42 protein-coding genes and 1 tRNA gene (1 of these 43 running past the window's edge) are annotated in these 45064 nt (G+C 64.6%); 22 read left to right on the plus strand and 21 right to left on the minus strand.

Annotated features, from left to right (window positions below; genetic code table 11):
* The 6 genes from ACFI9K_RS16075 to ACFI9K_RS16100 form a co-directional block, all read right to left on the minus strand.
* Positions 1-43: the start of a lysostaphin resistance A-like protein gene (locus ACFI9K_RS16075; protein ID WP_462664422.1), read on the minus strand. 623 nt of this gene lie to the left of the window's left edge; the window shows 43 of its 666 coding nt (coding positions 1-43); its start codon is at positions 41-43; its stop codon lies beyond the left edge, outside the window.
* Positions 44-210: 167 nt separating this feature from the next.
* A tRNA-Arg gene (locus tag ACFI9K_RS16080) sits at positions 211-286 on the minus strand.
* A gap of 114 nt (positions 287-400) precedes the next feature.
* A complete protein-coding gene (locus tag ACFI9K_RS16085; RefSeq protein ID WP_462664423.1) occupies positions 401-1024 on the minus strand; it encodes an isochorismatase family protein in 624 nt (207 codons plus the stop codon).
* Between the two features lie 293 nt (positions 1025-1317).
* The gene (locus ACFI9K_RS16090) at positions 1318-3789 is read right to left on the minus strand and encodes an FtsX-like permease family protein (protein WP_462664424.1); all 2472 of its coding nucleotides are present in this window, start codon (positions 3787-3789) and stop codon (positions 1318-1320) included.
* Positions 3786-4487 (minus strand): ABC transporter ATP-binding protein, encoded by a 702-nt coding sequence (locus ACFI9K_RS16095; RefSeq protein WP_462664468.1) that lies wholly within the window; start codon positions 4485-4487, stop codon positions 3786-3788. The genes ACFI9K_RS16090 and ACFI9K_RS16095 overlap by 4 nt, the downstream gene beginning before the upstream one ends.
* 87 nt (positions 4488-4574) lie before the next feature.
* Entirely contained in the window at positions 4575-5807 is a 1233-nt protein-coding gene (locus ACFI9K_RS16100) for a PucR family transcriptional regulator (protein ID WP_032377353.1), read from the minus strand.
* A 328-nt stretch (positions 5808-6135) separates the two neighbouring features.
* On the opposite strand from ACFI9K_RS16100, the gene ACFI9K_RS16105 reads away from it, so the two are divergent.
* Both ACFI9K_RS16105 and ACFI9K_RS16110 read left to right on the plus strand, forming a co-directional pair.
* Positions 6136-7041: an acyl-ACP desaturase gene (locus ACFI9K_RS16105; protein ID WP_462664425.1), complete on the plus strand. Its 906-nt coding sequence runs from the start codon at positions 6136-6138 to the stop codon at positions 7039-7041.
* 96 nt (positions 7042-7137) lie between these two features.
* Entirely contained in the window at positions 7138-7998 is an 861-nt protein-coding gene (locus ACFI9K_RS16110) for a universal stress protein (RefSeq protein ID WP_462664426.1), read from the plus strand.
* On the opposite strand, the gene ACFI9K_RS16115 is transcribed toward ACFI9K_RS16110, so the two are convergent.
* Genes ACFI9K_RS16115 through ACFI9K_RS16125 form a run of 3 tightly spaced genes read right to left on the minus strand, consistent with a single transcriptional unit; the run spans position 7991 to position 9678 of the window.
* Positions 7991-8317, minus strand: coding sequence for a cupin domain-containing protein (locus tag ACFI9K_RS16115; protein ID WP_397521697.1), 327 nt, complete (start codon positions 8315-8317; stop codon positions 7991-7993). The genes ACFI9K_RS16110 and ACFI9K_RS16115 overlap by 8 nt on opposite strands.
* A 54-nt stretch (positions 8318-8371) precedes the next feature.
* Positions 8372-8881 (minus strand): dihydrofolate reductase, encoded by a 510-nt coding sequence (locus tag ACFI9K_RS16120; protein WP_462664427.1) that lies wholly within the window; start codon positions 8879-8881, stop codon positions 8372-8374.
* On the minus strand, positions 8878-9678 hold the full coding sequence (locus tag ACFI9K_RS16125; RefSeq protein WP_462664428.1) for a thymidylate synthase: 801 nt from the start codon (positions 9676-9678) through the stop codon (positions 8878-8880). The genes ACFI9K_RS16120 and ACFI9K_RS16125 overlap by 4 nt, the downstream gene beginning before the upstream one ends.
* Positions 9679-9707: 29 nt before the next feature.
* Between ACFI9K_RS16125 and ACFI9K_RS16130 the strand changes: the two genes are divergently transcribed.
* Complete coding sequence (locus ACFI9K_RS16130; protein ID WP_462664429.1) at positions 9708-10574, plus strand: DNA-formamidopyrimidine glycosylase family protein; 867 nt, start codon at positions 9708-9710, stop codon at positions 10572-10574.
* Here the strand turns inward: ACFI9K_RS16130 and ACFI9K_RS16135 are convergent.
* A complete protein-coding gene (locus ACFI9K_RS16135; RefSeq protein WP_462664430.1) occupies positions 10567-12111 on the minus strand; it encodes a carboxylesterase/lipase family protein in 1545 nt (514 codons plus the stop codon). The genes ACFI9K_RS16130 and ACFI9K_RS16135 overlap by 8 nt on opposite strands.
* A 74-nt stretch (positions 12112-12185) precedes the next feature.
* On the opposite strand from ACFI9K_RS16135, the gene ACFI9K_RS16140 reads away from it, so the two are divergent.
* From ACFI9K_RS16140 to ACFI9K_RS16160, 5 genes are all read left to right on the plus strand, one after another.
* Entirely contained in the window at positions 12186-12746 is a 561-nt protein-coding gene (locus tag ACFI9K_RS16140; protein ID WP_462664431.1) for a molybdenum cofactor biosysynthesis protein, read from the plus strand.
* 146 nt (positions 12747-12892) lie between these two features.
* The gene (locus ACFI9K_RS16145) at positions 12893-14284 is read left to right on the plus strand and encodes a GntP family permease (protein ID WP_462664432.1); all 1392 of its coding nucleotides are present in this window, start codon (positions 12893-12895) and stop codon (positions 14282-14284) included.
* A gap of 32 nt (positions 14285-14316) precedes the next feature.
* Positions 14317-15528, plus strand: a complete 1212-nt coding sequence (locus ACFI9K_RS16150) for a CaiB/BaiF CoA transferase family protein (protein ID WP_462664433.1) — start codon at positions 14317-14319, stop codon at positions 15526-15528.
* Positions 15529-16452 carry a hydroxymethylglutaryl-CoA lyase gene (locus tag ACFI9K_RS16155; RefSeq protein WP_462664434.1) on the plus strand — a complete coding sequence of 308 codons (924 nt, stop codon included), beginning with the start codon at positions 15529-15531 and terminating at the stop codon, positions 16450-16452. It abuts the gene before it with no gap.
* Positions 16449-17438 carry a 2-hydroxyacid dehydrogenase gene (locus ACFI9K_RS16160; protein WP_462664435.1) on the plus strand — a complete coding sequence of 330 codons (990 nt, stop codon included), beginning with the start codon at positions 16449-16451 and terminating at the stop codon, positions 17436-17438. Before ACFI9K_RS16155 ends, ACFI9K_RS16160 begins: the two co-directional genes overlap by 4 nt.
* On the opposite strand, the gene ACFI9K_RS16165 is transcribed toward ACFI9K_RS16160, so the two are convergent.
* Positions 17426-18202 carry an IclR family transcriptional regulator gene (locus ACFI9K_RS16165; protein ID WP_462664436.1) on the minus strand — a complete coding sequence of 259 codons (777 nt, stop codon included), beginning with the start codon at positions 18200-18202 and terminating at the stop codon, positions 17426-17428. The genes ACFI9K_RS16160 and ACFI9K_RS16165 overlap by 13 nt on opposite strands.
* Positions 18203-18211: 9 nt before the next feature.
* Positions 18212-18805 carry a TMEM175 family protein gene (locus ACFI9K_RS16170; RefSeq protein ID WP_462664437.1) on the minus strand — a complete coding sequence of 198 codons (594 nt, stop codon included), beginning with the start codon at positions 18803-18805 and terminating at the stop codon, positions 18212-18214.
* Positions 18806-18864: 59 nt separating this feature from the next.
* Here ACFI9K_RS16170 and ACFI9K_RS16175 point away from each other — a divergent pair, with 59 nt between their 5' ends.
* Positions 18865-20271 (plus strand): APC family permease, encoded by a 1407-nt coding sequence (locus ACFI9K_RS16175; protein WP_462664438.1) that lies wholly within the window; start codon positions 18865-18867, stop codon positions 20269-20271.
* Here the strand turns inward: ACFI9K_RS16175 and ACFI9K_RS16180 are convergent.
* On the minus strand, positions 20265-21707 hold the full coding sequence (locus ACFI9K_RS16180) for a dihydrolipoyl dehydrogenase family protein (RefSeq protein ID WP_462664439.1): 1443 nt from the start codon (positions 21705-21707) through the stop codon (positions 20265-20267). The two genes, ACFI9K_RS16175 and ACFI9K_RS16180, sit on opposite strands and share 7 nt — an antisense overlap.
* Before the next feature lie 29 nt (positions 21708-21736).
* Between ACFI9K_RS16180 and ACFI9K_RS16185 the strand changes: the two genes are divergently transcribed.
* Positions 21737-22495, plus strand: coding sequence for an SDR family oxidoreductase (locus ACFI9K_RS16185; RefSeq protein WP_462664440.1), 759 nt, complete (start codon positions 21737-21739; stop codon positions 22493-22495).
* Here the strand turns inward: ACFI9K_RS16185 and ACFI9K_RS16190 are convergent, their stop codons facing one another.
* The 3 genes from ACFI9K_RS16190 to ACFI9K_RS16200 are packed head-to-tail and all read right to left on the minus strand — an operon-like array spanning position 22496 to position 24766.
* Positions 22496-22741 carry a DUF2630 family protein gene (locus tag ACFI9K_RS16190; protein WP_462664441.1) on the minus strand — a complete coding sequence of 82 codons (246 nt, stop codon included), beginning with the start codon at positions 22739-22741 and terminating at the stop codon, positions 22496-22498. It abuts the gene before it with no gap.
* A gap of 16 nt (positions 22742-22757) precedes the next feature.
* Positions 22758-24005 carry a hypothetical protein gene (locus ACFI9K_RS16195; protein ID WP_462664442.1) on the minus strand — a complete coding sequence of 416 codons (1248 nt, stop codon included), beginning with the start codon at positions 24003-24005 and terminating at the stop codon, positions 22758-22760.
* Positions 24002-24766 (minus strand): crotonase/enoyl-CoA hydratase family protein, encoded by a 765-nt coding sequence (locus ACFI9K_RS16200; protein ID WP_462664443.1) that lies wholly within the window; start codon positions 24764-24766, stop codon positions 24002-24004. The genes ACFI9K_RS16195 and ACFI9K_RS16200 overlap by 4 nt, the downstream gene beginning before the upstream one ends.
* 62 nt (positions 24767-24828) lie before the next feature.
* Here ACFI9K_RS16200 and ACFI9K_RS16205 point away from each other — a divergent pair, with 62 nt between their 5' ends.
* Together ACFI9K_RS16205 and ACFI9K_RS16210 are read left to right on the plus strand one after the other, a co-directional pair.
* Positions 24829-25431: a TetR/AcrR family transcriptional regulator gene (locus tag ACFI9K_RS16205; RefSeq protein WP_462664444.1), complete on the plus strand. Its 603-nt coding sequence runs from the start codon at positions 24829-24831 to the stop codon at positions 25429-25431.
* Positions 25418-27034, plus strand: a complete 1617-nt coding sequence (locus ACFI9K_RS16210) for an acyl-CoA dehydrogenase family protein (protein ID WP_462664445.1) — start codon at positions 25418-25420, stop codon at positions 27032-27034. The genes ACFI9K_RS16205 and ACFI9K_RS16210 overlap by 14 nt, the downstream gene beginning before the upstream one ends.
* Positions 27035-27088: 54 nt before the next feature.
* Here the strand turns inward: ACFI9K_RS16210 and ACFI9K_RS16215 are convergent, their stop codons facing one another.
* Together ACFI9K_RS16215 and pgi are read right to left on the minus strand one after the other, a co-directional pair.
* Positions 27089-28057, minus strand: a complete 969-nt coding sequence (locus ACFI9K_RS16215) for a type IV toxin-antitoxin system AbiEi family antitoxin domain-containing protein (protein ID WP_462664446.1) — start codon at positions 28055-28057, stop codon at positions 27089-27091.
* Positions 28058-28185: 128 nt separating this feature from the next.
* Positions 28186-29835 (minus strand): glucose-6-phosphate isomerase, encoded by a 1650-nt coding sequence (gene pgi, locus ACFI9K_RS16220; RefSeq protein ID WP_462664447.1) that lies wholly within the window; start codon positions 29833-29835, stop codon positions 28186-28188.
* An 82-nt stretch (positions 29836-29917) separates the two neighbouring features.
* Here pgi and ACFI9K_RS16225 point away from each other — a divergent pair, with 82 nt between their 5' ends.
* A complete protein-coding gene (locus ACFI9K_RS16225; RefSeq protein WP_462664448.1) occupies positions 29918-31369 on the plus strand; it encodes an NAD-dependent succinate-semialdehyde dehydrogenase in 1452 nt (483 codons plus the stop codon).
* Positions 31370-31413: 44 nt separating this feature from the next.
* Here the strand turns inward: ACFI9K_RS16225 and ACFI9K_RS16230 are convergent, their stop codons facing one another.
* Positions 31414-31704, minus strand: a complete 291-nt coding sequence (locus ACFI9K_RS16230; protein WP_462664449.1) for a chorismate mutase — start codon at positions 31702-31704, stop codon at positions 31414-31416.
* Between the two features lie 332 nt (positions 31705-32036).
* Here ACFI9K_RS16230 and ACFI9K_RS16235 point away from each other — a divergent pair, with 332 nt between their 5' ends.
* Complete coding sequence (locus ACFI9K_RS16235) at positions 32037-34532, plus strand: UvrD-helicase domain-containing protein (protein ID WP_462664450.1); 2496 nt, start codon at positions 32037-32039, stop codon at positions 34530-34532.
* Positions 34533-34599: 67 nt separating this feature from the next.
* Here the strand turns inward: ACFI9K_RS16235 and ACFI9K_RS16240 are convergent, their stop codons facing one another.
* Entirely contained in the window at positions 34600-35610 is a 1011-nt protein-coding gene (locus tag ACFI9K_RS16240; RefSeq protein ID WP_462664451.1) for a M23 family metallopeptidase, read from the minus strand.
* Positions 35611-35842: 232 nt separating this feature from the next.
* On the opposite strand from ACFI9K_RS16240, the gene ACFI9K_RS16245 reads away from it, so the two are divergent.
* The 3 genes from ACFI9K_RS16245 (at position 35843) to sucD (ending at position 39938) form a co-directional block, all read left to right on the plus strand.
* A complete protein-coding gene (locus ACFI9K_RS16245; RefSeq protein WP_462664452.1) occupies positions 35843-37708 on the plus strand; it encodes a hypothetical protein in 1866 nt (621 codons plus the stop codon).
* Between the two features lie 146 nt (positions 37709-37854).
* Positions 37855-39018 (plus strand): ADP-forming succinate--CoA ligase subunit beta, encoded by a 1164-nt coding sequence (sucC, locus tag ACFI9K_RS16250; protein WP_032377331.1) that lies wholly within the window; start codon positions 37855-37857, stop codon positions 39016-39018.
* Positions 39019-39026: 8 nt separating this feature from the next.
* Entirely contained in the window at positions 39027-39938 is a 912-nt protein-coding gene (gene sucD, locus ACFI9K_RS16255) for a succinate--CoA ligase subunit alpha (protein ID WP_057479197.1), read from the plus strand.
* A gap of 126 nt (positions 39939-40064) precedes the next feature.
* Here the strand turns inward: sucD and ACFI9K_RS16260 are convergent, their stop codons facing one another.
* A complete protein-coding gene (locus tag ACFI9K_RS16260; protein WP_462664453.1) occupies positions 40065-40238 on the minus strand; it encodes a hypothetical protein in 174 nt (57 codons plus the stop codon).
* A gap of 155 nt (positions 40239-40393) precedes the next feature.
* Between ACFI9K_RS16260 and ACFI9K_RS16265 the strand changes: the two genes are divergently transcribed.
* From ACFI9K_RS16265 to ACFI9K_RS16285, 5 genes are all read left to right on the plus strand, one after another.
* Positions 40394-40882, plus strand: coding sequence for a hypothetical protein (locus tag ACFI9K_RS16265; RefSeq protein WP_462664454.1), 489 nt, complete (start codon positions 40394-40396; stop codon positions 40880-40882).
* 10 nt (positions 40883-40892) lie between these two features.
* Positions 40893-41234, plus strand: coding sequence for a DUF2200 domain-containing protein (locus ACFI9K_RS16270; protein WP_462664455.1), 342 nt, complete (start codon positions 40893-40895; stop codon positions 41232-41234).
* A gap of 65 nt (positions 41235-41299) precedes the next feature.
* On the plus strand, positions 41300-42523 hold the full coding sequence (locus ACFI9K_RS16275) for an acyl-CoA dehydrogenase family protein (RefSeq protein ID WP_462664456.1): 1224 nt from the start codon (positions 41300-41302) through the stop codon (positions 42521-42523).
* Positions 42524-42558: 35 nt separating this feature from the next.
* Entirely contained in the window at positions 42559-43683 is a 1125-nt protein-coding gene (gene sfnG, locus ACFI9K_RS16280; RefSeq protein WP_462664457.1) for a dimethylsulfone monooxygenase SfnG, read from the plus strand.
* A gap of 95 nt (positions 43684-43778) precedes the next feature.
* Positions 43779-44996, plus strand: a complete 1218-nt coding sequence (locus ACFI9K_RS16285) for a DUF5336 domain-containing protein (protein ID WP_462664458.1) — start codon at positions 43779-43781, stop codon at positions 44994-44996.
* Positions 44997-45064 lie beyond the last annotated feature (68 nt).

The raw sequence follows: 45064 nt of genomic DNA on the forward strand, positions 1-45064 counted from the left end.
TTCCCCCGAACCCAGCGAGGAAGGCCAACGCTACGTCGCTCACGGTGGGTGTAGGCAGCGCCGAGTCGGTGATACGCGGGAAACCCTCGTTTACGTGAACGAGTGGCGCATTCTCGTCAGGGGAGTGGTCCACACCTGCACTATTTCGCCGTACGCTCGCCGACGCAAGTGCCGGCATCCGGGAATCATGGCAGTCTCACAACTGCCCAGTGGTGCCCTCGGCAGGATTCGAACCTGCGACCTACCCTTTAGGAGAGGGTTGCTCTATCCCCTGAGCTACGAAGGCTGGTAACTGTCCGTTGGTCGTAAACTGTTGCAGCGCAACACTTGTCGATCCTCGGAACAATCGTTTGCGGATGGACTTGCTGTCGTGGTGCACAGCCGACCCACATCGCGCTCGCTAGTCTAGCGGCCCACCCCGCGGATCGTGAAGCAGGTCGGCGCTGGCGGCCACGACACCGGTCAGTGACGCGATCAGGCTCAGGGCGGTGCGGTGCTGGTCAGCGGTGTAGTCGGCGGTGGATTCGACGCCGACGAAGCATTGGATGTCGCGAGCGAAAGCGTCGAAGGTCGTTGCCAGGATCCCCGCCGATGCGAACACTCCCACGATGAACTGGTCACGGCCGCGTCGGCGAAGCTCGACCTCGAGGTCGGTGGCGTAGAAGGCGCTGTAACTGCGCTTCGCGATCTGCAGGTAGTCGGGCTCGGCAATCACCACCTGCTCGGCGCTCGGACCCAACCCCCACATCGGTCCCAGCAGTCCGCGCTGGATCACATCACTCGCCGCTCGCGGTGCGCTGGCCAGAATGGGGACCCCATTCGACCGCGCCCACTCCGTCACCGTCGCTGCCGCCGCAACCACCCGCGTGCGGACAGAGTCGTCGAGCACATTCAGGTAGTACGGCAGCATGTCGTGAACCAGCAGTGCCGCGCGCTCGGGCCGTAACTCCCAGTCCGGACCGCCCGCACAGTCGAGCAAACCTTCGACCTCGTAATCCTCTACCTCGACGCTGAATGTAGCCATCCGTGAACCCTTCCCTCCCGCAGACGCGCGCACATTCGCTGGGTGCGCGCAGAATCGCTATCCGTCAGCTGACCATTCCGCTCGCGTCTGCCGAATGCGCGCGCGTGTGCGAATCCCGAGGCCGACGACACAATCGCCACCCGTCACTCCTCTGTACATACGCGCTGTACAAACGCGCGCGCATTCGCTGAACGCGCGCAGGCTCGTCACACTATTCCGCTCGCATACGGCAAACGCGCGCGCATTTGCGAACTCCGTCGGACCCGCCAACCCGCCGGACCCCCGCCCACCACTCAATCCGCCGCAATAGCATCCACGATGTTCAGTCGAGAGGCATGCACGGCAGGTGGGGCCGAACCCAGCAGTGACAGGCCGAGAGCGACGAGGCCGTACAGCAGCACCGACCATCCGGTTGCGTAGGTGACCGGGATTCCGATGCTGGCCCCCAGGATCAGTGTGCTCAGGTATTGCAGACCTGCACCGATGACCAGCCCCAGCACACCACCCACGATGCCGACCGACAGTGCCTCCGCCAGCACCATACGAGCCAGGGTTCCTCGTCCACCGCCCATGGCTCGCAGCACGCCGAGCTCGCGGCGACGTTCCAGAACCGACAGCGTCAGCGTGTTGAGCAGCGCGACCGCAGCCACGAGCGCCACGATCCACTGCAGTGCGATGGCCAGTGCGCCGGACTGACGTATGGCGGCACTGGTGCCGTCGAGTGCAGCGCCGCCGGTGTACACGAATGTCTCGGGTGGTAGCGCTGAGCGCAGTGAATCCTGTACGGCGGCAACGTCTCCGTCGACACTGATCTCGAGGTAGGTGGCACCGGGTCGGTCGTACCAGCGTTGCATCGAATCCAACGAGATCGCCATGGTGCCGCCCGCGGCGTTGATGTACTTCACGAGGTCCAGCACGCGTACCGTCTTCACCCCGGTCGGTGTGGGCAGATCGATGGAGTCGCCGGCCGAGACGCCGAGCGTTCTGCCGAATCCCTCGGAGAGAACCACACCCTCACCGGCGAGTACTCCGGCGCGCACCTCGTCGGACAGGGACGCGAGCGTTACGGCGTTGCTACCGTCGGCGACGCCTTGAATGGAGACCAGTTCGTCGTCGATGCTCGCGTAGGCCCACTGTCCTTCGACGACGCGGGAGACTCCCGGCGTGGCTCGGACCACGTCGTCCACCGCGGCAGGAACGATCGGGCCGGACGGAATGGCGTCGGGTGAGGTCATCGAGACGTACAGGTCCGTTTTCGCGAGCGACGACAGCGACTCGGCCGCGGAGTCGGTCATGTTGGTCAGTGAACCCGACACTCCCACACTGACTCCCACCGCGATCACGATCGTCATGACCGTTGCCCAGATGCGCCGCGGAGCGCGTTCGATGGTGGCGGTGGCCAAACGGCCCGCGCCGCCCCATCGGCGGGGTACGGCTCCGGTTGCCCGGACGATCGGTCCGGTACCGCCGACACACAGGGCTACGACGCCGAACATGAACAGTGCACCGGCACCGAGCGTCAGCTGCCCGTCGACTTTGACGGCGAATACGAACGACCCGGCGATGGCGAGTAGCCCGAACACGGTGGCGGCCAGGGTGAACGACAGCTTCGGTCCGCCGGACGTTTCTCCACCGCCCACCGCCAACGCTTCGATCGGCGAAATTCGGTATACCTGCACCGCAGCCAGAGCTGACGCGCCGACGCAGGCCAGTACACACGCGACTATCGCCACGGGAATCGCGAAGCCGGGCAGCACGTACTCGATCCGCGCGTCGAATGCCTGCGACAGGAACGGCGGCAGGCTCTCGATGGCGATGCGGCCCATCGCTATTCCCAGCGGGACACCGACGGCTCCGCCCACCAGGCCGACCAGAACGGACTCGAACAGCAGGTCGCGGACGATGTCTGCGCGGCGCCCGCCGACGGCTCGAAGAAGAGAGATGGTGGGCCGACGCTTCGCGATGGCCATGTTCATGACGTTGAAGACGAGGAACGCCGCGACGACGAACGCGATGAGCGAGACCATGAGCGTGGCATTGCGCGTCAGGCTCATCGCCTGGTTCGCGCGGTCGGCTCGAAAGTCCGGATTCATCACCGACACTCGGCCGGCGAGCGCTGCGTCCAGGTCGGAACGCAGTGTGTCGCCGCCGCCCAGGACGAATATCGAGTCGAGTTCGCCCGGGCGATCGGTGAGCGCCTGCGCAGCGGGAAGAAGCGCCACCGCGAACATGCCCCCACCGATGCGTTGGGTGCCGGGGCCGTCGATCACGCCGACCACCGAGGTCGCAGCATCGTCGATGGTGACGGTGTCTCCCTGCCGCAGACCCGTTGCGGCACCGACCAATACACCGGACGGATTGGTCAACAGTCCGCTCGCGTCACCTACCGCGCCCTGCAGATCCGACTGCAGTGCCGTGATGGACGAGTCGACGCCCAACAACGTCAGATCTCCGACGTCGGATCGAACGGTGCTGCGTAGCAGGGGAACTGCGGTGTCGACGCCGGGCACGGAGCGCACGACGTCCAGCTCGCTCTGGTCGAAACCCGAGTCCGTGACACCGACTACCTCGTAATCGGCATTGCCGGCGATCGTCACCGCCAACCGTTCGACGGATCCGGTCAACGACCCGTACGTGCCGAGAACTGCAATGAGCAACCCGGCCGCGACCGCGACGACACCGGCCGAGACGAGCGAACGCACCCAGTGCATGCGGAGGTCGCGAAGGCTGATGACCCGAAATCTGCTGAGAGCGGTACCGATCACCGATCGAGGCCGGCCGTCGCTGTGTCCGTCTCGACGCGACCGTCGATCATGCTGACGATGCGGTCGGTGGACCGTGCCGCGTCGAGATCGTGGGTAGCCATCACCACTGCTCGACGCCCCTCGCTGGCGTGCGCCACGTCGGCCAGAATCTCGAGGACGTTGTGCGAGGTCTTCGAGTCCAGGTTGCCGGTGGGTTCGTCGGCGATCAACAGGGCCGGGTCCATCATCAGGGCTCGGGCAATCGCGATGCGCTGAATCTGCCCGCCGGACAGTTGCGCCGGCCGATGCTCGGATCGTTGCGAGAGTCCCACCATGTCGAGCAGTCGCATCGCGTCGGCCTTGGCCTTCTTGATGGGGGTGCCGTCGAGCAATTTGGGGACGGCGACGTTCTCCCACGCGGACATCGTCGGCAACAGATTGAAGAACTGAAAGACGAAGCCCACCTGGTGGCGTCGGAAGTCGGACTGCGCGTTGTCGTCGAGGGTGGTGACTTCGACGTCGTCGAACCGAATGGAACCCGACGTGGGGGTGTCCAATGCACCGAGCATGTGCAGCAGCGTCGACTTACCGGCACCGGACGGTGCGACGAGGGAGACGAACTGGCCGCCCTCGATCGTGAGGTCGATGCCGTCCAGAGCTCGTACCGGTTGGTCCCCGGTGGGATACTCCTTGACCACGCCGGACAGCTCCAGCATCAACTTCGCCACGGACGAATCCCCTTGCTTCTCGAATGTATCTTCGACGGTACCCGCCGTCGGATCGAGAAACCGTTCGGAACTCTCAGATCAGGCTGCCCCGCGCGAGGATTCGAGTCGACGGGCTACGAGAGCGGCCTGCAGGTGTCGAATTCCGGACGGGCGGGTGGGGTCGAAGCCGGTGAGCTGTGCGATCCGCTTGAGCCGGTAATCCACGGTATTGGTGTGCAGGTGGAGCTGGCGAGCAGACCGCTGCCGGTTCAGGTCGTGTGAGATGTGGATCTCGAGGGTTTCGAGCAGCTCGGGTGACGAGTCGAGCGGCTCGAGGATCTGGGTCAGGTGGCGTCGGCCGGGACCCGGACGCGTCAGCTGGTACTCCAGCACGAGGTCGTCCATGCGGTAGAGGCCCGACGGGCGGTGCAGTTGGTGGGCCAGCGACAGCAGCTCGTGTACCTGATCGGCGGCGGTGGGGATGTCCGCGGTTGCGGCCTGCTCGGCCGTGACGGTGACGGGCACCTCGGCCGCGGTGCCGATGCGATGCACCAGCGCCTCGACCCACTCGTCGTCGTGAACGCCGGGGATCAGGACGGTGCCACCCTCGGTGCTCAGCAGTGACAGCGGAGTGCGCCCGCAGATCGTCGCCAGCTCGGCCTGTACTCGACGTAGCTTCCTGCGAGCGGCGACCGTCTTCTGAATGTTGGGGTCGTTCTCGTCCGGGTGCGGCGGCACCGAGATGGCGAGCACGAGGTAACTGTCGGCGAGTTCGATGCCGGACTGGCGTGCCATCGACACCGCATTGTGGCCGCTGAGAAGGGAGGTGACCAGGGTGTGCGCTGCGGTGTGGTGCTCGCTGGCCACCGCTTGGAGTTCCTCGACGTAGCTCTTGCTGGCGGCGATGGACACCTTCTCCGAGAGGAGCACGAACATGCGCGCAGCTTCGATCAGTTGTGCGGCGTCGCCCTCGCCGGCCCGCTTGGACACCAGGTTCCAGCCGATCTGGATGCCCTCGTGATAGACGCTGAGCACGGATTCGAGTGGAACGCCCTCGCGGGCCCACTGGCTGGCCTTGGCCCGAAGCTCGGCCAGGTCGGATTCGGCCGGAGCGCGACGTTCGTCCAGCATCTGCACAGCGATACTGATGCACTTGACGGTGAATTCGGTGACGTCGCCGTGGAGCTGTTCGCCCGGCAACGATCCGCAGGGGGTGTTGGCGGCGAAGTGCCCTACCAGGAGCCGCGCCACCGCGCGGAAGTCGCGAAGAGGAGCTGACGCAGGCTGACCCGCGACCATGATTCCGAGGCTAGTCGAGTTGTGAACGGTCACAGATCAACCCTTCGTGTTGGATTCTTCAGGTCATTCGGACTGCAAACTTACTCACGCGTATCTACGCGCTTCCACGGTTCAATCTATGCAACCCTGCGCAAAACCGCGGTGTTTTCGTACTTCAAGTTTGTTTCCTGGCCTCTAACAGGATCGATCATAGGTTGTTATCTACGTGTGATCCATGGTTTCGGGAAAACTCGTTGTGATCTATCTCGAGCGAGTGGCCCGGCCGGCTGCGACTTGCCCTAAACAATCGCCAAGCTGTTCACGGGGTGTCGAGAGCGCATCTACCTTGATCTCGTTGAAGGCGGGCGACGAGAGGGCGAGCATGCACAGTGATATCGGTCAGTTCACTGTTCTCCGAGAGTTACGCCCGATCATCGAGGAGAACCTGGCCCGTCACCGCGCAGAATCCGTTCGGTGGGAGCCGGCCGACTTCGTCCGTGCCGAGATGTACTGGGGCGCGCGACCCTCGACTCTGACCGAAACCGCAAAAGCCGCGCTGGTGACCAATCTGCTTGTAGAGCAGAATATTCCGCTCTATCGGCGCGACGCGGTGGCCACCGAAGCGGGTGCCTGGCCGTCCTGGCTCACCGAGTGGAGCAACGAACGACGACGCCATGCCGTGGCCGTCACCGATTACCTGGTCGCCACCCGCAGCGTGGATCCGGTCGCCCTCGGCCGAGCTCGGGCGCAGTGCATGACGGTGGGATTCGACTCTCCGATGAACGGTGCCCACCTGCTCCGGTCGCTGGTTCAGGTGGCCCTCGACGCCTCTGTCTCGAGCGTCAGTCATCGCAACACCGCGGTCCAGTGCCACGACCCGGTGGCGGACCGCCTTCTCGGACGCATCGTCGCCGACCAGGAACTGCATGTCCGCTTCTTCGCGAACATGGTCTCGGCTGCGCTCGCTGTGGCACCCGGTCTGACGGTCACCGCCATCACCGAAGTCGTCATGAACTTCCAGCTGCCCGGTACCAACCTGCCGGGTTTCGCCCGCAGTGCGATGCTCATCGCGCGGGACGGAATCTACGATCTCGCCCGCCACCTCGACGAGGTGCTACGCCCCCTGTTGGCCCAGTGGCGCATCTTCGAGCGGACCGATCTCGGTGCCGGGGCGCGCAGCCGCGATCAGTTGGCCGACTACTTGGATCACCTCGATGCTCAGGCTTCCACCACCGAGCGCAGCCCGGTCCGAACGCGGGAATTCGCAAATGCACTACGCGCCAGCTGACACGCTTACCTCGGCGGAGTCCATCGACTAACCTGAAGTTCCGATCCTCAGACGCTCCTCACCTCGTTTTCGGGGCAACGACCGGAGGCCCCCACCGTGACAGGCTCTCGACCGATCATCGTCGGCATCGACGGATCCGCCGCGGCGGACAAGGCGGTGATCTGGGCGGCCCTGTGCGCGCGCAGACGCGATCGGCGGTTGCATATCGTGACGGCCGTCGACATGCCGGGAGTCGTCGATCTGAGTGAATTTGCCGGTGAAGCAACGGAGTTCGTAGCGACAGCCAAATCCAGGTTGGTGGCTGCGGAGACGTTGGCCGCGTCGGTCGTCGACGATCCCGCGTTCGAGGTGACGTCGAGTGCGATCGAGGGCGGCGTCATGGACGTCCTCATCGGCGTCTCGGCACAGGCCGAGATTCTGGTGATCGGTGCCAGTGAAACCGGCGCTGTCACATTGTCATTGGCTGCGCACAGCGTGTCGCCGGTGGCCGTGGTGCGTGGCCGCGACATCGACGGCCGTCCGGTCGCCGAGGGCCCGGTCGTCGTCGGCATCGATGGATCGGACGTCAATCAGGCTGCTGTCGAGGGGGCGTTCGCCGAGGCGTCGGCGCGCGATGCGGTGTTGCTGGCGGTCCACGTGTGGTCCGACGTCGATCTGACGCAGTCGTTCGGCCGTGCGCCGAAGGATTGGCACGCCATCGCCGACGGTGAGGAAGCGTTGTTGGCCGAGAGTCTTGCCGGTTGGCAAGAGAGGTTCCCCGAGGTCGAGGTACAGCGCATCGTGGCCCAGGACCGGCCGGTGCGAGTTCTCAGCGGCCTGTCCGAGACGGCGGCACTGATCGTGGTGGGCAACCGGGGACGAGGCGGTTTCGGCGGAATGCTGCTGGGATCCACGAGTTTCGCCCTCGTCAACACGGCGGACTGCCCGGTGTTGGTAGTGCGGAAAGCGCTCACATAGCGACGGTCAGCAAGAAGCTCACGTCTTCGAGGGCCTCGACGCTGTGGCGGGCGTCGGGGATGACGAGCAGGTCGCCGGTCGAGCCCTTCCAGGACTTCTCCCCGCTGATCAGTTCCAATTTGCCGCTCAGGACGAGGACTGTCGATTCGCCGTTGAGGTCGTGTTCGGCCAGCTTGTTGCCGGCAGCCAGCGCCACGACGGTTTGCCTCAGATGCCGGCTGTGGCCGCCGTACACCGTCTGTGAACTGCGGCCACTCGATGCGCCGACTGCGAGCTTGAGTTGTTGACGGGCAAGTGCGGTGAGTGACTTCTTGTCCATGATCGCAAGTATGACGCACCACCCGCGGTCACGATGGGGGAATCATGAACGCGCTCAAGAAGGTTGGGTAGCCTTTCCGTACTCCACGTAGCGAAACCGCGTCCCGTTCACTCGGCTGCTCTGCCACTCGCCGGCCATCGCGAACCAGCCGTCCGGAATCTCGGGAGCGACGGTATCGCCGGGGATGTCGAGATCGACCTCGGTCACCTCCAGGTGCGTCGCGATACCCAGTGCGCTCCGATAGATTTCGCCGCCGCCGATGATCCACACCGGGCCCTCGCTCACCAGGGCAACGGCGTCGGCGACACTGCGGGCACTCTCGGCACCGTCGGCGGTCCACGAGGAGTTTCGGGTGACCACGATGTTGCGACGGCCCGGCAGCGGACGGAACTTCGCCGGCAGCGAATCCCACGTCTTGCGGCCCATGATCACCGGGTGCTCGGCCGTCGTGGCTTTGAAGTGCGCCATGTCCTCGGGAATGTGCCAGGGGATCCCACCCCCGTCACCGATTATCCCGGCACGGCTCTGCGCCCAGATCAGGCCGACGAACTGCCGGGCACTCACACCGCTACCGGGGCCTTGATTGCCGGATGGTGCTGGTAGTCGACGATCTCGATGTCCTCGAAGGTGTAGTCGAAGATCGAATCTCGTTGTGCCAGTTTCAGAGTGGGGTACGGATACGCCTCGCGAGAGAGCTGCTCGGAAACCTGCTCGCGGTGATTGTCGTAGATGTGGCAGTCGCCGCCGGTCCATACGAATTCGCCCACCTCGAGACCCGTCTGGGCCGCCACCATGTGCGTGAGCAGAGCGTAGCTGGCGATGTTGAACGGTACGCCGAGGAACATGTCTGCACTGCGCTGGTAGAGCTGGCAGGAGAGCTTGCCGTCGGCAACGTAGAACTGGAAGAACGCGTGGCAGGGAGGCAGCGCCATCCGCGGGATCTCGCCGACGTTCCAGGCCGAGACGATCATCCGACGCGAATCCGGATTCGTTCGCAGAGTCTCGATGACCTGGCTGATCTGGTCGATGTGCTCGCCCGATGGGGTGGGCCACGACCGCCATTGCACTCCGTAGACGGGGCCGAGTTCACCGTCCGGAGCGGCCCACTCGTCCCAGATGCTCACGCCGTGCTCCTGCAGCCAGGTGGCATTGGAGTCGCCGCGCAGGAACCACAGCAGCTCGTAGACGATCGACTTGAGGTGAACCTTCTTGGTGGTGATCAACGGGAAGCCCGCGGACAGATCGAACCGCATCTGGTGCCCGAAGACGCTGGTCGTCCCGGTCCCGGTCCGGTCGGATTTGGCCGTACCGGTATCGAGGATGTGGCGCAGCAGATCTTCGTACGGAGTCGGAACCATCACGACGGCCATCGTAGCTGCATACTGGTTTCATGCCGGAATTGCCCGAGGTGGAAGCCCTTGCCGGTTTCCTACGCGAACATGCCGTCGGTGCCGTCATCGGCCGCATCGATATCGCCGCGCTGAGTGTTCTCAAAACTTTCGATCCGCCGATCACCGAACTGCAGGGCCAGGACGTCACCGATGCCGCACGATTCGGTAAACACCTGGCACTGCGAGCCGGGGACCTGTGGCTGATCACGCATCTCTCGCGCGGCGGGTGGCTGCGGTGGGTGGACAATCCGAGCGCCGCGCCGCCGAAGCCGGGCAAGGGCCCGTTGGCGTTGCGGATCCACTTCTTCACTCCCGAAGGCGCGACGCCGGCCATCGACCTGACCGAAGCGGGGACCAAGAAACGGCTGGCGGTGTGGGTGGTCCGTGATCCTGCGCAGGTCGCGAGCATCGCCCGGCTGGGACCCGATGCGCTCACGGTCACCGAGCTCGAGTTCGCCGACATTCTCTCCGGCACCTCTGCGCGACTGAAGACGTCGTTGGTGGACCAGTCGCTGTTGGCCGGCATCGGTAATGCTTATTCGGACGAGATCTTGCACGTCGCCAAATTGTCGCCGTTCGCGTCGTCGCGCACACTCGATGCCGAATCCGTCGGGGTGCTCTACGCGGCGATGCGCTCGGTGCTGTCCGACGCGGTGGCCCGCTCGGCCGGGCAGGACGCGGCGCGGCTGAAGGGGGAGAAGCGATCGGGAATGCGGGTGCATGCCCGGACCGGTTTGCCGTGTCCGGTGTGCGGCGATCCGGTCCGCGAGGTCGCGTACGTCGATCGGTCTTTTCAGTACTGCGCCACATGCCAGACGGCCGGCAAGATTCTTGCCGACCGTCGTATGTCGCGTCTGCTCAAGTGACGGGTTCGAGCTTCTGGCTGGCGTACCCGCGATAACCTTCCCACGCCTTGCGGCGGTCGCTCCGCGGATCCTTCTGCACCCGAGTGCGGGTGTCGAAGATCAGTGTCTTTCGATCGCTTTCGTCGTATGCCGGCCACGATTCCAACGGCTTGCCGTTGGTGGCGAACGAAATCCAGTGCGATTGCACCTGCTCGGTGACCTCGGAGAAGGCCTTTCGCCCGCCGGTGAGGGTGAGCGCCTTACCGAACAGGGTCTCACTGATGCCGAACACGGCGAACAACTCGAAGCCGTGGGTAGCGTCGAGACCGAGGAGCTTCATCGACCGCGGTGCGAAGTCGTATCGGTAGAAGTACGTCGGTGCGTGACGCGAATGTCCTTCGGCCACTTCCAGAGACGGCTTCCAGAAAGTGAAGTCGCCACCGAAGTCGATGGCGGCGCGCTCGCTCGGGTAACCCCGGTAGCCCGAAGTGACCACCGCTTCGGCGTCGGGATCGGTGAGCGAGAACAGCTTGGTGATGCGCTCGGGGTTGGTGGGCAACGCGTCGAGAAACTTCGGAAACAGTGTTCCCTCACGGGCATTGGTGCCGATGATCAGTGGTACTCGGTGCGCGGTGCCTTTCGCGTACGCCTCGACCGGGCTGACCGGCAGGAAGTCGCCGTCGATCACCGGGCCGAACGGCAGCAGACCGGGAGTGCGGTGCAACGTGGTGAGCCCCAGCTTGGTACCGGCGCGTCCCAGCTTGAGCACCTCGGCGTTCTCGAGGGTTTCGACAGCGTTCTCGGCGGTACCGCCGAGGTAGCCGATGTATTCGCGCGCCCACTGATCGGCACGCTCCTTGGTGGCGGTCATGCCGGGTGCCGAGCTCTCGGAGATGGCCTGCGCAAAAAGCCCTTTGGCGGAGGGCACCGTCATCAGGGTGGTGACGGCGTTGCCCCCGGCGGACTCGCCGAATACGGTGACGTTCTTCGGATCGCCGCCGAAGTTCGCGATGTTGCGCTGCACCCATTCCAGGGCGGCAACCTGATCTCGCAAACCGAGATTGGAATCGAACGGCCGCTCGGGAGTGGAGAACTGGGACATGTCCAGGTAACCCAGAGCACCGAGTCGGTAATTCACCGAGACGTAGATGATGCCGTCGCCGTCCTTCAGTGAGCGCCGCACCAGTGAGCCGCCGCCGTACAGGGGAGTGGCCGATGTACCGAGGGTGTACGCACCGCCGTGGATGAACACCATCACCGGTCTGGGCTTCGTGCTCGACGTGCTCGGTGCCAAGACGTTGAGCGTCAAGCAGTCTTCGCTCGACGGTTGGTACTTGCCGATCGCCAGCATTGTGCCGCGTTTGTGCTGAACGGATGCGTTGCCCCACTCGGTGGCGTCGCGCACACCCTCCCACGGCTCGGTGGGTTGCGGTGCCCGGAAACGCAGCGGACCGACGGGTGGGGCGGCGTACGGAATGCCTCGCCAGGTGGTCAGGTCACCGACGGGCTTGCCCTCGATGATGCCGTCGGAGGTGGTCACGCGTGTCGTCACAGCCATGTCGCGAGTCTACTGATCGGTCCTTACTCATGGGTAAGAACCGCCTCGGTTCGCTACCGGGCACACTCGATTGCATGCCTTTCGAGTACCGCGCCGACATAGTGCAGCTGCTGCGAGCACCTGCGCACGCGTATTTCGGTCGATCCAAGGACGGTCCGGCCGACGTGCCGACCGACCTGCCCTCCAGTGTTGAGATCGTTGCACACAAGGGCATCCGCGGCGATCGATTCTTCGGAGTCAAAGCCCATACGGAAGCCGCGGTGAGCTTTCTTGCCGTCGAGGCCTGGGAGGCCGTGGGAGAGGTGCTCGGCGTCGAGGTGCCGGACCCGGCCGTGGCCAGGCGCAACGTCGTCGTGCGCGGTCTCGAACTCGACCCACTGCGGGGCCTCGAATTCCAGCTGAACTCCGGCGACGGCTGGATCACCTTCCGCGGTGGTCGGCCGGCTCATCCGTGCGCATGGATGGACCGGATGGTGGTCGACGGTGCGCGCAAGGCGTTGATCGGCCGCGGCGGCCTCCGTGTCGAACCGCTGTCCGACGGCATTCTGCGCGTCGGGGAGTTGGCGGTGCGGTCGCCGGTAGAGCTCGACTCCGCTCGCGCTGCGTTGTCGGTCAGGCGCGCACAACCGATCTGAACTTCGTTCGTCGAATCGCGGCGTCATGCTGTCCAGGGTCTTGCTCACAAAGCGAATCTGTGTTCATATTGTGAGCAATGGTGTGACGCATCACACCACACCGCTCGCCACGGCGTCGGTCACCCGATCAGCAGGAAGATTTGCCGATGTCCGACATGTGGATCGTGATCAACACCGTCGTCGCCGTTCTGGCGGTGGTGGTCTTCATCGTTCGTTTTCACTTCAACCCGGTGATCTCGCTGGTACTCGGGGCCGCCTATCTGGGCTTGGCGACCAAGCTCGGAGTCACTACAACCGTCGACACCATCACGGGCGGATTCGGCGAGATCATGGCCGAGGTGGGACTGCTCATCGCGTTCGGCGTCCTGATGGGCGCGGTGCTGCAGGAGATGAGCGCAATTCAACGTCTCGTCGGCACCTTGCTGAAGACGTTCGGTCCCAAACGGCTCCCGTACGCGCTGTCGCTGACCATCGCGACCGTGTTGCAGTCCATCTTTCTCGACGTGCTGCTGGTGATATCTGCTCCACTCGCTCGGAACCTCGCGCCGAAGATCGGCAAGTACGGCACAGCGAGAATGGCTACGGCGCTGGCCATCTCGCTCGAATGCGGGATCGTGTTCATGGTTCCCGGTGTCGCGACTCTCGCTTTGGCCGGACTGCTCGGAGTGCCGTTGGGCAAGATGATGATCTACGGATTGATCCTGATCGTTCCCGTCGTCGTGCTGTCCGTGGCCATCATGTCGTTCGTGTTCCGGCACGGCTGGTGGAACGAGGAGAAGGACGAGCAGCAGATCGTCGTGGTCCCAGAGCCTGTGGTTCCCGAGACTGGCGATTCCGATGACGAGCCCCTCGAGGCCGGCGGTGGCGTGGCGCAGAAGGTACGCACCGAGAAGCAGACCTCGCTGCTGGTGTTGCTCTCGCCATTGCTGCTCGCTCTCGTCCTCATTGCCATCGGGGCAGTTCTCGAAGTGGCCGACATATCTTTTCCCGTAGTCGAATTCATCGCCAGCCCCGTCATCGCCCTGCTCATCGGACTGGTGGGGACGTGCCTCATCGGCCGCTACCACGTCGGACAGAAACGGGTCGAGAAGGCACTGGCTCGCGGTTTCGCCGAGAGCGGTCAGATCCTGATCCTCACCGGTGTCGGTGGGTCGCTCGCGGCCGTCATCAACGAAGCCGGTCTCGGCGACATCCTCGGCCAATACTTCACGGCCAGTACCGCAGCACCGTTGTTGATGGTGTGGGTCATCGCTGCGGCGTTGCACATCGCCGTCGGATCCGTGACGATCTCTGCCATCACCTCGGCCGGCATCCTTGCCCCGGTCGCTCCGCTCATCGGTCTCGACCCGGTGTTCATCGCGTTGGCCGCCGGCGCGGGGTCACTGTTCGCCGTCCATGTCACCAGCAACACCTTCTGGCTGCTGCAGTCCTTGATGGGCCAGTCGACACGGGGCACACTCAAGACGTGTTCGGTGGGCGTCTCGGTGGCATCGGTGATCGCCATTGCGTTGATCGTGCCGATGAGCTGGATCCTGTGACCTCCTCTGCCGTGAACATCGAAAGGAACACAATGGCATTGCCGCTCAGCGGAGTTCGAGTACTCGAACTCGGCAATTACATCGCCGCCCCCACCGCGGCCAGGATGCTCGCCGATTTCGGTGCCGAGGTGATCAAGGTCGAACGTCCGGGGACCGGCGACGAACTACGCAACTGGCGGCTGTACTCGGGCACCACATCGATGCTCTATCGCACGATAAACCGGAACAAGAAGTCGATCGTGCTGGACCTGCGTACCGAACAGGGACGCCAGGACGTTGTCGCTCTGGCCGCACAGTGCGACATCGTGCTCGAGAACTTCCGACCCGGCACCCTGGAGAAATGGGGCATCTCGCCGGAGGTACTCAGTGCGGCCAATCCGGAGCTGATCATCACGCGCATCTCGGCCTTCGGGCAGACCGGCCCGATGTCGCAGCGACCCGGGTTCGCCGCTGTGGCAGAGGCATACGGCGGATTCCGCAATCTCGTCGGTGACCCGGACCGGCCACCGGTCCGAGTGGGAGTCTCGATCGGCGACTCGATCGCCGGACTGTACGCAGCGTTCGGTTGCGTCATGGCATTGTTCCAACGCCAGACACAGCGCGCAGCAGAGAAATCGGACCCGTTGTCGCTCGAACAGCGTTCCATCGATGTGGCGCTGAACGAATCCATCCTGTCGATGATGGAGTCGCTGATTCCGGATTATCTCGCTTACGGCGTCGAACGTGAACGGACGGGCGGGCGGATGGAGGGCATCGCGCCGTCGAATGCCTACCCGTGCAACGACGGTCACTCGATCATCATCGCCGGTAACGGCGACGCCATCTTCCAGCGCTACATGGAGACCATCGATCGTCCCGATCTGGGAGCCGATCCGGACCTGTCATCCAATGCGGGCCGGTGGCGTCGACGCGACGAATTGGATGCGGCTATCTCGGCCTGGACCGGATTGCACTCGCGTGAACAGGCATTGAAGATCCTCGACGCCGCCGGGGTGCCATCCGGGCCGATCTACACCGCGGCGGATATCGTCGCCGACGAGCAGTACGCCGCCCGCAACATGATTCAGCACTTCCAGGTCGACACCGGCGGCGACGAACCCGCCGACGTCGGATTCGTCGGTGTGGTTCCGGTGATCGGCGACGCATCCCTGCAGATCCGCTCGATCGGACCGGATCTGGGCGAACACACACGAGAAGTACTGTCGACCCTGCTCGGCCGTACCGACGAAGAAATGGGTCTGTAGATGTACTCGTTCTCCCCCTCCGCGGACCTGCGCGACGTCACGATGCGCGACGGTCTGCAGCTCACCGGCAAGTTGCTCTCCACCGATCGCAAGCTCGAGATCATCAGGGCGCTGATCGAACTCGGGGTGCCGTCGCTCGAGATCGGGTCGATGGCACGAGGCGACACAGTGCCACCGATGGCCAACACCCTCGAGGTCGTCGCCGAGCTGACCGCCGCCGAACTCGCCCGATGCTGGGTGTGGGTCGCTACTCCGCGGCACGTCGAGAAGGCCGCAGCCGCCGGTGCCCGCAACTTTCAGTACTGCTTCTCCGCGTCGGACTCGCACAACCAGGCCAACATCGGCCGTACCACCGAGGTCTCACTGGCAGCCATGCCCGATGCCGTCGACATCGCTCGGTCGGTGGGCGGTGAGATAGAGCTCTGCATCGCGACGTCGTTCACCTGTCCGTTCGAGGGGCAGGTGCCTCCGGATCGGGTGATCGACATTGCCAACGACGAACGTGCAATGGGCGCAACGGATATCGTCATCTGTGACACTCTCGGACAGGCCGTGCCGGTGCAGGTGTCGTCGTTGATCACCAGAGTGCGTGAGGAAACCCCGGATCGCCGGGTGGTGTTCCATGGTCACGACACCTGGGGCCTGGGCGTGGCGAACACTCTCGCCGCGATCTCCGCCGGTGCCACGATGGTCGACGGTTCGCTCGGCGGTCTCGGCGGGTGCCCCTTTGCGCCCGGGGCCAGCGGAAACACCTCGTCCGAGGACATCCTCTTCGCCACGCGGCCGCACTGGTTCGAGCCGAAAACATTGGCGGCCATGGTGTCTCTGTCCGAGGAGTTGCTCACCGAACTGGGCGAGCCCATGCGATCGAAAACAGTTCAGGGCGCACGATCGGAAGCTCGAGCATTCGAGTGGGTCGTATGAGCCGTATCCTCGTCACCACCGAGATACCGGCACCGGGCATGGACATTCTGCGCGCCGCCGGGGACGTGGACCTGCGGGAGGTCGATCACGAGCAGTTGGTCGACGCCTGCGCCTCGGGCGACTACTCCGTGGTCGTCTCCCAGTTGCGTGATCGGTTCGATGCCGACCTGCTGAGATCGGCATCGCTCGTCGGGATATCCAACTATGCAGTGGGATACGACAACATCGACATCGCAGCGGCCACAGCGCAGGGGATCACCGTCGCCAATACCCCGGGGGTGCTGACCGATTCGACCGCGGACATCGCGATGCTCCTCATTCTGTCCACGGCCCGCCGCGCCGTCGAGGCCGATGCGTTCGTCCGATCCGGCTCGTTCACCGGATGGCAACCCGAACTGCTTCTCGGCAGCGATGTCTCGGGCCGGGTGCTGGGGCTGGCCGGTTTCGGGCGCATTGCTCGCGCCACCGCTCGCCGGGCGTTGGGCTTCGGTATGACGGTGAAGTTCTGTCCCCGCCCGCCGGGTGATCGCGAGGTCTCCGACGACGAGCTCGGCGAGTTCGCGGGCCGCGTGATTCATGCGTCCTGGGACGAGATCGTCACGACCAGCGACTTTCTCTCCCTTCACGTTCCGTTGTCGGATTCGACTCACCATCTGGTCGACGCTGCGGTGTTCGAGGCCATGAAACCGTCGGCGATTCTGATCAACACCGCGCGAGGACCGGTGGTCGACGAGGCCGCGCTGGTGGTCGCACTACGGGAGAAGTCCATCTCCGCAGCAGGTTTGGACGTCTACGAGCGTGAGCCTGCACTCGAGCCGGGTCTGGCCGAGCTGTCGAACACGGTGTTGTTGCCGCACGTCGGCAGCGCGACGGTGTCGGTACGGTCGGAGATGGCACGCCTGTGTGCAACCAATGCCGCGGCGATGTTCGCCGGTTCGCTGCCGCCGCATCCGGTGAATGCCGAACTCTGGGGTCACGCGGGGTAGCGGCCGCCCAGAGTTCTCGTGATCTGCTCGGCGTGCGAGATCAACAGATCCACCCACGCCTCGCACTGCGATTGCGGCATCCGAAGGGTCGGACCGCTGATGGTGAGCGCACCGACGATGTCCGCGGCGGAATCGAACACCGGAGCGGACAGGCCGGACGCTCCGGATTCTCGCTCCCCGGTGGTGATCGCGTAACCGTCGGACTTGGTCTGCGCCAACAGGGCCCGCATCGTCTCCGCCTCGGTCACGGTCTGTTCGGTCATCGACTCGAGTTCGCGTGACAGCACGCGCTCGGCAAGCTCGTCGTCCCACGCCAGTAGGACGCGGCTTGCCGATCCCGCACTGAGTGGGATGACCTTGCCGACGTACATGTCTCGTCGCAACGCATGCCGGGTCTCGGCGATGGCGACGCACACGCGATAGTTCTGCTCCGGCCGAAAGAAGCACGCCGTTTCGGTCGTCGAATCGCGCATGTCCTTGAGTACAGGGTTGACGACCGACAGCACGTCGAGGTCCTTGGTCGCCGTTGCGGCCCAGTAGGCCATGCGCACCCCGATCCGGATGCGATCGCCCACGCGGTCCAGAAAACCCTGCTGCACAAGGTTGGTGACGAGCCGCTGCACCGTGGAGGTGGGTAGGCCGGTGGTCTGTTGAATCTCGCCGAGTGTCATCGACGGACGGTCGAACGAGAAGGCGTCGAGAATCTCGGTGATCTTGCCCAGCACCAGAAGTGGCTGCTGCTTCGATGTGCTCTCGCTGCTCACCCGACCAATCTACTCGGCCCGGGTGCTCAGCAGACGGTTGATCGGCTTGGTCAACAACAGAATCAGCAGCGACCACAGGCCGAGCGAGGTGAACGCGACACCGAACGCGATCAGGATCAACACCGAACTGATCGCACCGTTGCGGACGCGCTCGAGATCCCGGGAATCCTCGGCCACGATGGACGGGTGCCGCGAGACGATGACGTCCGCGACGAACATGGTGATGACGGATACCGCGATGGTGGCGACGTACAGCGTCGACGAACTCGAGTCGTAGCCGTTCTTCTCGGCGATCAACTTCGTCGGGAACGGCAGGAAGACGATCGACAGCAGCCAGACGAAGTTGACCCACATCAGGGCAGGTGTGTATCCGACCAGGTTTCGGAAGACGCGATGGTGGCTGAGCCACTGGGTGAAGATGACCAGAAAGCTCAGGACGAAGGCATAGAACTCGACTCCGTGTTCGCGAAAGACGTCCACGAAACTGTCGCTCTGTCCCGGATCCGCCAGTTCGACGAGTGGCAGCACCAGCAGCGTCGCCGCGATCGCGACCACCGCATCACTGAAGTTGACCAGTCTCTCGAAACCGCGTTGGTATTCCATGTCAGCCATTCTGTATCGCATGTCAGCACTGTGCTCTGTCTGCGAGTACCGTCCCAACGATGTCCGATCGACGCACTCTCACCACCGGTCGCGTGGTATTTCTCGTGGTTGCTGCGGCGGCCCCGATGGCGGCCATGATCGGCAACGTCCCCCTGGCGTTGATTCGTGGCAATGGTGCCGGTCTGCCTGCGGCGTATGCGATCAGTGCCGTTGTGCTGCTGTGCTTCTCGGTGGGCTTCGCGGCCATCAGCCAGCAGGTGTACAGCACCGGTGCGTTCTACACCTACATCGGTCTGGCGTTGGGAAAGCCGCCCGGTGTTGCTGCCGCATATGTCGCAGTTGTCGCGTATACCTCGTTGGCATGCGGACTTTCGGGAGCATTCGGATATTTCACGCACCTGGTATTCGAGGATTCCGGTATCGACATTCCGTGGTACGTCTTCACGGCAGCCGCTGTCGTCATCGTCGCGTTCCTCGGCTTCCGAAATGCCGACCTCTCGGCCAAGGTGTTGGGAACCCTGATGGTGCTCGAATTCGCCTTTCTCACCGTGTTCAACGCTCTCGTGGTGGGTGAGAAGGGAACCGCGGCGGTGCCACTGGAGTCGTTCACCCCGACGCAGGTGTTGTCCGGATCGTTGGGGATCGCGATGATGTTCGCCTTCTCCAGTTTCATCGGTTTCGAGTCCGCTGCGCTGTACGGCGAGGAGACCAAGGACCCCAGGCGCAGCATCCCGCGCGCGACGTTCATCGCGGTGTCGCTCATCGCGGTCTTCTACGTGTTGACCAGTTGGATCATCGTCGGGGCCGCGGGCGGAGTCGATGCACCGATCCTGGCCGAGAGCGAACTGGGCAACCTTCTGTTCACGCTGGCGCAGCAATACGGTGGAACCGTGTTGTACGACGGTACCGCCGTGTTGCTGTGCACCAGTGTGCTCGCGTCGTATCTCGCGGTGCACAACGCGGCGAGTCGGTACCTGTTCGCTCTCGGGCGCGAGCGCGTACTTCCGGTGCGGCTGGGCCGAATTCACCCGCGGCATTCAAGTCCGCACGTCGGCAGCATCACCGCCTCGGTCGTCGCCGCGATCTCGCTCACCGCATTCGCGGTAACCGGTGCAGACCCGTACCTGATCTATGCGGCCGGAGCTATCGGACTGGGAACGTTGGGAGTCATCGCGCTGCAGGCGGCTGCAGCGCTGTCGGTGGTGGTGTTCTTCATCGGCCACCCCGACCGTTCGCTATGGCGCACCGGCATCGCCCCCGGAATCGGGTTCGCCGGGTTCATGACCGGATTGGTGCTTGCCGGAACGCATTACAGCATCCTGACCGGTTCCGACTCTGCGATCGTCAATGCGATCCCGGTGGTGCTGATCCTCGCCGCGATCCTCGGCGTCCTGGTGGCACTGCGCATCAAACGCGCCGACCCGACGACCTACGAGGGAATTGCCGCGGCCTACATGCGTCAGTGATCGGCTGTTCGGCGAGCCTCGAGAAGCCGGAGCCAGATCTCGCTGACCGTCGGATACGACGGCACCGCATGCCACAGGTCGTCGAGCGACACCTTGCCGACCACGGCGATGGTGGCCGCATGAACCAGTTCGGCAACACCCGGACCGACGAACGTCGCTCCCACTATCGTGTCGGTGGCCCGGTCGATCACCAGCTGCGCACGGCCGGAGTAGTCGTCCTGCTGCAGAGACGATCCCGCGACGGCGATGTCCTGCGCCACGATCTCGACGTCGATGCCTTCTTTCCGAGCCTTGGCCTCGGTGAGTCCGACCGATGCCACCTCGAGCGGCGTGAACACCACCTGTGGGACCTGGCCATGGTCGGCGGTTGCGCGGAACCGCTTCCGATCCAACGGCTTTCCTTCGGCCCGCGCTGCAATGACATCGCCTGCCACCCGGCCCTGGTATTTGCCCATGTGCGTCAGTGGCGCGCGGCCGTTGATATCACCCACCGCGTACAGCCAGTCGTGACCCGGAACCGACAGGTGGTCGTCGACGTCGATGTAGTGGCCCTCGTCGAGTCCGAGGCTCGACAACCCCAGATCCGAACTCGCCGGCGCGCGACCCGCAGCGACGAGCACTTCATCCACGACAAGGTCGTCACCGCCGACTGTGAGCGTGACCGGCCCGCCGTGAATTCGACCGACACCGGTGTCGGCAGGGTTCTCCCGGGAGACGGACTCGGCGGAGGCGTCGAGCATGATCGTTGCGCCGCGCTTCTTCAGTGCCTCGGCGACCAATTCACCGGCGAACGGTTCGGAGCCGGCCAGCAGCGACGCACCACGCACGATCATCGTCACCTTCGCCCCGAGCGAGAGCAGCCACGTGGCGGCCTCCGACGCGACGACGCCACCGCCGATCACCGCGACATGGCCGGGAGTTTCGTGAATGTTGGTGGCGTCGCGAGAGATCCAGGGCATCGCGTCGCGCAGACCTGGCGTGTTCGGTACCGAGGCGGTGGTTCCGGTGGCGAGGATCACCGCATGGCGTGCGGTGATCGTGCGTCCGTCGACCTCGACGGTCTTGGCTCCGGTGAGTCGCCCGTGACCGCGGATCACCGAGATGCCGGCCGATTCGGCCCAACTCACCTGCGAAGAATCGTCGAGGCCGTGGGTGAACGACTCACGCCGGGCCAGTACCGCGTCGGCGTCGAGGGGTTGATCGCCCACCAGCTCTTTGACCCCCGGCATGTTTCGTGCGGTGTCGAGCACCTCGCTCGGACGCAGCAGGGCTTTGCTGGGCATGCAGGCCCAGTACGAGCACTCACCGCCGACCAGTTCGTGTTCGATGATCGCGGCGGTGCGATCGCTGCCCTGTATTGCGTACTGTGCGGCGTTCTCGCCCACCGGGCCTCCGCCGATGACGATCACGTCGAATTCCGAGCTCTCCGCTGCCATACCTCCACAGTGACATAGGCTCGCCGCTTATGGCGACCACTCGGAACAAGATTCTGATCACCGGAGCGAGCTCGGGCCTCGGAGAAGAAATGGCCAGACGGTTCGCCGCGATGGGTCGCGATCTGGCGCTGTGTGCCAGGCGGGTGGAGCGACTCGACGAACTTCGCGTCGAGTTGATGCACCGGAACCCGAACATCACCGTCGGCGTCCGTGCTCTCGACGTCACCGATCACGATGCGGTGGGCGAGGTGTTCGGTGCGTTGCGAGACGAATTGGGGGGCCTCGACCGAGTGATCGTCAACGCCGGCCTCGGTAAGGGCGCGAAGATCGGTACGGGTCGGGCCGAGGCCAACCTGCAGACCGCGCGCACCAATTTCGTCGGGGCCCTGTCGCAGGCCGAGGCCGCATTGTCGATCTTCCGGCAGCAGCGCCGCGGGCACCTGGTGTTCGTCTCGTCCATCAGCGCAGACCGGGGGCTGCCGGGAGCGAAAGCTGCCTACTCGGCGAGCAAAGCGGCAGTGGCGTCGCTGGGGGAGTCTCTGGCCACCGAACTGGCCCGAACCGATATCGCCGTCACGACTCTGCTGCCGGGTTTCATCGCCACCGACATGTCCGCCAACGCGGGCGACAGTGCCGCTCTCACAGCCACTCTGGACCAGGGGGTCACCGCCATGGTCGACGCGATCGAGAGCGAAACCCGCCGCGCCGCGCTGCCCGGCCTCAAGTGGCGGGGCATCGACGCGGCGCTGCGGTTTCTGCCGAACGTGTTGACGGATCGAATGGTGTAGCTACTGCAAGTAACCCTCGACCTGGTTGACGCTGTTGGCGGTTGCTGTGTCGGGATCCTTGCCCGCGTCGATGCGCGCGCGGCGCTGGCGAAGCAGGTCCCAACACTGATCGAGGGCGTGCTCGAGGGAGGCCAGTTCGGCCTTCTCGGTGCTCGGGTCGATCTCGCCGGCCTGGCTCTCGCTGCGGAGCTTGTGCTCGGTGGCAATGAGCTGCTGGATCTTGGTGTGGATATCGTGCTCGTTCATGGCGACCACGGTAGACCTACCAAGGTTTACCGGCCAGGTTTCGCCGTGCGAGAGCTCGCTGCAGAGCCGAGGCGAGCTCGCCGGGCGATCCGACCAGGGCGTCGTCGGTGCACACCAGCGAGAGCGTGTAGATGCCGTTCAGCCTGGAGATGTAGGTCGACATGCCGACGGTGGACTCGGTGCCCTGCAGATCGGGATGGATCGCCCGAGTGGCCAGTCCGCTCGAACGGTGCGGGCCGAGGGCCGTGACGCCGGTGGGGATATCACCGATGTTGGAGCACAACACTTCTCCGCGTCCCGGAGTCGACGTCAACTTCGCGGCCAGGCGGTGGGGCAGCAGCTGAACGATCTCCGGGGGATAACCGGCCGGAGCTCCGACGGGAGCTCCGAAGGCCGCTTTGCAGGCGATTCGGATGTCGGCGGGCGAATCGTCTCCACGGACCGCGACGGTAGCCATGCCGATCGAGTTGGCATCACCGGATCCGGTTCGGAAAGGGATGTCGACGGTCACGGCGGGTGATCCGAGTTCACTCATCGTGGCAGCTGCGACGGACACGAACAGGGAGTTGGCCGAACCCCCGACGCGTTCCGCCGCCGAATCCCATTCGGCAGCATCGATATCCACGATCACCGTGTGCATGTGCCGTGCTCGATGCGCAGTGACGCCGGTATCGGCGGTGGTGAACGCGCGCAGTTCGGCTCGCGCCTTCTTGCTGACCCACAGCTTCGCCGTCGCCGCGATGGATCGGACCAGAACGGTCAGGATCATCCGGATCGCGTCGGCAGCATCCGAGCCCGGATGCGGCACGGTCCTGGGCATCCTGGGATTGGAGAACGCTTGTGCAGCAGCCTCTATCAGGCCCCGCGCATCGGCCAGAGCGTGCGAGCACACCAAAGACACCACGGTTCCGCCGTGCGCGAGGGGAGCGGCCGTCAGTCGCCAGCCGGGTCCGTACTGCGGGTCGAGCGGTACGTCGGCTTGTGTATCGGCCCATCCGGCGACGTCGTCGACCGCTTCGGTGGCGTACTCGAGCGGTAGCGACTCCGGTGAGATGTCCCAGCGGAGCCTGGCACCGGGTACGCGGGGCTTGACGACTCTGCGGCCGAGCGGCCCGACCGCCAATTCTCGACGTACCCGGTCGAGTTCCTGCCTCGTCACCGTCTCGGTCGAACGCCAGATACCCTGCAGTGCAATGGGAGTGCCGTATCCACGGTGGGTGCGGAGGAAGATCTCGTCGATCACCGAGAGACGGGTCGAGATCACGGGCTCGGGGTACCGTGGCGTCCTGCACCCGAGACGAACTTGGCTGCGCCGGAGAGTGCGTCAGCGGTGATCGAGATGGCACCGTGTCGAAACTCGTTCTTCAGCGCCGCCTCTTCGTCCAGGCCGTCCTGCTCGAGCACGGACAAGCGGTCCTCGCGCATACAGGTCTGGGGTAGCAGGGCGAGTTCGGCAGCCAGGGCCTCTGCCTCGGAACGGGCCCGCCCCACCGGAACGACTCGAGTGATCAGCCCGATGTTCAGAGCTTCCTGCGCGTCGACGGCGCGACCGGTGAGGATCATGTCCATCGCCCGGCCGGTACCGACGATGCGCGGCAATCGCACTGTGCCGCCGTCGATCAGCGGAACACCCCAGCGGCGGCAGAACACCCCGAAGGTGGCGTCGTCCTCGGCGATGCGAAGATCGCACCACAGCGCCAGCTCGAGTCCACCGGCGACGGCATACCCGGAGACCGCCGCGATGACCGGCTTGGACAACCGCATTCGCGTCGGACCCATCGGCCCGTCGCCGTGTTCGGTGGCGTGGTTCGAGCGAGGTGTGCCCAGCGCTTCGAGGTCTGCTCCCGAGCAGAAGGTGCCTCCCTCGCCCCAGAGCACTGCTACCGACGCTGATTCATCGGCGTCGAACTCCTCGAACGCTTGGGTCAGCTCCTGCGCTGTGGGGCCGTCGACGGCGTTCCGCACCTCCGGGCGCGAGAGGACGATTGTGGTGACGGGGCCTGATCGTTCGATCCGTACCGGCATATTCGTGAAGCCTACTCGAGTTCTCTTGCGTGAAGCAATGAATCAGTGCTTCAATCCTTGACATGCCGTATCGCCGAACACCCGCGGTGCAAGCCAGACTCGACGCCGGTCGAGACAGGCTGTTCGCCGCAGCCATCGACGTGCTGTCGTTGCATGGCTACGCCGGACTGACGGTGGCCTCGGTCGCCGCGGCCGCAGGAGTATCCGCAGGCAGCGTCTACACCCACTTCGAGGGCAAGTCGGACCTGGTGGTCGCCATCTTCCGTGAAGTCTGCAGCCGGGAGGTGGCCGCCGTGATCGCCGTTGCCGAGCGCGGGAGTGCCGCCGAACGGGTGACGGCAGTGGTGGAGACCTTTGCCGGGCGTGCCCTGAAGAACCCGACGATGGCGTACGCGCTGCTGGCCGAACCGGTGGACCCCGCGGTCGACGCCGAGCGGTTGGTCTTCCGGCGGAAATTCACCGAGGCCTTCGCCGACGCGATCACTGCAGGCATCGCGGCCGGAGAGATCCCTGAGCAGGACACGGCACTCTCTGCGGCAGGTCTGGTCGGTGCCGTCGGCGAGGTACTGGTCGGTCCGCTGTCTGCACGTGAACCCGAGGACCCGGTGCCGGGTCTGGTCGCATTGTCGCTGCGCGCGTTAGGAGTTCGAGATGGACACGCATGAGGTATTCAACCAGGCCGTGAACCTGAGTCCGTACGACACGTCTGCGGATGTGTCGTTGCTCGACGGCCTGGAGCGGGCGGGCGGCGGGTGGGCGCTCGACGAGGTTCGGCAGTTGGGAGTGCTCGCCGGCGGAACGGTGGCCCAGGACTGGGGGCGGCTCGCCAACGAGAACCCGCCGGTGTTGAAGACTCACGATCGCTACGGTCATCGCATCGACGAGGTCGAGTTTCATCCGCACTGGCACGATCTGATGACCGTCGCCGTCGAACACGGGTTGCATGCCAGCCCCTGGACCGATGATCGCGTGGGTGCACACGTTGCCCGCGCCGCGAAGTTCTACGTGTGGGGACAGACCGATGCCGGGCACATGTGCCCGATCTCGATGACCTATGCCGTCGTTCCGGCATTGCGGCACAACCCATCTCTGGCTGCACAGTACGAGCCGCTGTTGGCCTCGCGGGAATACGACTTCGGTCTGCGGGTCCCGTCCGAGAAGCGTGGGCTGATCGCCGGTATGTCGATGACGGAGAAGCAGGGTGGCTCGGACGTTCGCGCCAACACCACCACTGCGACGCCGTCGTCGGACGGCACGTATTCGATCGTCGGTCACAAGTGGTTCACTTCTGCGCCGATGTCGGACATGTTCCTCACCCTGGCGCAGGCACCGGGTGGACTGTCGTGCTTCATGCTGCCGCGTGTTCTGCCCGACGGCACGCGTAATCGAATGACTCTGATGCGCCTGAAGGACAAGCTGGGGAACAAGTCCAACGCATCCGGTGAACTCGAGTACCACGGGGCGACCGGGTGGCTCGTGGGCGAAGAGGGTCGCGGAGTGCGCACCATCATCGAGATGGTCAACATGACCAGGCTGGACTGCGTCATAGGATCCGCGGCAGGAATTCGGAACGCCACCGTTCGCGCGGTTCACCACGCACGCCACCGAGCGGCGTTCGGCGCTACGCTGATCGATCAGCCGCTGATGCGAAATGTATTGGCAGACTTGACCATCGAATCCGAGGCCGCGACGGTCGCAATGATTCGGCTGGCCCAGGCCACCGACGGATCGGCTCGAGGCGACGAGCAGGAGAGCGCGTTGCGCAGGATCGCGTTGGCCATCACCAAGTACTGGGTGTGCAAGCGGGCACCGGCGCACGCTGCCGAAGCGCTCGAATGTCTCGGTGGCAACGGCTACGTGGAGGAATCGGGGATGCCCCGGTTGTTCCGCGAATCGCCGCTGATGTCGATCTGGGAAGGGTCAGGCAATGTTGCCGCACTCGATTCCCTGCGCGCATTGGCACGTCAACCGGACAGCGTCGAGGCATTCTTCGGCGAGATCGGCCAAGCGTCGGGCGTGGATTCTCGACTGGACGACGCGATAGCGCGGGTCGGCAAAGAGCTCTCCGACACCTCCGACATGGAATACCGAGCCAGGCGAGTCGTCGAGCTTATGGCGCTGACCTTCCAAGGCGCGCAACTGGTGATGCACGGCAATCCCGCTGTGGCCGATGCCTTCTGCGCCACTCGACTCGACCGCGACTGGGGCATTGCCTTCGGCACCCTGCCGACGGGAGTCGATACGGCGGCGGTGTTGGCGCGGGTGTGATTTTCGGATGGATCGGCTCCCCACATTTGGAAATGTGCCGCCGATCGGAGTCGGTTATCCGAAACTGGGGAGCTGATTCCCCGCCAGGCGCTGGTCTCCGAACCACCCGGCAGGCTGAGGGAGGGCTGCTGCGCGGGCACGGGCGTGCTCGAAGCGGCGCAGCAGAGCTCGCGGATCGTCCAAGTCTCGCCAATTCCAGCGCACCACAACCCACCCGAGATCTCGGAGTCTGTCCTCACGGTACTTCTCGTCGAGGAGTACCCGCTTGGAGTCGTACTTGGATTCGCCGTCGAACTCGCCGATCACTTTCCATTCCCAGAACAGGAAGTCGACTCGTCCGACGAATCGACCTGCCCCGTCGTACACCCATTGATTGAGCAGTGGTGTAGGCAAGGGAAGCGTCTCGAACAGCATGCGACTTCTGGATTCGCCGACGCTCTCGCTCCGTCCGCTCATCAGCGGCACCGCGCGCCGGGCGGCGGCGATGCCGGTACGAAAGCGAGCCGACTCCACCGCCGTCGAGAGGGCATCGGGATCGGTGTGGCCCGATTTGAGCGCACTGTCGCCCACACACACGGCTCGTTCCACACTGGTGGTGCGGGCGATGTCGACGATGGTGCGGGCTGCCGTAGTGACCGCCAGACCGTTGACCGTCGTACGTTCGGTGGGATCCAGCGCGGTGCCGTGCAGGATTCGTAGCGGCCGACGCTTGCTTGCGTAGTCGAGACCGTGCGTCATGTGCACCTTGTCCAGCGGAAGCTGCCAGATGTCGAAGCCCCACGCAATTGCGGCCGAAACATGGCTGAGCACTTCGCCCTGCGGTGCGGATCGCAAGTAGGACCGTGCGAGCAGCGAGTGACGTTCTGTCGGACTCGACGACTGCATCACCGCGCCCGGTACGTAGAAACCTGGTCGCAGGACCGACAGCTCACCGGTGCGGCGGAGTCGGCGCAAGTCGTCGTCGGTCAGTCCGAACGCGAGCGCATCGGCACGCGTGAACAGATCCGTCTGGGGTAAGTCCATGACTGCTTGGACGCGCGGACCGTCGACCAGGATCCGTTCCCCACGAAAAAGCTCCCCAGTTTTGGATTTCCGACGCCGATCGGAGGCACATTTCCAAAACTGGGGAGCTGATTCGCAGCCGAAGCGGACTAAGCCGAACGACCCCGCTGCGATCGGTACCAGCGCACCAGGGCGTCGGTGGATGAATCCGATTGCGCGGCAGGCGCTTCGGTATCGGTGAGCACCGGGGTCAGTTCGAGGGCCTGGGTCTTACCGAGTTCGACGCCCCACTGGTCGTAGGAGTCGACACCCCAGATGACGCCTTCGACGAAGACCTGATGCTCGTAGAGGGCGATCAACTGGCCGACGACCGACGGGGTGAGCTTGGGGGCGAGAATCGAGGTGGACGGTCGATTACCGGGCATCACCTTGTGCGGCACCACATCTGCCGGTGTGTCCTCGGCCGCGATCTCCTCGGCGGTCTTGCCGAAGGCGAGCACCTTGGTCTGTGCGAAGAAGTTGCTCATCAACAGGTCGTGCATCGAGCCGCTGCCGTCGCGGGTGGGCAGATCGTCGGTGGGCTCGGCGAAGCCGATGAAGTCTGCCGGTACCAAACGTGTTCCTTGGTGGAGCAATTGGTAGAAGGCATGCTGGCCGTTGGTGCCCGGCTCGCCCCAGAAGATTTCGCCGGTGGAGGTGGTGACGGGGGAGCCGTCGGCCTTGACGGACTTGCCGTTGGACTCCATGGTGAGCTGCTGCAGGTAGGCCGCGAAGCGCGAGAGGTCATTCGAATACGGCAGTACCGCACGGGTTTCCGCGCCGAAGAAGTTGCTGTACCACAGGCCGATGAGGCCGAGTAGAACCGGCGCGTTCTCGGCGAGCGGCGTCGACCGGAAGTGCTCGTCGATGCGATGGAAGCCGTCGAGGAATTCAGCGAATGCCTCTTTACCCACAACGGCCATGACCGACAACCCGATTGCCGAGTCCACGGAGTAGCGTCCGCCCACCCAGTCCCAGAAGCCGAACATGTTGTCGGTGTCGATGCCGAAGTCCGCGACTCGCTCGGCGTTGGTGGACACGGCGACGAAGTGCTTGGCGACGGCGTCCTCACCGAGTGCGTCGACGAGCCAGCGGCGGGCCGCGGTAGCGTTGGTCAACGTTTCGAGGGTGGAGAACGTCTTGGACGCGATGATGAACAGCGTCGACGCCGGATCGAGTCCGTCGAGTGCGCCGACGAGATCGGCGGGGTCGACGTTGGAGACGAACTTCGCGGAGATCCCCGCGTCGGCGTAGTGGCGCAGTGCGTTGTACACCATGACCGGACCCAGATCGGATCCGCCGATGCCGATGTTGACGACGGTGGAGATCTTCTCTCCGGTGGCACCTACCCACTCGCCCGAGCGCACCCGATCGGTGAATTCGCCCATGGCCGTGAGGACTTCGTGTACGTCGGCGACGACGTCCTGGCCGTCGACGGTCAACGACGCGTCGGCCGGAAGCCGCAGTGCGGTATGCAGAACAGCGCGATCCTCGGAGGTGTTGATGTGCGAGCCTGCGAACATGGCGTCGCGCTTGCCTTCGACGTCTGCGGTGCGAGCCAGTTCGATCAGCAGGGCGAGAGTCTCGCTGGTGACGCGGTGCTTGCTGTAGTCGATGTGCAGATCGGCGGCATCGAGGGTGAACGTGCGCGCGCGGTCGGCGTCCTCGGCGAACAGCGTCCGAAGATGAGTATCGGCGATCGTGGAGTGGTGATCGGTCAGTTTCTGCCAGGCATCCGTGCCGGTGATATCGACGCTCATACGAACCAACAGTAATGCCGTGCCGAGTCGCGCGCGCGACGTTTGTCGTTTGCGTCAGGGGTTGCGGAGGCATCATGGACGTATGGACCAACGTGCATTGATCGAATCGATTCCGGCAAAACTGTGGATCGGCGGCAAGGCCGTCGACGCGGAGGGAGGCAAGACGTTCGCGGTGAACGATCCCGCTACGGGTAAGCCGCTGACCGAGGTCGCCGACGCGTCCCCGGCCGACGCGATGAAGGCCCTCGACGCGGCCGCTGCGGCGCAGAAGAGTTGGGCGGCAACACCTGCTCGTGAGCGCAGCGAGATCCTGCGGGCGGCGTTCGAGAAGGTCACCGAGCGCGCCGACGACATCGCGCTGCTCATGACTCTGGAGATGGGCAAGGCCCTGGCCGAGTCCAAGGCCGAGGTCAAATACGGTGCCGAGTTCTTCCGGTGGTTTGCCGAGGAAGCGGTGCGCATCGGCGGTCGCTACACCCCGGCCCCGGCGGGCAACGGTCGCATTCTGGTGACCAAGGCTCCCGTCGGCCCGGTACTGGCGATCACCCCGTGGAACTTCCCGTTGGCGATGGGCACCCGAAAGATCGGGCCCGCTCTGGCCGCCGGCTGCACCATCGTGGTCAAGCCGGCCCGGGAGACCCCGCTGACCATGCTGTTGCTGGCCCAGATCTTCGACGAGGTGGGTCTGCCTGAGGGTGTGCTCTCGGTGCTCACGACATCGAAGTCCGGCGACGTCACCGGGCCCCTGCTCGAAGACCCACGGTTGCGCAAGCTCACCTTCACCGGCTCGACGGGAGTCGGCAAATCGCTCGTCGAGAAGTCCGCGACGAGGTTGCTGCGGACGTCCATGGAACTCGGTGGCAATGCCCCGTTCGTCGTGTTCGACGACGCGAACATCGACGACGCGGTGGACGGCGCGATGCTGGCGAAGATGCGCAACGGCGGAGAGGCCTGCACTGCGGCGAACCGGCTGCACGTGCACAACAGCGTGCGCGAGGAGTTCACCACCAAGTTGGTGGCAAGGATGTCCGAGATGAAGCTCGGACCCGGCGTCGATCCCGATACCAAGCTCGGACCGCTGATCAACGCGGACCAGCTCGACACGGTCCAGGAGCTCGTCGACGACGCAGTCCAGCAGGGTGCGACCGTCGCGCTCGGCGGTAGCGCACCGGGCGGCGACGGCTACTTCTACCCGGCGACCGTGCTGACCGACGTACCGGCGAACGCCCGGATCCTGAAGGAGGAGGTGTTCGGCCCGGTGGCACCGATCGTCGGCTTCGACACCGAGCAGGAAGGTATCGACGCGGCCAACGCCACCGAGTACGGCCTGGCGTCGTACATCTACACAGAAAGCCTGGACCGCGCGCTACGGGTGGCCGACGCCATCGACAGCGGCATGGTGGGCGTCAACCGCGGAGTGATCTCGGACGCGGCAGCGCCGTTCGGTGGAGTCAAGGAATCGGGATTCGGCCGCGAGGGCGGATCCGAAGGAATCGAGGAGTACCTCGAAACCAAGTACATCGCATTGAAGTAGAACGTCGGTTGGGCGTGCGCGTTGCGCGCCCAACCGGGGGGCGATCAGTGGCCGAGGCGACCGCGACCGAGGCGGAGCAGGAGCATGGCCAGCGTGTGGCCTTCCTGACCGAGGCTGCTGAAACGCTCCAGGACCTTCATCTCGCGGCTGTGCACCAGACGCGGACCGCCCGAGGCCATCCGGGTGCGTCCGATGATCTGCGAGACCTCGGAACGACGCTTGATGGCCGTCAGGATCTCGGCGTCCAAACGGTCGATTTCTTGGCGCAAATCGTTGATTTCGGCCTCGCTCGAAGGCACTGCAATCTCTGAATCGGTCTTCGTCGTCATGGCCATCGTCTCTCCTCGGGTCACATCTTGGATCGTTGCGTCGTCCGTCACCGTTACGCCTCTCGTATTCGGAACTGCGTCGCTCGGCGGCTCGGTTCCCGCTCGAATTTCTGCCCGGACCTTTCCAGCCCCCGCCTGGAACCAGGGGGCGTCGACTCTATCGACAGGCTCCTGCGCGTGTGGCCGAGGAGCGGCAGACCCGACGCAGGCTACGACGTACGGTTTTTTCGATCACCGATCCAGTGTGCCACGGGCCGATCGTCCTGAAAAGTCGTCGGGCCTGGGCCGGGACCACGCGATATGGGTTTGTCGGTACGCGCCGGTAACCTGACCTGACGATGAACACATTCCTCCAAGGCCTCGCGTCCCGTAAGAACGCTGCGTCCGATGCGCTGCTGGAGGGGCTCAATCCTCAGCAGCGTGAGGCCGTCGTGCACACCGGATCGCCGCTGCTCATCGTGGCCGGAGCCGGGTCGGGCAAGACCGCGGTGCTGACCCGTCGTATCGCGTATCTGCTCGCCGAACGAGGTGTGTCGCCCGGTCAGGTTCTGGCCATCACGTTCACCAACAAGGCCGCCGCCGAGATGCGCGAGCGCGTTGCCGGCTTGGTGGGACCGCGAGCCAACGCGATGTGGGTGTCGACGTTCCACTCGAGCTGTGTGCGGATTCTGCGGGCGCAGGCCGCACTGCTGCCGGGTCTGAACTCGAACTTCTCGATCTACGACGCCGACGACTCACGTCGATTGCTGACGATGATCTCCAAGGATCTGCAGATCGACACCAAGAAGTTCTCCGCGCGACTGCTGTCCACGGCCATCTCCAACCTCAAGAACGAGTTGATCGGCCCGGACAAGGCCGCCGAGGACGCCGACGGCGATCCTGCCGAGCTGCCGCGGCTCGTCGCGAAGGTATACGGCATCTACCAGCAGCGTCTGCGTGCGGCCAATGCCATGGACTTCGACGACCTCATCGGTGAGACCGTGGGAATCCTGCAGGCCTTTCCTCAGGTGGCTCAGTACTACCGACGACGGTTCCGGCACGTACTGGTCGACGAGTATCAGGACACCAACCACGCCCAGTACATGTTGGTTCGCGAACTCGTGGGCACCCCCGATGCAGACGGCGCGCTCGAGGGAACCGTCGCTCCGGGTGAACTGTGCGTGGTGGGCGACGCCGATCAGTCCATCTACGCCTTCCGCGGCGCGACCATTCGAAACATCGAGGAATTCGAGCGCGACTACCCCGACGCTCGCACCATTCTGCTCGAGCAGAACTACCGATCGACGCAGAACATCCTGTCGGCCGCCAACGCGGTCATCTCGCGCAACGTCGGCCGACGCGAGAAGAAGTTGTGGACCGATACCGGCGAGGGCGAGCTGATCGTCGGCTACGTCGCAGACAACGAGCACGACGAAGCGTCGTTCGTGGCCTCGGAGATCGACCGACTCGTCGACGGCGGAGATGTGCGGTTCGACGAGGTGGCTGTCTTCTATCGCACCAACAACTCCTCGCGTGCGCTCGAAGAGATCTTCATCCGACTCGGTCTGCCCTACAAGGTCGTCGGCGGCGTCCGCTTTTACGAGCGCAAGGAAGTCCGCGACCTGGTGGCGTACCTGCGGGTGCTGTCCAACGAGGACGACACGGTCAGCATGCGACGGATCCTCAATACTCCGCGGCGCGGTATCGGTGACCGTGCCGAGGCCTGCGTGGCCGTGCATGCCGAGCAGCGAGACATCAGCTTCTCGCGAGCGCTGCACGACGCGGCCGCGGGCAAGGTGGCGTTGCTCAACTCCCGGCAACAGAAACTGATCGCGCAGTTCATGGAATTGCTCGACGAACTGCGAGCAGTACTCACCGCGACGGACGGCGACGGTAACGACATCGCCGATATCGGGGACGTGGTCGAAGCAGTTCTGGACCGCACCGGTTACCGAGCCGAGCTCGAGGCCAGCAGCGACCCACAGGACGGTGCCCGCCTGGACAACTTGAACGAACTCGTCAGCGTGGCACGGGAGTTCACCTCCGAGGCACGCAACCAAGCTGCAGTGGCCGAGGAGGCGCTCGAGACAGGCGACGACCGAAGCGAGGACGACGGAGGCGTCGACGGATTGGCCGAACCGGGATCACTCGCTGCATTCCTCGAACGGGTTTCTCTGGTTGCCGATACCGATCAGATTCCCGACTCGGGCACCGGAGTCGTGACTCTGATGACCCTGCACACCGCCAAGGGACTGGAGTTCCCGGTCGTGTTCGTCACCGGGTGGGAAGACGGCCAGTTCCCACACATGCGAGCACTGGGAGACCCCAACGAGCTGTCTGAGGAACGACGCCTGGCGTACGTGGGTATCACGCGCGCACGGCAGCGGCTCTACCTCACCCGCGCGATCATGCGCTCGGCGTGGGGCCAGCCCATTGCGAACCCGGAATCGCGCTTCCTGCAGGAGGTTCCGCAACATCTGATCGATTGGCGACGCGAGGACCCCGGCACCGGGGGCGGTCGCGCGATCGGAGGTGGACGGTCCGGCAGCTACGGCTCGAACAGTTACGGCTCGAACAGCTACGGTTCGGGCGGCGGATACGGAGGCTCAGGCGGTTTCGGTTCATCGGGCTCGTCCCGTGGCCAGGGCTCGTCGCCCAGTTTCGGTGCCGCCAAGGGCCGCAACTCCAATCTCGTTCTTGCCGTAGGGGATCGAGTCAGTCACGACAAGTACGGGCTGGGCACGGTGCTGGAGTCGACCGGTGCCGGAGTCAAGGCGATGGTGCTGATCGACTTCGGTTCGGCCGGTCGCGTCAAGATGATGCTCATCGGTGGAGTTCCGATGACGAAGCTGTAAGAGGCCGGGAACGAAAAAGCCGGGCCCTGCGAGAGCGGGGTCCGGCTTGTTGTGCAGTGAGAGAGAGTCAGTCCATCTCGGGTCCGAGGGAGATTCCTCGGGAAGCGAGCCAGGGCAGTGGGTCGATCTTGACCTCGCCCGGGAGGTGGACCTCGAAGTGCAGGTGCGGGCCGGTGGAGAAGCCCCGGTTGCCCATGCGTGCGATTTGATCGCCGGCCATGACGTCCTGGCCCACGGTGACGGTGGAGCTGTCGATGTGGCCGTAGACGGTGATGGTGCCGTCGGCGTGCTGCAGTCGTACCCACATGCCGAAGCCTGCGGCCGGACCGGAGTCGATGACCTTGCCGTCAGCTACCGCGTAGATCGGAGTTCCGATGGCATTGGCGACGTCGACACCGGCGTGGAGAACGCCCCAGCGAGTGCCGAAGTTGGAGGTGTAAGTGCCCTGTGCGGGGAGAGCGAACAACGGCCGGCGTGCTGCCGCTTCACGTGCGGCACGCTCGTCGCTGAAGCGCTGACCCTTGGCGAGTAGGTCGTTGAACTGACTGAGATCGGCCGGTGCTGCGACGCTGAGGATCTGCGGTGCCTGTGACGGAGCCGTGCTCGACGAGTCCGTGTCGAGTGCGGTGGCTTGCGGGGCGGTGGTGGCTGCGACCGCTGCGGCGGCGGGTGCCTCACCTGCGGCGAGTGCGTACTCGGAGGTGGCGACTGCGGCGGGCGAGTCGTCGTTGATGACGGCCTGGCCTGCAGCTACGACGGCACCGGCGGCCACAGCCAGGACTGCAGCGCGACCCTTGAGGGCGCTGGGAGGAAGTGGGATTCGGTGGGCTCCACCGCGACGAGCCACGGGGGTGGCGTCTGCGGTGGTCGCGAAGGTCGTGACGACGGTCGGTGCTTCGTCGGCTGCGACGTAGGCGGTGTCGACGAACTCGGCCTCGGCGTACTGGTACGCGGGGTAGGAGTACGCGTCGTATGCGCTGTCGGCGTCGGCAGGCTCGTAGCTGTAGACCGTGGTCGCTTCTTCAACGTCAGGTCGGGAGAACCGGCTGGAAGTGAAGGACGCACGGTGTTGCTGCAAGACCTTCGACCTCCGATATCCGTGACCTGGCTGTTACTGAATGACCTCGCAGACGGTAACGAAACGATTGCGGGGCGCGCAAGTTAACAGCCCAAACTGGGAGGATATGTGAGATGGCTCACAGGATCACCAGTGCTTATGTGGTGACGAGCCACATCCGCAATCGGACACCCGGGCGGCATGACGCGACAGTAACGGTTCTCGCGCCCGTCGAGCCGATACCGTGACCCGAATGCCGACTCCCACCTTCGACGATTCGTCCGCTCGCGGTTCCGAGCGCGCGGAACCGACACGAATCGAGCCGCTGGATGCGCCGAGCGAACGAGCGGACGATCCATCTCCCACCTCTCGCTTCGCAGTTGCACTCGTCTTCGCTCTGGTCGCCGCGGCTGCCGGAGTGGCGGCCCAGCTGATCGGCGTCGTGCAGAGCGCCGACGGTTCGCCGGTGGGCAGCGGCGTGGCGTCGGCCGCCGTTGTCGGGGTCGCTCTTCCGGTCCTGGTTGCCGTCATCGCAGCCGTGGGCGCGGCCACGCGGCGCATCGAGTTCGCCGCGGCACTGCTGGCCGGGTACGGCGCGGTGGCACTCGGAATCGCACTGCTGGACGTCGCGCTGCTGTCGGATCCGATCGACGCCAATCGGCTCGAGCTCTTCCGTCCTCTGAGCGCTGCCATGCTCGACGCCACCGCCGGCGCCCAGATTGTGCTCGTGGGTCACGCAGCGTCGGTTCTGGCGGGTGTTGCGGGGTGGTCGGCTGTGCACCGCGCCGGGCTGGGTGACGGGTACGGCCATTCGGTGTATTCCGAGAACGTGGGGCGCGCGGCGGCGGGTCGGGTCGGTCCTGCGCTCGGGGCGCTGCTCGGCGTCTTCGGTGTGCTTGCGGTCGTCGCGGCGTTCTCGTCGCTGTATCGCTCCGAAGACCCGGTGGTGCTCGTGTCCGCCGTCGTGGAGTCGCCGGTGTTCGTCGCGGTCGGATCCGGAGTCGTCGGCGTCGCGGTGCTCGTGGTGGTCGCGTCGGCGCTGGCCTCGCTGTCACCGTCCGTGGCGTCGGGCGCGTCCGTCGGAGCCGGAATCGGCATGCTGGGATTCGCGGGCGTCGGTCTGCTCGCCGGACTGGGTACCGGAGATCGGGTGAGTGCCGGTCTCGGCTCCTATCTGGGAACGGTGGCCGCGCTCGGACTGCTGCTCTGCGGCGCAGCACTCGCACCGGTCGCCGCTGCCCGAGACCGCCGCGCGCTGCAGGCAGCGCAGGAGCGTGAGAAGGGTGCCCGAGGTGGCCGCGGCGTGGTCGGTCCCGGATCGAACAAGTGGCATGCAGCGGCAGGTGGTGTCGGAGTTCTCGCCGGCGCGCTGTTCGTCGTCGGATCGTTGCTACCGATTCTCGAGACCGACTCGGGAACTGCCACCCCGCAGATCCTGGCCACTCGGGTGGTGTTGGTGGCCGGCTTCGTGATGGTGCTGGGGTCGGTACCACTGCTTTTCTCCGAGTTCGCTTCTGCCGCACGCCCGTTCGTATCGCTGTTCTGGCTCGCTGCGGTGTCCGCTGCGGCGTCGGTGTTGCAATCCGTCGTGCTCGCCGAGGATGTCGACGGCGTCGGTACCGGCTTCGGTGCGCTCGCCATTGCCGCGGGCGTCGTCGCCGCGGTGGTCACCGGACTGCTGGCCCTGTTCGCCGGATCGGCCGAACGCGACGACGTCGACACATCGGCGGACCCGTCGACCGACGGCGTCGTCCTGGGCACAGGGGTGGTCGGTGCTGTGCTCGTCGCCGTCGGTCTGGCGCTGCCGCTGTACCGGGGCAGTGATGTCACCGCCGCTACCGTCACGGAACTTCCGTGGGGCTGGGACACCTGGGGGCAGATGTTGCTCGCCGTCGGCGTGGTGGTCGCTGCTCTCGTCGCTGCGCGGGCTCGGGCCGCGCGCGGGAGTGTTCTGCTCGCGGCAGCGGCGGTCGCCGGCATCGTTCATCTCGCCTCGTGGCCGTTGACCTCTGCCCGTGCGAACGACGCGGAAATGGGACCCGCAATCCTGCCGTTGGTGGCGGGAATCGTCGTTCTCGGTGTCGCCGCGGCACTTTCGGCTCGACGCCCCGACCGGTGACGCCGGTGTCATCGAGCCCTAAGCGGTGAGATAGACCACATACCATCCATGCGCCCGATGCGCCGTCGGGGCACCTGGATAAAGTCCATGCTCAGACCCGCTCACACCCCTGGAGCGGGCGTCAACGTAGACGAGACGGTGAGCTGATGGATCTCTTCGAATACCAGGCGAAGGAATTGTTCGCCAAGCATGGCGTACCCACCTCCGCCGGTCGTGTCACCGACACGGTCGCCGGAGCAACACAGATTGCCGAAGAAATCGGCAAGCCAGTAATGGTCAAGGCGCAGGTCAAGGTCGGCGGCCGCGGCAAGGCCGGCGGCGTCAAGTACTCCAAGGACGTCGCAGCAGCCACCGAGAACGCAGAAGCGATTCTCGGACTCGACATCAAGGGCCATGTCGTCAAGAAGCTTCTCGTTGCAGAGGCCTCCGACATCGCCGAGGAGTACTACATCTCCTTCCTGCTCGATCGCACCAACCGCACCTACCTCGCGATGTGTTCGGTCGAGGGTGGAGTCGAGATCGAGGTGACGGCGGAGGAGAACCCCGACGCACTCGCACGTATCCCCGTCGACGCAGTCAAGGGCGTCGACCTCGCGTTCGCTCGTGAGATCGCCGAGAAGGGCAAGCTGCCCGCCGAGGTGCTCGACGCCGCTGCGGTGACCATCCAGAAGCTGTGGGAGGTCTTCATCAACGAAGACGCTCTCCTGGTCGAGGTCAACCCGCTGGTTCGCACCCCCGACGATCAGATCCTCGCCCTCGACGGCAAGGTCACGCTCGACGCCAATGCAGACTTCCGCCAGGCCGGCCACGCCGAGTTCGAGGACAAGGATGCAGCCGATCCCCTCGAGGCCAAGGCCAAGGAGAACGACCTCAACTACGTCAAGCTCGACGGACAGGTCGGCATCATCGGAAACGGTGCCGGACTGGTCATGTCGACCCTCGACGTCGTTGCATACGCAGGCGAGGCACACGGCGGCGTCAAGCCGGCCAACTTCCTCGACATCGGCGGCGGCGCTTCGGCCGAGGTCATGGCCGCAGGCCTCGACGTCATCCTCGGCGACGAGCAGGTCAAGAGCGTGTTCGTCAACGTCTTCGGTGGCATCACCGCGTGTGACGCAGTGGCCAACGGCATCGTCGGCGCGCTGAAGAAGCTGGGCGACGACGCCAACAAGCCGCTGGTAGTCCGTCTCGACGGCAACAAGGTCGAAGAGGGCCGCAAGATTCTCGCCGACGCCGCGCACCCGCTGGTGACGCTCGCCGGAACCATGGACGAGGGCGCCGACAAGGCCGCCGAGCTGGCAGCGAAGTAGAGGAAACAATGTCTATCTTTCTGAACAAGGACAACAAGGTCATCGTCCAGGGCATCACCGGCGGCGAAGGCACCAAGCACACCGCCCTGATGCTCAAGGCCGGCACCCAGGTCGTCGGTGGCGTCAACGCACGTAAGGCCGGAACCACGGTCAAGCACGTCGACGCCCAGGGCAACGACATCGAACTGCCGGTGTTCGCATCGGTCGCCGAGGCCATGGAGAAGACCGGAGCCGACGTGTCCATCGCGTTCGTGCCGCCGGCATTCTCCAAGGACGCCATCGTCGAAGCGATCGACGCGGAGATCCCGCTGCTCGTCGTCATCACCGAGGGCATCCCCGTGCAGGACTCCGCGTACGCGTGGGCCTACAACGTGGAGAAGGGCAAGAAGACCCGGATCATCGGTCCGAACTGCCCCGGAATCATCACTCCCGGTGAGGCATTGGTCGGCATCACGCCCGCCAACATCTCGGGAACCGGGCCCATCGGCCTGGTCTCCAAGAGTGGCACGCTGACCTACCAGATGATGTTCGAGCTCCGCGACTTCGGATTCTCGACGGCCATCGGCATCGGCGGCGACCCGGTCATCGGAACCACCCACATCGACGCCATCGAGGCGTTCGAGGCGGACCCCGACACCAAGATCATCGTCATGATCGGTGAGATCGGCGGCGACGCCGAAGAGCGTGCAGCCGACTACATCAAGGCCAACGTGACCAAGCCGGTCGTCGGCTACGTCGCAGGCTTCACCGCTCCCGAGGGCAAGACCATGGGCCACGCCGGCGCCATTGTCTCCGGCTCGCTGGGAACGGCGCAGGCGAAGAAGGACGCACTCGAGGCCGCAGGCGTCAAGGTCGGCAAGACGCCGTCCGAGACCGCTGCTCTCGCGCGCGAAATCCTGGAATCGCTGTCCGTCAAGTAGGACTCGTTTCATGAAAAAGCCCGCCACCGATTCGGTGGCGGGCTTTTTCGTGCGCCCCGCCCGCGTGAATGGACCATTGCATACGGCTCGGCGCGGCAATGTCACATCGACGCGGACCGGGCAGTGCTATTCGGTCTCGAACTTGTCCACCCGCCACAGGACGAACACTGTCATCGCTCCGAACAGCGCCGCCGCGACTGCGTAGTAGAGCGATTGGGAACTTCCTGCAGCCCAGGCCAAGACGATTGCGGACAGCAGAAACAGCGCGACTTTGAAGTACTCGAACCTCTTACGTGTCATGTCCTGCCCTCCCGTTCGACGATGTCGCGTCCATTCTTACTGAAAAGCGTTGCGTTGCATAGTAATTGATTGCCCATATCGCGGTAAAGAAAAGTCAATAGCGGAAGTAACAACCTCGTGCGACAATCGTTGCGACACCGTTCCGGGGAGGGCTGATGTCGAAATTTCTGCACCGTCTGTACCGACAGGGGTGGCACGCGGATCCCGCCGTACGGCCGGTCGGCCGGTTGATGATCGCGGCCATGGTTGTCTCGTGTCTGTATGCACTCGCTTCCGTGGCGCTGGCGAAGTCGCTGGCAGACTTCCAGATGCATCGACAGGGCATGGACAACGGGTCCCTTCCGGTCTCGGCGAAGGCGATCGTCTACGGGGCCTACTCGCTGCGGGTGATCACAGTGGTCAGCCTGATCTTCGGCTACTCGTATCTCGTCCAGCGGCTGTCCGAGCGCTCCCCGTCGCAACATCGAGTCCTGCTGAGCTGGAGCATCTTCGGGGTCGCCGCCTACTCCTACTTGATCTTCACCCCGAATCTCCCGTGGACCCACGTGGTGCAGGCGGTACAGGTGGTCATTCTGCTGACGGTGGCAGTGCTGCTGTTCACGCCGCGTGTGCGGGCCTACTTCGCGGACGCGTCGGTGGACTAGATTCATCTCCGTGCACAACATCTTCACCACCGCCTTCGTGACGGTCCATCGGCTCTACATCAAGAAGGTGGAGCCAAAGGGCCGCACCGAAGCGGAGGTCGACGAGATCATCCGGTGGCTCACCGGATTCGATCAAGCGACGCTGCAGGAACATCTCGAGGGCGAGACAACGTTCGAGGACTTCTTCGCCGCGGCGAACCTGAACCCGAACGCGGAGCTGATCACCGGAGTCGTCTGCGGCATTCGCGTCGAGAACGTCGAGGATCCGCTGATGAAGAAGATTCGGCTACTGGACAAGCTCATCGACGAACTCGCCAAAGGTAAGGCAATGGAGAAAATTCTGCGCGGATGACCGGGTTGGAATCACGCTGATCGGAAGTGTGGTCACAGGCTTCGAGCAAGACTTCACTGTGCTGCATGACTACGACAGAAAATCGTTCACTCGCCAAGAGCTGGCCCGACGCTCCCACCACTGCCGCAGGATGGGTCTCCCGCGCAGGTGAAGTAGCTCAGCTTCTCGCCGTCGACGCCGTCGCCCGCGACAAGGGTCGTGAGCTTCCGTCCGCCGAGGTTCAGCTGCTCAAGGATGCCGGGCTCGTCACCCTGCTCGGACCCGTCGAGCATGGGGGCGGCGGTCAGGATTGGCCGACGGCATATCAGGTGATTCGCACCGTCTCCAAGGCCGACGGTTCCATCGGCCAGCTGTTGGGCTACCACCTTCTCTGGTTCTGGGCAGCCCGGTTGGTCGGCACGCCCGAGCAGATCGAGGCCGTGGAAGCCGACGCCACGAAGAACAAGTGGTTCTTCGGCGGTGCCGTCAACCCTCGCGACAACGACGTCTCCGTCACCGACGAGGGCGACACCATCGTGTTCGACGGCTCCAAGACGTTCTCCACCGGCAGTCGCGTCTCGGATGTGACCGTGCTCGAGGGTGCCCTCGAAGGCAGCACCGACCACGTGTTCGCGATCGTGCCGTCCAACATCGAGGGCTTGTCCTTCCATGACGACTGGGACAACATCGGCCAGCGTCAGACCGAGAGTGGCAGCGTCACGATCGACAAGGTCCGGGTCGACTGGGCCAGCGCAGCGGGGTTCGTGGACAAAGCTTTTCAGCCCCGCGTCTACAACACGCTCAACGTTCCGACCATTCAGTTGGTGTTCGTCAACTTCTACCTCGGGATCGCGCGGGGTGCGCTCGAGGAGGCCGCGTCGTACACCAAGGACAAGACCCGAGCGTGGCTGCACAGCACCGTGGACAAGGCCGTCGACGAGCCGTACATCATCGACATCTACGGCGACTTGACCTCCAAGCTCTGGGCCGTCGAAGCCCTGGCCGATGCGGTGGCTCTGGAAGGGCAGAAGATCCACGACAACGCGTGGAACGTCACCGCCGAGGAACGCGGTGACCACGAGGTGCGGGTGGCCGCCGTCAAGGCTCGCGCAACCGAGGTCTCGCTCGAGATCACCTCGACGGTGTTCGAGGCGCTCGGAGCACGTGCGACGGCCAGCAAATACGGCTTCGATCGCTTTTGGCGTAACGTGAGGACACACACATTGCATGACCCGGTCGCTTACAAGCGACGTGAGGTCGGGCGCTGGGTGCTGACGGGCGAGCTGCCCGAGCCCACCTGGTACTCGTAAGTACATCTCTTCCTCGATTGAAGGACGACGCACACATGAGCACCGAAAAGATCACCGACGCAATCAAGTTTGCGTACTGGGTCCCGAATGTCTCGGGAGGTCTGGTCACCAGCACCATCGAGCAGCGCACCAGCTGGGACTACGAATACAACAAGAAGCTGGCGCAGACCGCCGAGAACAACGGCTTCGAATACGCGCTCAGCCAGGTGCGATACGAGGCCAGCTACGGCGCGGAGTTCCAGCACGAGTCCACCAGCTTCTCGTTGGCATTGCTGTTGGCCACCGAAAGACTGAAAGTCATTGCCGCAGTGCATCCCGGACTGTGGCAGCCGGCCGTGCTGGCCAAGCTCGGGGCGACGGCCGACCACCTCTCGAACGGTCGCTTCGCCGTCAACGTGGTCAGTGGCTGGTTCAAGGACGAGTTCACCCACCTCGGTGAGCCGTGGCTCGAACACGACGAAAGATACCGTCGCAGTGCAGAATTCCTGCAGGTGCTGCGCAAGATCTGGACCGAGGACGACGTCGATTTCCGCGGGGACTTCTACCGGATTCACGACTTCACTCTCAAGCCCAAGCCTCTCAACACTCCGGACCGGCCCAACCCGGAACTGTTCCAGGGCGGCAATTCGTCTGCAGCACAAGAAAATGCCGGCCGATACTCGGATTGGTACTTCAGCAACGGCAAGGACTTCGACGGCGTCACCGAGCAGCTCGACAATCTCCGTCGCGTCGCGCGCGATCACCAGCGCGAGGTGAAGTTCGGCCTCAACGGGTTCATCATTGCTCGGGATACCGAGAAGGAAGCCCGAGACACGTTGCGCGAGATCATCGAGAAGGCCAACAAGCCGGCCGTCGAAGGTTTCAAGGGCGCTGTGCAGCAGGCAGGCAGCTCGACCGGCGACAAGAAGGGGATGTGGGCAGATTCGTCGTTCGAGGATCTCGTGCAGTACAACGACGGGTTCAAGACGCAGCTGATCGGCACTCCGGAACAGGTGGCCGAGCGAATCGTCGCCTACCGTCGCCGCGGCGTCGACCTCATCCTCGGCGGGTTCCTGCACTTTCAGGAAGAAATCGAGTACTTCGGCGCGAAGATTCTTCCTCTCGTTCGTGAGCTCGAAGCTGCCGAGTCGAAGGACGAGGAGCTGGTCGCGGCTCGTTGACCTGGAGTGCCGTGGTCGGTCGGGTGTGTGCAGTAGCGTGAGTCGACAGCACCCGACCGACCCTGGGTACGTAACTATCAGGATGAGGAGACGCGATGACCTACTCGCCCGGCAGCCCCGAAAGCGGGGGCTCCAACTCTGGTGGCTACGGCGGAGGCGGTCCGTCCTACGGCCCGTCCTCCTCGCCGAATCAGCCTCCGTCACCTGCCCAGAGCCATGGTCAACAAGGCGGTCAACAAGGCGGTCAACAGGGCCAGCCATTCCATCAACCGACGGTGTCCAATCCTTTCGGACCTCCGGTGTCCGGCACCTCGGCGCCGGGTGCGCCAGGAACATCGGGGCCGGGATCGGCTGCACCGGAACGTAAGTCGCCCGGTGCAGGGCTGGCGAACCTGCCGAAGATCCTGACCTTCGCGGTGCTCGGCCTCGGTATCGTCAACTTCCTGCTCGGATTGCTCGATCTCGTCACCGCCGAAGTGAGCTCTGCGCAGGAATTGCCCAGCAGCATCCAGACCTCGTTCAGCACCACGTTCTTCGCCTCCGGTGGTAGCGCGGTGTCGGTGGCGCTGTTGCTCGCAGCCGGCTTGATCGCGGGAGCGTCGCTGCTGCAGAAGGACGCCAGGAACCAGGCCGTGGTTGCGGCCCTGGCGATCGCCGGCTTCCTGGTGTTGGTCTTCCAGTCGTTCAGTCTTCCGAACGCGGAAGGCAACGAATTCGCCAGCACCACCAGCTCGCTCGGAATCGGCGCCATCCTGGTGCTCGTCCTGGGCTTCGTTCAGGCAGCAGCCGCTGTGGTGGCGTTGCTGCTCGACGCGGGCATCGTCAAGGCTCCGACGCCCAAGCCCGCAAGCTTCGGCGGTCAGAACCAGCAGCCCGGCTACGGCCAGCAGAACCCGTACAACGCGCCGACGACCTCGTTCGGGGGACCGTCGCAGCCGCAGAACTACAGCAATCCGCCGTCCTACGGGCAGGCTCCGGGAACGCCCTCGAACTACGGCCAGGCTCCGAGTGGGCAGGCGTCGGGGCAGCACTCGTACAGCCCGGGTGGGCAGCCGCCGTACGGCAGCCAGTCTGCGCCCAACACGTCGCCCCAGGGCGGTTACTCGCCGCCGCCGTACACCGGTCCCAGTACTCCCGCCACGGGTCAGCCGTACCCGCAGAATCAGTATCAGTACGGCCAGCCGTCGTCGGGCTACGGGCAGCCGCCGAAGTCCGAGGAGTCCGGTTCGGGAGATCAGTCGACGCCGTACGGCGCGCCCACGCAGTCTTTCGGTACCACTCCGGCTACTGACGACGAGAACAAGCGCGACTGATTCAGGCATCACAATCACCTTCGCGGGGGGGGGGGGGGGGGGGGGGGGGGGGGGGGGGGGGGGGGGGG

The organism is Rhodococcus sp. PSi06 (assembly GCF_054960675.1).

What these genes read in the sequence shown, in the direction of transcription:
- ACFI9K_RS16205 (WP_462664444.1), top strand. Translation starts at nt 24,829, where the DNA reads ATGCCGTATCGCCGAACACCCGCGGTGCAAGCCAGACTCGACGCCGGT.
- sucD (WP_057479197.1), top strand. Translation starts at nt 39,027, where the DNA reads ATGTCTATCTTTCTGAACAAGGACAACAAGGTCATCGTCCAGGGCATC.
- ACFI9K_RS16230 (WP_462664449.1), bottom strand. Translation starts at nt 31,704, where the DNA reads ATGGCCATGACGACGAAGACCGATTCAGAGATTGCAGTGCCTTCGAGC.
- ACFI9K_RS16260 (WP_462664453.1), bottom strand. Translation starts at nt 40,238, where the DNA reads ATGACACGTAAGAGGTTCGAGTACTTCAAAGTCGCGCTGTTTCTGCTG.
- ACFI9K_RS16245 (WP_462664452.1), top strand. Translation starts at nt 35,843, where the DNA reads ATGCCGACTCCCACCTTCGACGATTCGTCCGCTCGCGGTTCCGAGCGC.
- ACFI9K_RS16160 (WP_462664435.1), top strand. Translation starts at nt 16,449, where the DNA reads ATGAGCCGTATCCTCGTCACCACCGAGATACCGGCACCGGGCATGGAC.
- ACFI9K_RS16115 (WP_397521697.1), bottom strand. Translation starts at nt 8,317, where the DNA reads ATGGACAAGAAGTCACTCACCGCACTTGCCCGTCAACAACTCAAGCTC.
- ACFI9K_RS16170 (WP_462664437.1), bottom strand. Translation starts at nt 18,805, where the DNA reads ATGGAATACCAACGCGGTTTCGAGAGACTGGTCAACTTCAGTGATGCG.
- ACFI9K_RS16150 (WP_462664433.1), top strand. Translation starts at nt 14,317, where the DNA reads ATGGCATTGCCGCTCAGCGGAGTTCGAGTACTCGAACTCGGCAATTAC.
- ACFI9K_RS16275 (WP_462664456.1), top strand. Translation starts at nt 41,300, where the DNA reads ATGACTACGACAGAAAATCGTTCACTCGCCAAGAGCTGGCCCGACGCT.
- ACFI9K_RS16155 (WP_462664434.1), top strand. Translation starts at nt 15,529, where the DNA reads ATGTACTCGTTCTCCCCCTCCGCGGACCTGCGCGACGTCACGATGCGC.
- ACFI9K_RS16145 (WP_462664432.1), top strand. Translation starts at nt 12,893, where the DNA reads ATGTCCGACATGTGGATCGTGATCAACACCGTCGTCGCCGTTCTGGCG.
- ACFI9K_RS16180 (WP_462664439.1), bottom strand. Translation starts at nt 21,707, where the DNA reads ATGGCAGCGGAGAGCTCGGAATTCGACGTGATCGTCATCGGCGGAGGC.
- ACFI9K_RS16200 (WP_462664443.1), bottom strand. Translation starts at nt 24,766, where the DNA reads ATGCCGGTACGGATCGAACGATCAGGCCCCGTCACCACAATCGTCCTC.
- ACFI9K_RS16135 (WP_462664430.1), bottom strand. Translation starts at nt 12,111, where the DNA reads ATGGCTGTGACGACACGCGTGACCACCTCCGACGGCATCATCGAGGGC.
- ACFI9K_RS16175 (WP_462664438.1), top strand. Translation starts at nt 18,865, where the DNA reads ATGTCCGATCGACGCACTCTCACCACCGGTCGCGTGGTATTTCTCGTG.
- ACFI9K_RS16235 (WP_462664450.1), top strand. Translation starts at nt 32,037, where the DNA reads ATGAACACATTCCTCCAAGGCCTCGCGTCCCGTAAGAACGCTGCGTCC.
- ACFI9K_RS16130 (WP_462664429.1), top strand. Translation starts at nt 9,708, where the DNA reads ATGCCGGAATTGCCCGAGGTGGAAGCCCTTGCCGGTTTCCTACGCGAA.
- sfnG (WP_462664457.1), top strand. Translation starts at nt 42,559, where the DNA reads ATGAGCACCGAAAAGATCACCGACGCAATCAAGTTTGCGTACTGGGTC.
- ACFI9K_RS16225 (WP_462664448.1), top strand. Translation starts at nt 29,918, where the DNA reads ATGGACCAACGTGCATTGATCGAATCGATTCCGGCAAAACTGTGGATC.
- ACFI9K_RS16215 (WP_462664446.1), bottom strand. Translation starts at nt 28,057, where the DNA reads ATGGACTTACCCCAGACGGATCTGTTCACGCGTGCCGATGCGCTCGCG.
- pgi (WP_462664447.1), bottom strand. Translation starts at nt 29,835, where the DNA reads ATGAGCGTCGATATCACCGGCACGGATGCCTGGCAGAAACTGACCGAT.
- ACFI9K_RS16140 (WP_462664431.1), top strand. Translation starts at nt 12,186, where the DNA reads ATGCCTTTCGAGTACCGCGCCGACATAGTGCAGCTGCTGCGAGCACCT.
- ACFI9K_RS16210 (WP_462664445.1), top strand. Translation starts at nt 25,418, where the DNA reads ATGGACACGCATGAGGTATTCAACCAGGCCGTGAACCTGAGTCCGTAC.
- ACFI9K_RS16105 (WP_462664425.1), top strand. Translation starts at nt 6,136, where the DNA reads ATGCACAGTGATATCGGTCAGTTCACTGTTCTCCGAGAGTTACGCCCG.
- ACFI9K_RS16285 (WP_462664458.1), top strand. Translation starts at nt 43,779, where the DNA reads ATGACCTACTCGCCCGGCAGCCCCGAAAGCGGGGGCTCCAACTCTGGT.
- ACFI9K_RS16190 (WP_462664441.1), bottom strand. Translation starts at nt 22,741, where the DNA reads ATGAACGAGCACGATATCCACACCAAGATCCAGCAGCTCATTGCCACC.
- ACFI9K_RS16185 (WP_462664440.1), top strand. Translation starts at nt 21,737, where the DNA reads ATGGCGACCACTCGGAACAAGATTCTGATCACCGGAGCGAGCTCGGGC.
- sucC (WP_032377331.1), top strand. Translation starts at nt 37,855, where the DNA reads ATGGATCTCTTCGAATACCAGGCGAAGGAATTGTTCGCCAAGCATGGC.
- ACFI9K_RS16265 (WP_462664454.1), top strand. Translation starts at nt 40,394, where the DNA reads ATGTCGAAATTTCTGCACCGTCTGTACCGACAGGGGTGGCACGCGGAT.
- ACFI9K_RS16085 (WP_462664423.1), bottom strand. Translation starts at nt 1,024, where the DNA reads ATGGCTACATTCAGCGTCGAGGTAGAGGATTACGAGGTCGAAGGTTTG.